52 protein-coding genes (2 of these 52 running past the window's edge) are annotated in these 56994 nt (G+C 63.9%); 25 read left to right on the forward strand and 27 right to left on the reverse strand.

Annotation, left to right across the window (positions count from 1 at the left end; all coding sequences use genetic code 11):
• From DT070_RS00285 to DT070_RS00310, 6 genes are all read right to left on the reverse strand, one after another.
• A protein-coding gene (locus tag DT070_RS00285; protein WP_122953605.1) for a TonB-dependent receptor crosses the window boundary here: on the reverse strand, positions 1 to 634 show its beginning. 1712 nt of this gene lie to the left of the window's left edge; only the first 634 of its 2346 coding nucleotides appear in the window; its start codon is at positions 632 to 634; its stop codon lies beyond the left edge, outside the window.
• Positions 635 to 729: 95 nt separating this feature from the next.
• A complete protein-coding gene (locus tag DT070_RS00290) occupies positions 730 to 1080 on the reverse strand; it encodes a DUF2946 family protein (protein WP_122953606.1) in 351 nt (116 codons plus the stop codon).
• 696 nt (positions 1081 to 1776) lie between these two features.
• The gene (locus DT070_RS00295; protein WP_122953607.1) at positions 1777 to 2550 is read right to left on the reverse strand and encodes a molybdate ABC transporter substrate-binding protein; all 774 of its coding nucleotides are present in this window, start codon (positions 2548 to 2550) and stop codon (positions 1777 to 1779) included.
• A 203-nt stretch (positions 2551 to 2753) separates the two neighbouring features.
• On the reverse strand, positions 2754 to 3491 hold the full coding sequence (locus DT070_RS00300) for an extracellular solute-binding protein (RefSeq protein WP_228778621.1): 738 nt from the start codon (positions 3489 to 3491) through the stop codon (positions 2754 to 2756).
• A gap of 107 nt (positions 3492 to 3598) precedes the next feature.
• Complete coding sequence (locus DT070_RS00305; protein WP_122953609.1) at positions 3599 to 4288, reverse strand: phosphate ABC transporter ATP-binding protein; 690 nt, start codon at positions 4286 to 4288, stop codon at positions 3599 to 3601.
• Positions 4285 to 5037 carry an ABC transporter permease gene (locus tag DT070_RS00310; protein ID WP_122953610.1) on the reverse strand — a complete coding sequence of 251 codons (753 nt, stop codon included), beginning with the start codon at positions 5035 to 5037 and terminating at the stop codon, positions 4285 to 4287. Before DT070_RS00310 ends, DT070_RS00305 begins: the two co-directional genes overlap by 4 nt.
• 172 nt (positions 5038 to 5209) lie before the next feature.
• Between DT070_RS00310 and DT070_RS00315 the strand changes: the two genes are divergently transcribed.
• A complete protein-coding gene (locus tag DT070_RS00315) occupies positions 5210 to 6325 on the forward strand; it encodes a substrate-binding domain-containing protein (protein WP_122953611.1) in 1116 nt (371 codons plus the stop codon).
• A 33-nt stretch (positions 6326 to 6358) separates the two neighbouring features.
• Here the strand turns inward: DT070_RS00315 and senA are convergent, their stop codons facing one another.
• On the reverse strand, positions 6359 to 7666 hold the full coding sequence (gene senA, locus DT070_RS00320; RefSeq protein WP_369973904.1) for a selenoneine synthase SenA: 1308 nt from the start codon (positions 7664 to 7666) through the stop codon (positions 6359 to 6361).
• 259 nt (positions 7667 to 7925) lie between these two features.
• On the opposite strand from senA, the gene DT070_RS00325 reads away from it, so the two are divergent.
• From DT070_RS00325 to DT070_RS00345, 5 genes are all read left to right on the forward strand, one after another.
• A complete protein-coding gene (locus tag DT070_RS00325; protein ID WP_122953612.1) occupies positions 7926 to 9707 on the forward strand; it encodes a hypothetical protein in 1782 nt (593 codons plus the stop codon).
• A 92-nt stretch (positions 9708 to 9799) separates the two neighbouring features.
• Positions 9800 to 10870, forward strand: coding sequence for a selenide, water dikinase SelD (gene selD / locus DT070_RS00330; protein WP_122953613.1), 1071 nt, complete (start codon positions 9800 to 9802; stop codon positions 10868 to 10870).
• 164 nt (positions 10871 to 11034) lie between these two features.
• Entirely contained in the window at positions 11035 to 11574 is a 540-nt protein-coding gene (locus DT070_RS00335) for a TRAP transporter small permease subunit (protein WP_122953614.1), read from the forward strand.
• Between the two features lie 47 nt (positions 11575 to 11621).
• Entirely contained in the window at positions 11622 to 13163 is a 1542-nt protein-coding gene (locus DT070_RS00340) for a TRAP transporter large permease subunit (RefSeq protein ID WP_122953615.1), read from the forward strand.
• A gap of 115 nt (positions 13164 to 13278) precedes the next feature.
• Positions 13279 to 13776, forward strand: a complete 498-nt coding sequence (locus DT070_RS00345; RefSeq protein ID WP_122953616.1) for a hypothetical protein — start codon at positions 13279 to 13281, stop codon at positions 13774 to 13776.
• Positions 13777 to 14140: 364 nt separating this feature from the next.
• Here DT070_RS00345 and DT070_RS00350 read toward each other — a convergent pair whose 3' ends face one another.
• The 6 genes from DT070_RS00350 to DT070_RS00375 all read right to left on the reverse strand — a co-directional run bounded on the left by DT070_RS00350 (position 14141) and on the right by DT070_RS00375 (position 21532).
• Positions 14141 to 15220, reverse strand: coding sequence for a TRAP transporter substrate-binding protein (locus DT070_RS00350; RefSeq protein WP_122953617.1), 1080 nt, complete (start codon positions 15218 to 15220; stop codon positions 14141 to 14143).
• A 235-nt stretch (positions 15221 to 15455) separates the two neighbouring features.
• Positions 15456 to 16535 (reverse strand): TRAP transporter substrate-binding protein, encoded by a 1080-nt coding sequence (locus DT070_RS00355; protein ID WP_122953618.1) that lies wholly within the window; start codon positions 16533 to 16535, stop codon positions 15456 to 15458.
• Positions 16536 to 16753: 218 nt separating this feature from the next.
• Complete coding sequence (locus DT070_RS00360) at positions 16754 to 17833, reverse strand: TRAP transporter substrate-binding protein (RefSeq protein WP_122953619.1); 1080 nt, start codon at positions 17831 to 17833, stop codon at positions 16754 to 16756.
• A 482-nt stretch (positions 17834 to 18315) separates the two neighbouring features.
• A complete protein-coding gene (gene dxs, locus DT070_RS00365; protein WP_122953620.1) occupies positions 18316 to 20226 on the reverse strand; it encodes a 1-deoxy-D-xylulose-5-phosphate synthase in 1911 nt (636 codons plus the stop codon).
• A 72-nt stretch (positions 20227 to 20298) separates the two neighbouring features.
• Positions 20299 to 21219, reverse strand: a complete 921-nt coding sequence (locus DT070_RS00370; RefSeq protein ID WP_122953621.1) for a polyprenyl synthetase family protein — start codon at positions 21217 to 21219, stop codon at positions 20299 to 20301.
• A gap of 55 nt (positions 21220 to 21274) precedes the next feature.
• On the reverse strand, positions 21275 to 21532 hold the full coding sequence (locus DT070_RS00375; protein ID WP_122953622.1) for an exodeoxyribonuclease VII small subunit: 258 nt from the start codon (positions 21530 to 21532) through the stop codon (positions 21275 to 21277).
• Between the two features lie 279 nt (positions 21533 to 21811).
• On the opposite strand from DT070_RS00375, the gene DT070_RS00380 reads away from it, so the two are divergent.
• The 3 genes from DT070_RS00380 (at position 21812) to DT070_RS00390 (ending at position 24844) form a co-directional block, all read left to right on the forward strand.
• Entirely contained in the window at positions 21812 to 22930 is a 1119-nt protein-coding gene (locus DT070_RS00380; RefSeq protein WP_122957174.1) for an aromatic ring-hydroxylating dioxygenase subunit alpha, read from the forward strand.
• A 101-nt stretch (positions 22931 to 23031) separates the two neighbouring features.
• Entirely contained in the window at positions 23032 to 23934 is a 903-nt protein-coding gene (locus tag DT070_RS00385; protein WP_122953623.1) for a DMT family transporter, read from the forward strand.
• A gap of 10 nt (positions 23935 to 23944) precedes the next feature.
• Positions 23945 to 24844: a sulfurtransferase gene (locus tag DT070_RS00390; protein WP_122953624.1), complete on the forward strand. Its 900-nt coding sequence runs from the start codon at positions 23945 to 23947 to the stop codon at positions 24842 to 24844.
• 123 nt (positions 24845 to 24967) lie between these two features.
• Here DT070_RS00390 and DT070_RS00395 read toward each other — a convergent pair whose 3' ends face one another.
• The 8 genes from DT070_RS00395 to DT070_RS00430 form a co-directional block, all read right to left on the reverse strand.
• Positions 24968 to 25261, reverse strand: a complete 294-nt coding sequence (locus DT070_RS00395; RefSeq protein WP_153976310.1) for a hypothetical protein — start codon at positions 25259 to 25261, stop codon at positions 24968 to 24970.
• 206 nt (positions 25262 to 25467) lie between these two features.
• The gene (locus tag DT070_RS21160) at positions 25468 to 25644 is read right to left on the reverse strand and encodes a hypothetical protein (RefSeq protein WP_153976309.1); all 177 of its coding nucleotides are present in this window, start codon (positions 25642 to 25644) and stop codon (positions 25468 to 25470) included.
• A gap of 283 nt (positions 25645 to 25927) precedes the next feature.
• Positions 25928 to 27208, reverse strand: coding sequence for an FAD-dependent oxidoreductase (locus DT070_RS00400; protein WP_122953626.1), 1281 nt, complete (start codon positions 27206 to 27208; stop codon positions 25928 to 25930).
• Between the two features lie 442 nt (positions 27209 to 27650).
• A complete protein-coding gene (locus DT070_RS00410) occupies positions 27651 to 27875 on the reverse strand; it encodes a hypothetical protein (RefSeq protein ID WP_122953628.1) in 225 nt (74 codons plus the stop codon).
• Between the two features lie 165 nt (positions 27876 to 28040).
• Positions 28041 to 28889 (reverse strand): ZIP family metal transporter, encoded by an 849-nt coding sequence (locus DT070_RS00415; RefSeq protein ID WP_122953629.1) that lies wholly within the window; start codon positions 28887 to 28889, stop codon positions 28041 to 28043.
• A gap of 414 nt (positions 28890 to 29303) precedes the next feature.
• Positions 29304 to 30215 carry a dienelactone hydrolase family protein gene (locus DT070_RS00420; protein WP_122953630.1) on the reverse strand — a complete coding sequence of 304 codons (912 nt, stop codon included), beginning with the start codon at positions 30213 to 30215 and terminating at the stop codon, positions 29304 to 29306.
• 159 nt (positions 30216 to 30374) lie between these two features.
• On the reverse strand, positions 30375 to 31175 hold the full coding sequence (locus tag DT070_RS00425; RefSeq protein WP_122953631.1) for a fumarylacetoacetate hydrolase family protein: 801 nt from the start codon (positions 31173 to 31175) through the stop codon (positions 30375 to 30377).
• 158 nt (positions 31176 to 31333) lie between these two features.
• The gene (locus tag DT070_RS00430; protein WP_122953632.1) at positions 31334 to 32251 is read right to left on the reverse strand and encodes an AraC family transcriptional regulator; all 918 of its coding nucleotides are present in this window, start codon (positions 32249 to 32251) and stop codon (positions 31334 to 31336) included.
• 140 nt (positions 32252 to 32391) lie between these two features.
• Between DT070_RS00430 and DT070_RS00435 the strand changes: the two genes are divergently transcribed.
• The 4 genes from DT070_RS00435 to DT070_RS00450 all read left to right on the forward strand — a co-directional run bounded on the left by DT070_RS00435 (position 32392) and on the right by DT070_RS00450 (position 34955).
• Entirely contained in the window at positions 32392 to 32964 is a 573-nt protein-coding gene (locus DT070_RS00435; RefSeq protein WP_122953633.1) for a GbsR/MarR family transcriptional regulator, read from the forward strand.
• A 79-nt stretch (positions 32965 to 33043) separates the two neighbouring features.
• Positions 33044 to 33565 carry a thiol-disulfide oxidoreductase DCC family protein gene (locus tag DT070_RS00440; protein ID WP_122953634.1) on the forward strand — a complete coding sequence of 174 codons (522 nt, stop codon included), beginning with the start codon at positions 33044 to 33046 and terminating at the stop codon, positions 33563 to 33565.
• Between the two features lie 24 nt (positions 33566 to 33589).
• Positions 33590 to 34000, forward strand: a complete 411-nt coding sequence (locus DT070_RS00445; RefSeq protein WP_122953635.1) for a hypothetical protein — start codon at positions 33590 to 33592, stop codon at positions 33998 to 34000.
• 25 nt (positions 34001 to 34025) lie between these two features.
• Positions 34026 to 34955 (forward strand): methyltransferase domain-containing protein, encoded by a 930-nt coding sequence (locus DT070_RS00450; protein ID WP_164483692.1) that lies wholly within the window; start codon positions 34026 to 34028, stop codon positions 34953 to 34955.
• Here the strand turns inward: DT070_RS00450 and polA are convergent, their stop codons facing one another.
• The gene (gene polA, locus DT070_RS00455) at positions 34956 to 37790 is read right to left on the reverse strand and encodes a DNA polymerase I (protein WP_122953637.1); all 2835 of its coding nucleotides are present in this window, start codon (positions 37788 to 37790) and stop codon (positions 34956 to 34958) included.
• Positions 37791 to 37944: 154 nt separating this feature from the next.
• Between polA and DT070_RS00460 the strand changes: the two genes are divergently transcribed.
• The 4 genes from DT070_RS00460 (at position 37945) to DT070_RS00475 (ending at position 40969) form a co-directional block, all read left to right on the forward strand.
• On the forward strand, positions 37945 to 38298 hold the full coding sequence (locus tag DT070_RS00460) for a hypothetical protein (protein ID WP_228778620.1): 354 nt from the start codon (positions 37945 to 37947) through the stop codon (positions 38296 to 38298).
• A gap of 46 nt (positions 38299 to 38344) precedes the next feature.
• On the forward strand, positions 38345 to 39295 hold the full coding sequence (locus tag DT070_RS00465) for a homoserine kinase (RefSeq protein WP_122953638.1): 951 nt from the start codon (positions 38345 to 38347) through the stop codon (positions 39293 to 39295).
• Positions 39296 to 39409: 114 nt separating this feature from the next.
• Positions 39410 to 40219 (forward strand): BPSS1780 family membrane protein, encoded by an 810-nt coding sequence (locus DT070_RS00470; protein ID WP_122953639.1) that lies wholly within the window; start codon positions 39410 to 39412, stop codon positions 40217 to 40219.
• A gap of 30 nt (positions 40220 to 40249) precedes the next feature.
• Positions 40250 to 40969, forward strand: coding sequence for an iron dicitrate transport regulator FecR (locus tag DT070_RS00475; RefSeq protein WP_122953640.1), 720 nt, complete (start codon positions 40250 to 40252; stop codon positions 40967 to 40969).
• A 227-nt stretch (positions 40970 to 41196) separates the two neighbouring features.
• On the opposite strand, the gene DT070_RS00480 is transcribed toward DT070_RS00475, so the two are convergent.
• Positions 41197 to 41607, reverse strand: coding sequence for a hypothetical protein (locus DT070_RS00480; RefSeq protein ID WP_122953641.1), 411 nt, complete (start codon positions 41605 to 41607; stop codon positions 41197 to 41199).
• 49 nt (positions 41608 to 41656) lie between these two features.
• Complete coding sequence (locus DT070_RS00485; protein WP_122953642.1) at positions 41657 to 44092, reverse strand: UvrD-helicase domain-containing protein; 2436 nt, start codon at positions 44090 to 44092, stop codon at positions 41657 to 41659.
• A gap of 21 nt (positions 44093 to 44113) precedes the next feature.
• Between DT070_RS00485 and DT070_RS00490 the strand changes: the two genes are divergently transcribed.
• The 3 genes from DT070_RS00490 (at position 44114) to DT070_RS00500 (ending at position 49152) form a co-directional block, all read left to right on the forward strand.
• Entirely contained in the window at positions 44114 to 44842 is a 729-nt protein-coding gene (locus tag DT070_RS00490; RefSeq protein ID WP_228778619.1) for a hypothetical protein, read from the forward strand.
• A 72-nt stretch (positions 44843 to 44914) separates the two neighbouring features.
• Positions 44915 to 47956 (forward strand): VIT domain-containing protein, encoded by a 3042-nt coding sequence (locus DT070_RS00495; protein WP_122953644.1) that lies wholly within the window; start codon positions 44915 to 44917, stop codon positions 47954 to 47956.
• A 218-nt stretch (positions 47957 to 48174) separates the two neighbouring features.
• A complete protein-coding gene (locus tag DT070_RS00500; protein WP_122953645.1) occupies positions 48175 to 49152 on the forward strand; it encodes a GMP reductase in 978 nt (325 codons plus the stop codon).
• A gap of 15 nt (positions 49153 to 49167) precedes the next feature.
• Here the strand turns inward: DT070_RS00500 and DT070_RS00505 are convergent, their stop codons facing one another.
• Positions 49168 to 50061, reverse strand: coding sequence for an alpha/beta hydrolase (locus DT070_RS00505; RefSeq protein ID WP_122953646.1), 894 nt, complete (start codon positions 50059 to 50061; stop codon positions 49168 to 49170).
• A 180-nt stretch (positions 50062 to 50241) separates the two neighbouring features.
• Here DT070_RS00505 and DT070_RS00510 point away from each other — a divergent pair, with 180 nt between their 5' ends.
• The 4 genes from DT070_RS00510 (at position 50242) to DT070_RS00525 (ending at position 54301) form a co-directional block, all read left to right on the forward strand.
• Positions 50242 to 50925, forward strand: a complete 684-nt coding sequence (locus tag DT070_RS00510) for a GntR family transcriptional regulator (protein ID WP_122953647.1) — start codon at positions 50242 to 50244, stop codon at positions 50923 to 50925.
• A 45-nt stretch (positions 50926 to 50970) separates the two neighbouring features.
• Entirely contained in the window at positions 50971 to 51852 is an 882-nt protein-coding gene (locus DT070_RS00515; protein ID WP_122953648.1) for a phytanoyl-CoA dioxygenase family protein, read from the forward strand.
• Between the two features lie 100 nt (positions 51853 to 51952).
• Positions 51953 to 53311 carry an NAD(P)H-dependent oxidoreductase gene (locus DT070_RS00520; RefSeq protein WP_122953649.1) on the forward strand — a complete coding sequence of 453 codons (1359 nt, stop codon included), beginning with the start codon at positions 51953 to 51955 and terminating at the stop codon, positions 53309 to 53311.
• Positions 53312 to 53404: 93 nt separating this feature from the next.
• Positions 53405 to 54301 (forward strand): NAD(P)-dependent oxidoreductase, encoded by an 897-nt coding sequence (locus DT070_RS00525; protein ID WP_122953650.1) that lies wholly within the window; start codon positions 53405 to 53407, stop codon positions 54299 to 54301.
• Between the two features lie 5 nt (positions 54302 to 54306).
• On the opposite strand, the gene DT070_RS00530 is transcribed toward DT070_RS00525, so the two are convergent.
• Together DT070_RS00530 and DT070_RS00535 are read right to left on the reverse strand one after the other, a co-directional pair.
• The gene (locus tag DT070_RS00530) at positions 54307 to 55218 is read right to left on the reverse strand and encodes a proline dehydrogenase family protein (protein ID WP_122953651.1); all 912 of its coding nucleotides are present in this window, start codon (positions 55216 to 55218) and stop codon (positions 54307 to 54309) included.
• Between the two features lie 407 nt (positions 55219 to 55625).
• The gene (locus tag DT070_RS00535) at positions 55626 to 56297 is read right to left on the reverse strand and encodes a FadR/GntR family transcriptional regulator (protein ID WP_122953652.1); all 672 of its coding nucleotides are present in this window, start codon (positions 56295 to 56297) and stop codon (positions 55626 to 55628) included.
• Positions 56298 to 56530: 233 nt separating this feature from the next.
• Here DT070_RS00535 and DT070_RS00540 point away from each other — a divergent pair, with 233 nt between their 5' ends.
• Positions 56531 to 56994, forward strand: the 5' portion of a protein-coding gene (locus DT070_RS00540; RefSeq protein ID WP_122953653.1) for a fumarylacetoacetate hydrolase family protein. 403 nt of this gene lie beyond the right edge of the window; only the first 464 of its 867 coding nucleotides appear in the window; its start codon is at positions 56531 to 56533; its stop codon lies beyond the right edge, outside the window.

Here is a 56994-nt window from a genome sequence, read left to right on the forward strand (position 1 = left end):
TGGCCTGGCTGCCGCTGAAGCTGCTGTCGGTGCCGTAGAGCTTGAAGTTTTGCGTGAAGCCGCTGAGTTTGGCGTGCGCCTCAAATCTCGTCGGCATGCGCGTGACGTAATCGACCACCGCGCCGACCGAGTTGCCTGGATAGGCGGCAGAAAACGGGCCATACAGAACATCGACACGCTCGATTTCTTCCGGTGTGACCAGGCCCCAGCGCGGCGCGTAGTTGGTGCCGTTGGCAATGCCGTTGCCCAAATAGTTGGACAGCAAAATGCCGTCGGCATACACCGCCGAGCGCGCGCTGTTGCCAGTGCCCGAGGCGCGGCTGGAAAGAATGGCGTGGTTGTAGTCGCCGATATAGCGCTTGCGCACTAGCAGGCTCGGGAAGTACTTGAGCGCATCTTCGCTGTCGGTCGCGTTGATGGTTTGCTCGATCTGCTCGCGCGTGATGCCTTCGAGCGTGGTCGGGATCTGCGTGGGCAGGGAGGTCGGCTGGCCGCTGTTGACGGTCACCACGCCCAGGGATCTGGCGGGGGCATCAGAAGGAGAAGGCGCGGATTGGGCAAAGCTTGCTGCCGGCCACGCGAGCGCGACAGCGCCATGCAGGGCCAGCGCAGCAGGTGCGCGGAAATGTTTCATGAAAACTCACACGATGAATGGAACGGACAGGCGCGCCAGGCCGCAAGGGCCGCGCACGGCAATGCCTCACGCCCCGGGGCGAGAAGCGGTTCAGTTCAAAGTGCAGGGGGCCCGCGGCTGAAAGGCAGCCCGGGTATGGCGGCGCTGGTGGCCGCAGGGAAGTCGGCGGCAACCACTTCGTTGCCGGCAAAGCACGGTTCCGCCGCTTCGGGCAGCGCCGGCAACACCAGCGCGAGGGAGCCGCAGAGGTCGCAGCGCATGCCCGACTGCCCGGCATCGTTGCCGGCGGCGCCGCTGCCGTCGGCGGAAGCCGCCTCAAAGGTGTTGACGCTGCAAACACCACCCAGCTTGCCGGTGCGCACATCCTGCGCCAGCATGGACACCGGCGCCCACAAGGCCGCCGCCACGGCGAGGAAACTCAGCCAGGTGGCGAGGCGAGTCCACATCGTGAGTGATGGGCGGGTTGAGGGATGGTGCGGCACAGCGAGATTATATGTACACGGTTTTTTGGCCGATTCATGTTCTGTCGTTGTGTTTTTTGCTGAGGGCTGCTGGCCGGGGATTGCCCGGCGGCAACTCACTTTTCTTTTGCTTCGCCAAAAGTAAAGTAAGCAAAAGAAAAGGCGACCCTGGTTCCTGCGTCCCTTCGCTTCGCTACGGGCAACCTGCGGTGCTCAGCCCAGCCGGGGTCAAAAACAACTCGCCTTCGGCTCAAACAAGTTTTTGCCCTGATCCGTCTGGCCCTCCGCTCCTCGGCGCATCCACAAGGGGCAATCGGGAGCGGGGACAAATACCAAAGACAAATACAACAAGGACTCGCCGTGGCGAGTCCTTGTTTCTTCAGGTATTCGGCTGTTGGGTATTTTTTTTCCCCACCCCCTTCTGGATGTGCCGAGGAGCGGAGATTCAGGCGGATCAGGGATCGTGTTGTTTGAGCCGAAGGCGAGTTTAGCGAGACCCCGCCTGAATCGAGCACCGCAGGTTGCCCGTAGCGAAGCGTAGGGACACAGCCAGCAGGGTCGCCTTTTCTTTGGTGACTTTCTTTTGGCGAAGCAAAAGAAAGTTACTTGCCGCCGGGCAACCCCCGGCCAGCCAGCCTCAGCAAAAAGCAAACCGCCAGAACATAACCAGGCTCATGGATTTCAAGGCGCCCCAAACCCAAACCGCCGAAACACGTCTTGTGCTTCCGGCGTCAGAAGATAAGCAGCAAACTTCGCAGCCGCCTCATCACCACGGCGCGCCGTCAACCCATAAGCAGCACTCACCTGCAAGGCGACCGGCATCTGCACGATGTTCACACTGGGCACGTCTTTGCGAACCGCCACCGCATTGGTGCAGTAAGTCAGGAAAAGATCCGCCCGCCCTTCGCTGATCAGCCACTCATACACTCCCCGGCCGGCCGGAGGCTGGGGTGTCTCGGGCGAACCGGTGAGCTTGAGCGCCTTGGCGTCCAGCGCCGCGTAGGCGCCGGGCTTGAGCGCCTCGGCCTTGCGGAACACTTCCCAGGCGTAGTCGCCTGACGGATCGGCCTTGGGCGTGGAAGTACCGAGCTTGACGGCCGGGTCCAGCATCAGCGCAAGCAGCTTGCCCGAATCGGCCTTGAGCTGCGGCACGGCCAGCGCGCACAACTGGTTGCGCACAAACATCGTGGGTTGTGCCCACGCACTGCCCGCCGCGTCAAACAGGCGCTCGGGATGCTGCGTATCGGCCGAAGCAAACACCTGCGCCGGTTCGCCTTTTTCAATGCGTTCGCGCAGCAGGCCCGAGGCACCGAAGGTCAGCTGGGTTTTGATGCCCGTGCGGGTTTCGTAGGCGCGTGCTGTTTCGGTGAGCGCCTCGCGCAGGCTGCCCGCCGCGTACACGCGCAGCGGCGCGGGATCGGCGGAAGCTGGTGCGGACGACTGGGCGTGCGCCATATTCAAGCCTCCTGAAAAAACAACCACCGCCGAAGCAACCCATACCAGCAGGCGCCGCGGGACTGGCTTGGCCAGACCGCTAGCGCCGCCCCCTCGAGGGGGGAACAAGCTACACGCAGTGAGCTTGGACGGGGGTGTGCCAATATCACCGTCCCCCCGGGGGGAGGACAGGCTACACGCAGTGAGCCTGGGCAGGGGGGAGCTCATTTCGTGGCATTTGGAAAGAAGAGCTGCTCGCCGTTAATTTTGTAGCCCGCAATCACGTTCTGGCCGGCGGGCGAAATCACCCAGTCCACAAACTTCTGCGCTTCCACCACTTTGGTCTGCGGGTGCTTGGCGGGGTTCACCACCATCACGCCGTATTGGTTGAACAGCTTGGTGTCGCCTTCGACCAGCACGGCCAGGTCGCCGCGGTTCTTGAAGGAGAGCCAGGTGCCGCGATCGGCCAGCACATAGCCGCCGCTGCTGGCCGCGATGTTGAGGGCCGGACCCATGCCGCAGCCGCAGGCCTTGTAGTTGGCAAATGCGGGTTTGTCGCCGGGCGTTTCAACACCGGCTGCTTTCCAGTAACGCAGCTCGGCGGCGTGCGTACCGCTCTTGTCGCCGCGCGAGACGAAATTGGCATTCGCCGCGTTGAGCTTTTTCAGCGCCTCCACGATGTCCTTGCCTTTGGTTTTGGCGGGGTCGGCGGCGGGGCCGATCAGTACGAAGTCGTTGTACATGACCGGAAAGCGTTTGACGGCAAAACCTTCGGCCACGACTTTTTCTTCGGCCACCTGGTCGTGCACAAAGAGCACGTCGGCGTCGCCGCGGCGGCCCATGTCGATGGCCTGGCCGGTGCCGACCGCCACCACCTTGATGTCGATGCCGGCGGCCTTTTTGAACTCGGGCAACAAGTAGGTGAAGAGGCCGGACTGCTCGGTCGAGGTGGTCGAAGCCATCACGATCGGATTTGTTTGTGCTATCGAAAACGTAGCACAAAGTGCAAGCGGGACAAGGGCCATAGCCCTGATTTGTCTCAAAATTCTGGACATGGCATTCAGGCTGTTCATGCAAGCTCTCCTTTTAAAAATGCTTCCGCTTCCGCGGGAATGGGGCCGTTGAAAAAATCCGCTGTCGGCAAGTCGGCCAGCAGCCGGCCTTGCTCCAGGTAAATCACGCGGCTGGCCAGGCGCTTGACCTGGCCCAGGTTGTGGCTGCTGAAAATCAGCGTCATGCCGGCATCCGCAAACTCGGCCATCAGGCGCTCGACCTCGCGTTTGGCCGTCGGATCCAGGCTGGCGGTGGGCTCGTCGAGCAGCAGCACCTGCGGCTTCAGCGCCCAGGCCCGCGCCAGCGCCACACGCTGCTGCTGGCCGCCCGACAGGGCCTTGGCGTTGCGCGTGGCCAGGTGCTCCAGCCCCACACGCTCCAGCGCGGCCAACGCGCTCGCCTTCGCATCCGCCCAGCGCACACCGCCCAGCCACAGGCCCAGGGCGACGTTGTTGAGCACGCTGGTGCGCAGCATGTAGGGCCGCTGGAACAGCATGGCCTGCCGCGCCTGGACGTCATGCTGGAAGCTGCCGGCCGCGGGCCGCACCAGGCCGTTGAGGGTTCTGAGCAGCGTGCTTTTGCCGCTGCCGTTGGCGCCCACCAGCGCCAGCCGTTCCCCGGCCTTGATGCGCAGCGAACAATCGCTGAGCGCATGCACCTGGCCGAATCGCACGTCGATGCCGTGCAGGTTGAAGACCTGCGTCATGCCGGGCCTCCGCGCGTGGCAATGCCGGCGGCCATCTCGGGCACGCGGTCGTCGAATCGCTCGCGCCAGCGCCGCACCCCCGCGATCAGGATGTTCAGCACCAGCACCACGCCCAGCAAGACGATGCCCAGGGCCAGCGCCAGCGGCAAATCGCCCTTGCTGGTTTCCAGCGCGATGGAGGTGGTCATCACGCGCGTGAAGCCGTCGATATTGCCGCCCACCACCATCACCGCGCCGACTTCTGAAATGGCGCGGCCGAAGGCGGCGATCAGCACCGTGAGCAAGGCGTAACGCTCGTCCCACAAAAGAATCAGGCCGCGCACAAAACGGCCCGCGCCCAGCGACTGGAATTGCTCGCCATGGGATCGTTCGGCGTCTTCAATCGTCTGGCGCACCAGCGCGGTGACGACCGGCAGCACCAGGACGGCTTGCGCCAGCACCATGGCCTTGAAGGAAAACAGCCAGCCCAGAAAACCCAGCGGCCCGCTTCGCGACAGCAGCAGGTACACCACCAGCCCGACCACCACCGACGGCAGGGCCAGCGCGGTGTTGAGCAACGCCAGCACGGCGCCCCGGCCGCGAAAGCGCGACACGCCCAGCCATGCGCCCAGCAGCAGGCCGGCGCCGCAGGCGATCACGCAGGCGGAGGCGCTCACGGCCAGCGACCGGGCGACGATGCTGGCCAGCATGGGATCAAGCGAGGTGATGAGGGTGAGGGCCGTGGCGGCGCTGTCGGAGAAGGTGTTCATGGGGGGAGCGGTTGCGCAGGACTGTAGCCTAGGGCCTAAGTCCTTGATTTGCATTGGGAATCATCGCTATGAATCGGTTTGCATAGGTTGGCAAACCCATCCTTCGCGGCATATCGCCGGCCCTTCCCTGCTGACCGATGCACTCATAATCAGTGCACTTACTGTCTTTGCCATGCATAAAGTAGAACTCTCTTACCTGCTCACACCACAGCGCGGCAAAAACACCCTGATACGCAACCCGCTGATGGATTTGCTCCATGCCGTACGCGAACAGGGCTCGATCTCCAAAGCGGCCAAGGCGCTTGATCTCTCGTACCGGCATGTGTGGGGCGCGCTCAAGGGCTGGGAGCAGACGCTGGGACGCACGCTGATCGTCTGGGACAAGGGCCAGCGCGCGCGGCTCACCGAATTCGGCGAGAAGCTGCTGTGGGCCGAGCGGCAGGCGCAGGCCCGGCTGGCGCCGCAGATCGAGGCCTTGCGCGGCGACATCGAACGCGCGTTTTCCACCGCCTTCGACGACAACGCCCACGTGCTCACGATGTACGCCAGCCACGACGCGGCGCTCACGGCCCTGCGCGACCAGGCCAGCCCGCGCGGGCTGCACCTGGACATCCGCTTCATGGGCAGCGTCGACGCCATCGCGGCGCTGAACGCGGGGCGCTGCATGATGGCCGGCTTTCACACACTGGACCAGCCCGGCAGCCAATCCGTTACCGCACAGACTTACCGCAACCTGCTCAAGCCCGGGCTGCACAAGCTGATCGGCTTTGCCCATCGCACGCAGGGCCTCATCGTTGCCAAAAACAATCCGCTGGGCATTGCCGGCATCGCCGATCTGGCGCGGCCCGGCGTGCGCTACGTCAACCGGGCCGAGGGCACCGGCACGCGCGTGCTGCTGGACGAACTGCTGGGCAAGGCCGGTGTAGAAGCCTCCGGCATCCAGGGATACGAGAGCCAGGAGCCGTCGCACTCGGCCGTCGCGCAAGCGATTGCCGGCAATGCGGCGGATGCGGGCCTGGGCATTGAAACGGCGGCGCGCGAAAAAGGCTTGAGCTTCATCCCGCTGGCCCAGGAGCGTTACCACCTGGTGTGCCTGAAGTCCGAGCTGCCCACGCCGCAGGTGCAGGCGCTGCTCAAGGAGCTGCAAAGCCGCGACTGGCAAACCACGCTGGAAGGATTGCCCGGCTACAGCGGCGAGCTGGCGCAAGGCGGCAAGGTGCTGTCATTGCGCGCCACCCTGCCGTGGTGGACCTACCGCAAGGAAAAATCAGACAAAAACGTGCTCTAGCCCAGGTGCCGCCTGGAGGTATCGCTATGTTTTTTATAGCGCGCAGGAGCGGAAGCCGCAAAACGTGTCGTCACGCCCCGGCAGCATGAAGCTGCGGTGTTTCGGGTTTTTCATGCGCGCACGCGTGGCAAACGAGGCGCCGCGCAGCACCTTGTGCGTGCCGAACCAGGGCAAGGAATAACGCTGCCACGGGTCGGGCGAAAAGCCCGGGTAGGGACCGAAGGTGGTGCCCATCCACTCCCACACGTCACCCCAGTAAAAACCGCGGCGTGCGGCGGTGTGGGCCGCCAGCTCCCATTCGACTTCAGCCGGCAGGCGGCGCCCGGCCCAGCGGCACCAGGCATCGGCCTCCCACCAGCTGACGTGCAAGGCCGGCTGGCTGGCCTGCATGCGGCAAGGCACGCCGAAGCGGTTTTGTATCACCGCGCCGCTGGTGATGCCGATCTGGTCGACATACCGCGGCCCGCGCCGGCCCTCGGCGGCGGCCTGCTCCTGCAGCCAGCGCCAGCCGTCGGGGTGCCAGAGCTCCTCGCGGTCATAGCCGCCGTCCCCCACAAACTCCACGTACTGCGCCCAGGTCACGGGCTGGGCGTCGATCTCGAACTCGGGCACGCTCACGGCGTGCACCGCCCTTTCGTTGTCAAAGGCAAAGCCGGCATCCGCGCCGGGCGCACTGCCCATCTGCCAGACCGTGGCCGGAACCAGCAGGGGCTCTCGCAGTGCCATGGGCCGCGGCGTGAAAGCCGCCTGCAGCGGTTTGTCCAGCGCAAGGCCCAGCACCTGTGCGGCGCGGGCCATGGCTTCGGCGCGCATGTCCTCATGAAAAAGACACAGCCGGTAGAAGTACAAGGCATCGTGGCTTGCCGTGCCGGCCTTGCCGAGCAGGTCGAGCGTGCCCTCCAGCGTGTCGAGCAGGTAGGCGCGGCAGGCGGCCATGTCCGGCAAGTCCAGCGACCAGCGCCCGGCCCGCGGCGCGGCCTCCGGATTCCACCAGCGGTCGGCGTGGGGCTCGATGGAGGCAAGCCGGGTCGGCGTGGGTGAGCAGCGCGTGCCCAGGGCCCGCTGCACGTTGCGGCCTATCCACCACTCCTGGAACCAGGCCACATGGCCCAGCGCCCACAAGGGAGGATTGACATCGGGGCGTTGCAGCGACTGCGCGCCGCTGCTTTCAAGCACGCGCTGGAACTGCGCAAAAAGATGCAGGCTGTGGTTGCGCGCATCCATCAGGGCAAGCGACAGCACATCGGGGCCGGCGCTGCGCACCCGCGGTGAATCGATCAGGGCGGCCTCCCCGTCCGGCAGGGGGCGGGGCGTTGAATCGGGCTGAGCGTATGAAGCCAAAAGAAAAATCCGGTAAGACCATCGGTGATGCGGGATGGCCAGGCATCCCCGGCCATCGGCACTGCAGAACCAACCATAGCAGAGGGGCGCAGCGCCCCACGGATTCTTTCCGTTTCGATTGATTGCTTTGGAATCTCACGCGAGACAGATAGACTCACACAGCCTCATCGCGCCAGCCCCTGCAATCGCTCAAACTTTCGTTTTCTTTTTGCGCGCCAACGCAGTCGTCTGTTTTCTGATTCACGTACCGGCCCATCCCATGCATGCACACGACCTGGACTCTTCCCCCGCAGAACTGGACCTGACACTGCTGGACCTCGGGCCGCTGGCCTGGGTTCTGGACGAGTTGAAAACCTCGCTGGAAAGCGCATCGAAAGCGCTGCGGCGTTTTGTGCGTGAGGCCGAAACCGTCAGCAACTCCGATCTTGCGGCCCTGGACGCAAGCCAGTTGCGCACGGCCCGCCAGCAGTTGCACCAGTCGCTGGGCGCGCTGGAGATGGTCGGCATGAACGCGCCGGCGCTGATGCTGCGTGCCATGGAATCGGCGGTGCAGAAATTCATCCAGTCACCGGCCCTGTGCACGCAGGATGCCGCCAACAAGATGGAGCTGGCCGGTTTTTCCCTGACCCACTACCTGGAAGAAGTGCTGGCGGGCAAGCCGGTGTCGGCGGTGTCCCTCTTTCCGCAATACCGCGACATCCAGGACCTGGTCGGCGCCGACCGCATTCACCCGGCCGACCTGTGGGCTTTTGAATGGCGCTGGATAGAGCCGGACGTCACGTTGACGGTCGATGCCAGGCCTTACGGCGAGGACGCGAGGCAGTTGCTCGACCGGCTCATGCTCAACCTGATCCGCACGGCCGCCCCCGAAACGGCGCGCAGCCTGAGTGATGTGTGCCTCGGTTTTGCCGCGGCGCAAAAAGGTGTCGAGCCCCGCACGTTCTGGAAAATTGCCGCCGGCTTTTTTGAGGCGCTGGCGCTGGGCCTCCTGAAGGTCGACCTGTATGTCAAGCGGGCCACCTTGCGCATCCTGCTCCAGTATGTATGGCTGGACCGGGGCACGGACGCCTCGGCCCGGCTTGCGCAGGACCTGCTGTTCATGTGTTCGCAGGCCAGGGCGGTACGGTCTGCCGATGCGCCGGTGTTGTCGGCGGTGCGCGCCGCTTACGGCCTGTCGCGCGTCAAGCCCGTCGACTATGAGGCGATCCAGTTCGGCCGCTTTGCGCCGGCGCTGATTGCGCAGGCCCGCAAGCGCATCGCCTCGGCCAGGGAGAGCTGGTCGTCCGCCACCGCCGGGGACCTGACCAAATTCAAGTCGCTGAAGGACCAGTTCAGCCTGGTGTCGGATTCGCTGGTGAAGCTGCACCCGCCGAGCGAGCCGATGGCGCGCGCCCTGTCGCGGGTGATCGACGCGACGGTGGCCTCCGGCCAGGCGCCTGCACCCGAGCTGGCGCTGGAGGTGGCGGCGGCCGTGCTTTACCTGGAAGCCGTGTTCGACGATTTCGACCCCAACGACCCGGAACTCTGGACGCGCACCGCCAGGATTGCAGAGCGGCTGCAAAGCGCCCAGGCGGGCGCTCAACCGCAAGCGCTCGAATCCTGGATGGAGCAGCTCTACCAAAGCGTCAACGACAAGCAGACCATGGTCAGCGTGGTAGACGAGCTGCGCGTTTCGCTGGCCGACCTGGAAAGGTCGCTGGACGCGTTTTTCCGTACGCCCGACGACAAAAAAATCCTGGCGGTCGTGCCCGGCCAGCTGGCACGCATGCAGGGCGTGCTGTCCATCCTCGAACTGGAGCAGGCCGCGTTGGCCGTGATGCACATGCGCGAGCTGGTGGAAAAGATGATTGAGCAGGACATCGACGAGCAACAGGCGCGCGTCGCCGGCATGTTTGACCGGCTGGGCAACAACCTGGGCGCCTTGAGCTTTCTGATCGACATGCTCAACTACCAGCCGCGGCTGGCCAAACGGCTGTTTGTCTATGACGCGGTCAAGGGCGAGCTGAAAGCGGACAGGGATAGCGAAGCCGCCCGCAAATAGCGCTTTAGCCCGTTCCCCAGGGTGCCGTGGCCGGCCGGGAGATACTGCGGGGTGCCTCCTTTCGCTTCAGGCCAAATCCACCTGGCAAACCCATGAATACCTCCGCAAAATCCTCCATCACTCCTCCCCGGCTGACCAGCCTGTCGCACGGCGGCGGTTGCGGCTGCAAGATCGCGCCCGGCGTGCTCAGCGACATCCTGAAAAACTCCGGCAACCTGCCGGGCCTGAACATTCCGCCGCAGCTGCTGGTCGGCATTGAAACGGCCGACGACGCGGCCGTCTACCAGCTCAACGACGAGCAGGCGCTGATCGCCACCACCGACTTCTTCATGCCCATCGTGGACGACCCCTATGACTTCGGGCGCATCGCCGCGACCAACGCGATCAGCGACGTCTATGCCATGGGCGGCACGCCCATCATGGCGCTGGGCCTGGTGGGCATGCCCATTAACGTGCTGCCGCTGGAAACCATAGGCGCCATCCTGCGCGGCGGGCAGCATGTGTGCCGCGATGCCGGCATCCCGATTGCGGGCGGCCACACCATTGACTCCGTCGAGCCGATCTACGGCCTGGTGGTGATGGGCCTGGTGCATCCTTCGCGCGTCAAGAAAAACTCGGGCGCGCAGGCGGGCGACGTGCTGGTGCTGGGCAAGCCGCTGGGCATCGGCATCCTGTCGGCCGCGCTGAAGAAAGAAGTGCTGGACGCCGAGGGCTATGCCCGCATGATCGCCCTCACCACCCAACTCAACAAACCGGGGATTGAGCTGGCGCGCATGGAAGGAGTGCATGCGCTGACCGACATCACCGGATTCGGCCTGGCGGGCCACGGCCTTGAACTGGCGCGCGGGGCGGGCCTTCAGGTCCGGCTCGACTGGGCACGCGTGCCCGTCATCCAAGGTGTGCGCGAACTCGCAGCGAGCGGCTGCGTGACCGGCGCATCCGGGCGCAACTGGGCCAGCTATGGCGCGGAAGTGAGTTTGCCCACCGGTTTTGCCGATGTTGACAAGGCTTTGCTGAGCGATCCGCAAACCTCGGGCGGCCTGCTGGTTTCCTGCAGCGCGGACAGCGCTTCCGAAGTCCTGGCGATCTTTCACGCCCAAGGCTTTGCTGAAGCGGCGGTGATCGGAGAAGTAACCGCAGGCCAGGGCATGGCGGTGGGCTAAAAAAGGGCCGGAAAGCCTGACACAAGTCTTAATTCCCTAGGGTAAACCCGGAAATTTTTTGTCAGTCTTTCTTCAGTGCAGCGGGCGGCATCCGTCGTACCATTCATGCCTCGACGTCCCCGCGTGGGTACTTTCTCATTCAAAAAAACAGATCGGAGACTCCTGTGTCCGCACTCCTCAAACTCGCACTGGCCTACGACTGGCTGACCACGCGGCTGGGCAAGATCGCCGCCTGGACAGTGCTGCTTGCAGCGCTGATTTCTGCCGGCAATGCCTTTATCCGCTACGGCCTTGACATCAGCTCCAACGGCTGGCTTGAAATCCAGTGGTACCTGTTTGCAGGCACCGTCATGCTGGGCGCCCCCGTGGTGCTCAAGCTCAACGAACACGTTCGGGTCGACATCATCTACGGCAAGCTCAAGGGCAACGGACCGGTCTATGTCGACCTCTTCGGCCTCCTCTTCTTTTTGCTGCCGGTCATGGGCCTGATGGCCTACCTGAGCTGGCCCCTCTTCATGAGCATGTATGTTTCCGGCGAAGTCTCGGGCAATGCGGGCGGGCTGATCCGCTGGCCCGCGATGCTGTTGCTGCCTTTGGGCTTTGGCCTGATGTTTGTGCAGGGCCTGTCGGAAATCATCAAGCGCGTTTGCTATCTCCAGGGGAAGTACGAGATGGACACGCACTACGAAAAACCGGTTCAGTGATCCGTTTGCATCGCTTGCCTCCATAAAAACACCTTCAGGACTACCCCATGCAAATGGAAAATTTCGCCCCGATCATGTTCGCGGGCCTCGTGCTGATCATGCTGATCGGCTTTCCCGTCGCCTTCTCTCTGGCGGCGCTCGGTCTGGCTTCCGGTTTCCTCGCCATCGAGATGGGCTGGTTCCCGGCCAGCTTCATGTCCAACCTGCCGCTCAACATGTTCGGCATTTTGTCCAACGAGCTGCTGCTGGCCATCCCCTTCTTCACCTTCATGGGCGCCATCCTTGAGAAGTGCGGGCTGGCTGAAGACATGCTCGACTCCATGGGCCAGCTCTTCGGCCCCGCCAAAGGCGGCCTGGGCTACTCGGTCATCATCGTCGGCTTCATCCTTGGCGCCATCACCGGCACGGTGGCTGGCCAGGTGATCGCCATGGCAATGATTTCCCTGCCTGTGATGATTCGCTACGGCTACAACATGCGTTACGCCACCGGCGTGCTGGCTGCTTCGGGCACCATCACGCAGCTGGTGCCGCCGTCGCTCGTGCTGATCGTCATGGCCGACCAACTGGGCCGCTCTGTCGGTGACATGTACAAGGGCGCCTGGGGCCCTTCCATCCTGCAGGTGCTGATTTTTGCGGGCTACACCTTCATGCTCGGCGTGTTCAAGCCGCACCATGTGCCGGGCGTTCCCAAAGAAGCGCGTACGCTGCACGGCTGGGCGCTGTGGGCCAAATGCCTGCGCGGCATCATCCCGTCGGCCATCCTGATTTTTGCGGTTCTGGGCTCCATGGGCGGCCTGCCCGGCATCGACAAAGCCATCGCCACGCCAACCGAAGCCGGCGCCATGGGCGTTGTGGGCGCGCTGATCCTGGCGGCCATGCACAAGCGCCTGACGCGCGCGCTCATCTGGGAAGCCATGAGCGGCACCATGCGCCTGACCGCCATGGTGGTGTTCATCCTGATCGGTGCACGTGTGTTCTCGATGGTGTTCCAGGGTGTGGACGGCGCGAAATGGGTAGAGCACATGCTCAGCGGTCTGCCCGGCGGCCAGACGGGCTTCCTGATTGCCGTCAACGTCTTCATCTTCTTCCTGGCCTTCTTCCTCGACTTCTTCGAGATCGCCTTCATCATCCTGCCGATGCTGGGCCCCGTCGCCGACAAGCTGGGCATCGACCTGATCTGGTTCGGCGTGCTGCTGTGCGTGAACATGCAAACCAGCTTCATGCACCCGCCCTTCGGCTTTGCGCTCTTTTACTTACGGGGGATCGCCGACACCCTGTTCAAGGAGGGGCGTATTCCCAAACCGGTCAAGTCCAACGACATCTACCTGGGCGCCATTCCCTGGGTGGCGATGCAGCTGATCCTGGTGACCATCGTGATCTTCGTGCCGCAAACGGTGACGATGTTCCTCGACAAGGCCGAAGTTATCGACCTGGACAAGGTCAAGATTGAAATACCCGTCGATGAAAGCGCAACGCCGCCAACACTTGGTGCCAGCGGCGCTGCAGGCACCGACCCCCTGGCGCCCCCGGCCGAGCTGAGCTCCGACGACGAGCAGAAAAAGGTCGACGAGCTGTTCAAGACCAAATAAGCCGCCCGTATTTCAGGCAAGTGCAAACGCCCCTTTTGCGAGGGGCGTTTTTTTTGCTACCCTGAACATCACCGGCCGTGACCATCCCTTCCCCGCATCACCCCACGAGCACGCCATGGACCCCACACCCGCGCCCAACACCCACTTCGGCCCGCCCCCTTTCAAGTTCACGCCGAAGGGCGGCAGCATCTCGGGCAAGGCCTTTTCCACCACCTTCAAGATCCTCGCCACCGTCATCGTGCTGGCCCTGTCCGCCGCCTTTATACAAGCCTGGCTGGCCGGCAAGGCCTCGGGCGCATCGGTGGCCGGCGGCTGGTTCATCGCAGGCCTGCTGCTGGTGGGCTACACCTGGTGGTGCATCCTGCGCAGCGTGACACGTCTGGATGAGCAAGGCTTGCACCAAACCTGGATGTGGGACAAACACATGGAATTGCGCGAACTGGCCTACGGCAAGTTGATTCGCGTGCGCGGCCTCGAGTGGCTGATCGCGCCGCGCCTCTATGTACGCACCCTGATGGGCAAGTTCTCGGTGTTCTACGCCTCGTCGCCGGAGATGGTGGCGGAGTTTGAGCGCCTGGTGAGCGAGTTGAAAACCTTCCGTAGTATTAGGTAGCACACCCCCGTTGAGGCTCACTTCGTGTAGCCTCCTCCCCCCTTGCAGGGGGCGGTGCCTGCGGTCTGGCAAAGCCAGTCCCGCGGCGGATATTGGCTCACCCCTGTTGAGGCTCACTTCGTGTAGCCTACTCCCCCCTTGCAGGGGGCGGTGCCTGCGGTCTGGCAAAGCCAGTCCCGCGGCGGATATTGGCTCACCCCCGTTGAGGCTCACTTCGTGTAGCCTACTCCCCCCTTGCAGGGGGCGGTGCCTGCGGTCTGGCAAAGCCAGTCCCGCGGCACCCTGCCTGTACTGAGTTCCGACGTCTGATTCAGGCGAAAAAAAAACCGCGACACGTCGCGGTTTTTTCTTGTGCGGGCAACTCTTACAGGGTGACGCCTTGCATGTAGGTGTCGAAGCGCGACTCGGCGAAGCGGAACCAGAGGATCTGGTCTTTCTGGAAGGCACGGTAGTCACCGTAGATTTTCTTCCAGTCGGGGTTCTTCTCGGCCAGCTCTGCGTAGATTTCCATCGAAGCCTTGAACGACGCGTCGAGCACGGGCTTGGGGAAAGGCAGGATCTTGGTCTTGGCGCCTACCAGCTGCTTCAGGGCGGTCGGGTTGCGGGCGTCGTACTTGGCCTGCATGTCGATGTGGGCGTGCGAGGCAGCCGCTTCGACAATCGCCTTGTACTCTGCGGGCAGTGCGTCCAGGGCCTTGTTGTTGATGAAGAAGTCAACTTCAGGGCCGCCCTCCCACCAGCCGGGGTAGTAGTAGAACGGTGCGACCTTGTTGAAGCCCAGCTTCTGGTCGTCATAAGGTCCCACCCACTCAGCGGCATCCAGCGTGCCTTTTTCAAGCGCCTGGTAAATTTCGCCGCCGGGCAAGTTTTGGGGGACGACGCCAAGGCGCTCGACCACTTTGCCGGCAAAGCCGCCGATGCGGAACTTCAGGCCCTTCAGGTCGGCCACGGTCTTGATTTCCTTGCGGAACCAGCCGCCCATCTGGGTGCCGGTGTTGCCGCCGGGAAAGCTGACGATGTTGTATTTGGCGTAGAACTCATTCATGAGCTTGCGGCCGTTGCCTTCGTACATCCAGGCAGACATCTGGCGCGAGTTCATGCCGAACGGGATCGCGGCGCCGATAGCGAACGCTTCGTTCTTGCCGAAATAGTAATAAGGCACGGTGTGGGCCATTTCCACGGAGCCTTGCTGCACGCCGTCGACCACGCCGAAAGCGGGCATCAATTCGCCGGCTGCGTGCACGCTGATCTGGAACTTGCCGCCCGTCATGTCGCTGACCTTCTTGGCAAACACTTCGGCGCCGCCGTAAATGGTGTCAAGCGGCTTTGGGAAGCTGGAAGCCAGGCGCCAGCGGATGGTGGCCTGCGCGTGAACTGCAGGAGCGATACCGGCAGCGAGAACGCCGGCGATGCCAGCGTTTTTGATGAGTGAGCGACGATCCAAAATGCTATCTCCTGAAAGGTTTTCGAATGTGCAGGCCCCTGATATGGGACCGGCCGGACCGCTCAAGCCAGCACGCCCCGTAAAGGCCGCGCCCCCAAGCGAAGGTCAGCCAAAGATTTTGTCAGTTTTCGTTTCACATTCCCCCCGTTTTTACCCGTAGTGCCCTGAAAATAAAAAAGCCGCCTCTTGAAGGCGGCTTGCAGAAAGCTGACAGGCCACCAAAGGCCCGCGGCACTTACAGCTTCTGTGCCTGCATAAAGCGGTCGAAGGTGGCCTCGGTAAAGCGGAACCACAGGTTCTGCTCGGCGCGGAACTTGGAATAGTCGGCGTAAACCTTCCTCCAGTTTTCGTTCTTGGCGTTGAGCTCCTCATACAGCGCCATCGACTCCTTGAAGGCGGCGTTCATCACGTCGGTCGGGAAGGGGCGCAGCTTGGTGCCGGCGCCGACGAGTTGCTTGAGCGCGCCAGGGTTCTTGGCGTCATATTTGGCCTGCATGTCGCCATGGGCCTGGGCCGCGGCGGCCTCCACAATGGCCTTGTTTTCAGGTGTGAGCGCTTCGAAGGCCTTGTTGTTGATGAAAAAATCCAGCTCCGGACCGCCCTCCCACCAGCCGGGGTAATAGTAGTAGGGCGCGACCTTGTTGAAACCCAGTTTCAGGTCGTCATACGGGCCCACCCATTCAGCGGCATCGATGGTGCCCTTTTCCAGCGCCTGGTAGATTTCGCCGCCGGGAATGTTTTGCGGCACGCCGCCAATGCGCTCCAGCACCTTGCCGCCGAAGCCGCCTATGCGCATCTTCAGGCCCTTGATGTCTTTGAGCGACTTGATTTCCTTGCGGTACCAGCCGCCCATTTGCGAACCAGTGTTGCCGCCGGGGAAATTGACGATGTTGTATTTGGCATAGAACTCGCGCATCAGCTTCAGGCCGTTGCCTTCAATCATCCAGGCGCTCATCTGCCGGCTGTTCAGGCCGAAGGGAATGGCGCAGCCCAGCGCAAAAGTCTCGTCCTTTCCGAAGAAGTAATAAGGCGCGGTATGAGCCGCCTCGATGGAGCCCTGCTGCACGCCGTCCACCACACCAAAGGCGGGCATCAGCTCGCCGGCCGCATGGACCGACACTTCGAACTTGCCGCCGGACATGGCCTTGACGGCCTTGGCGAACACGTCGGCCGCGCCGAAGATGGTGTCGAGCGATTTGGGAAAGCTCGAGGCCAGCCGCCATCGGACGGCAGCCTGGGCATGAACGGCGGGCGCCACACCGGCAGCCAGCACGCCGGCGATACCGGCATTTTTGATGAGTGAGCGACGATCCATGGCTTATCTCTCCTGATAGTTATAGAGTTTTGGATTGATCCGCCAACGTCCCCCGCACGCGTGGCAACTGCCGCATGACCCCCGGGACACTGGCGAAGCATGCATACTTTGTCATTCTTTTACACAAAGATACCCCGTTCTTACCCGTAGATCGCCCATAAAAAAACCGCCCCTGGAGGCGGTTTTTTGGTTGCGGCCAGGCGCGTTTCTGAGTGGTATCAGAGCTTCTGGCTTTGCATGAAGCGGTCGAAGGTGGCTTCCGTGAAACGGAACCACAGGTTCTGGTCGCCGCGGAACTTGGAGTAGTCCGCGTAGACCTTGCGCCAGCTCTCGTTTTTGGCCGACAGCTCTTCGTACAGCTTCATGGACTCCTTGAAAGCCGCGTTCATGACATCGGCCGGGAAGGGGCGCAGCTTGGCGCCCGCACCCACCAGTTGCTTCAAGGCCGTCGGGTTCTTGGCGTCGTACTTGGCCTGCATGTCCACGTGTGCGGCGGCGCTGGCGGCTTCCACGATGGCTTTGTACTCTGGTGACAACGCGTCATAGGCCTTCTGGTTGATGTACAGGTCCAGCTGCAGGCCGCCCTCCCACCAGCCGGGGTAGTAGTAGTTGGGCGCCACTTTGTTAAAGCCCAGCTTCTGGTCGTCGTAGGGGCCGATCCATTCGGCGGCGTCGATGGTGCCTTTTTCAAGCGCCTGGTAGATCTCGCCGCCGGGGATGTTTTGCGGCACGCCACCCAGGCGCTCAATGACCTTGCCGGCGAAGCCGCCGACACGGAACTTCAGGCCTTTCATGTCGGCAATCGACTTGATTTCCTTGCGGAACCAGCCGCCCATTTGCGCGCCGGTATTGCCGCAAGGGAAGCTGATGATGTTGTACTTGGCGTAGAACTCGCGCATGAGCTTCAGGCCGTTGCCTTCGAAGGTCCAGGCGCTCATCTGGCGGCTGTTCAGGCCGAAGGGAATGGCGCCGCCGATGGCGAAGGTTTCGTCCTTGCCGAAGAAGTAATAAGGCGCCGTGTGGGCTGCTTCGATGGAGCCTTGCTGCACACCGTCGACCACGCCGAATGCGGGCATCAACTCGCCGGCGGCATGGACGGAGATTTCAAACTTGCCGCCCGAAATGGCCTTGACGTGTTTGGCAAAGGTTTCGGCGCCGCCGTAAATCGTGTCCAGCGATTTGGGAAAGCTGGAAGCCAGGCGCCAGCGAACGGCGGTCTGCGCGTGAACGGCTGGCGCAACGCCTGCGGCCAGAACGCCGGCAACGCCCGCGTGTTTGATGAGTGAACGACGATCCATCAGGTTGACTCCGAAGTGTGAAAAATGAAATCTGCAACCAGGTTTTGCACCTGGAGACCGCTTTTGCAGGTCTTGGGGAATTCTAGAAATGAGGGGGGTGGGACCCGGGCGGGTAAACCCTTGAAGAGCTGACAGGAACCTGAAGATGTGGTCCCCACGCTCCCCCACTTCGTGTGGGTCGCTGCCCCCCGAGGGGGCCGCAGAACTAGAGCCCCACTATCGTTCGCTTCGCGTAACTCCCTGCCCCCGAGGGGCCGCCCGCCCTACGGCCCGGCAAAGCCGAAAATGGCACACCCCTATCGGGCTCACTGCGTGTAGCCCTTTTCCCCTTGCAGGGGACTGAGCCTGCGGTCTGGCAAAGCCAGTCCCGCGGCCCATGCTGAAAGGGGAACCTTCGCGCTCGCTTCTTTCCGTTCGCCCTGAGGTATCGAAAGGCCCGTGCTAAGTGGACGCCAGGGTCGGCTACGAAGAGCGCTGAGAGTTCAAGCGACGGATTTGAGTGTCGGCTTGCCGGGTTTTCCGGATCCCAGCAATGCCGCAAACCGCGCCGTAACAGCCGCTTCGATGCCAGCGGCATCGAGGCCTTGAAGGGACAGCAGTTTGGCGGGGTCGCCGTGTTCGATGAATTCGTCTTTAAGGCCGAGGTGCAGCACCGGTGTGGCGACGCCTGCGGCTTGCAGGGCCTCGCTGACGGCGCTGCCGGCGCCGCCCATGATCGCGCCCTCTTCCACGGTGACCAAGGCCTGGTGGCTGGCGGCGACCTTGAGCAGCAGTTCGGTGTCCAGGGGTTTGGCCCAGCGCATGTTGACCACGGTGGCGCCGAGCTTTTCGGCGGCCTGCAAGGCCGGGTACAGCAGCGTACCGAAGGCCAGGATGGCGACGCCCGCGCCTTCGCGGCGGACTTCACCTTTGCCGAAGGGCAATGGCTCCAGCCCGGCTTCGGGCTCGACACCGGCGCCTGCGCCGCGCGGGTAGCGCACCGCAACCGGGTGGTTTTGCGCAAAGGCCGAGCTCAGCAACTTGCGGCACTCGCGTTCGTCGGCGGGGCAGGCCACGCCCATATTCGGAATGCAGCGCAGGAAGGGAATGTCATAAGCGCCCGCATGCGTAGCACCGTCGGCGCCGACGAGGCCGGCACGGTCCAGCGCAAACACCACAGGCAGGTTTTGCAGCGCCACATCGTGGATCAGCTGGTCATAGCCGCGCTGCAGGAAGGTCGAATAAATCGCGACCACGGGCTTGAGGCCTTCGCAGGCCATGCCGGCGGCAAAGGTCACGGCGTGTTGCTCGGCGATGCCGACGTCGTGATAGCGCTCCGGGAAACGCCTGTGAAACTCAACCATGCCCGAGCCCTCGCGCATGGCGGGCGTGATGCCGACCAGGCGGCTGTCCTGCGCGGCCATGTCGCACAGCCACTGGCCGAAGACCTGGGTGAAGGTCTGCTTGGCAGGCGCGGTGGATTTTTGCAGGCCCATGGCCGGGTCGAACTTGCCGGGGCCGTGGTAGGCGATGGGGTCGGCTTCGGCCAGCTTGTAGCCCTGCCCTTTTTTGGTGACCACATGCAGGAATTGCGGGCCGCCCTTGGTGTCCATCAGGTGCTTGATGTTTTCCAGCGTTGGCACCAGCGACTCGAGGTCGTGGCCGTCGATGGGGCCGATGTAGTTAAAGCCGAAGTTCTCAAACAGCGTGGCCGGCACCACCATGCCCTTGGCATGCGACTCCAGGCGCTTGGCCAGCTCCAGCAGCGGCGGGGCCACGCGCAGCACCTGCTTGCCCACGTTCCTGGCGGATGCGTAAAAGCGCCCGCTCATCAGCTGGGCGAGGTAGCGGTTGAGTGCGCCCACGGGCGGGCTGATGCTCATGTCGTTGTCGTTGAGCACCACCAGCAGCTTGCAGTGGTCGTGCACGCCGGCGTTGTTCAGGGCCTCGAAGGCCATGCCCGCGCTCATGGCGCCGTCGCCGATGATGGCGACCGCGTGGCGGTCTTCACCCTTTTGCTGGGCGGCCAGCGCCATGCCCAGCGCGGCGGAGATCGACGTGGAAGAGTGCGCGGTGCCGAAGGTGTCGTACTCGCTTTCGTCGCGGCGCGGAAACCCCGACAGGCCGCCAAACTGGCGCAGGCTGCCCATGCGCTCGCGCCGGCCGGTGAGGATCTTGTGCGGGTAGGTCTGGTGGCCCACGTCCCACACCAGGCGGTCGTCGGGCGTGTTGAAGACGTAATGCAAGGCCACCGTGAGCTCGACCGTGCCGAGGTTGGAGCTCAGGTGCCCGCCGGTTTTCGAGACGCTGTCGAGCACGTAGGCGCGCAGTTCGTCGGCCAGCGGTTTCAATTCGGCACGGGGCAGCCGGCGCAGGTCGGCGGGGCTGTGGATGGTTTCAAGCAATGAGTACATCGTATGTGTCGTTGTTATGGCGAGGCCGGATCCTCTGTCCCTGATTTGCTGTGCGTTCTGTGCGGGCCGGTATCAATGGTGGCGGTTGACGAGCATGTCGGCCAGCGCGCGCAAGGCTTCGGTGCGGCCCAGCCCGCTGGCGTCCAGGCTGGCCAGGGCCTTGGCCAGCAATTGCTGCGCATAGGCTTTCGAGGCCTCCAGCCCCATCAGCGAGACGAAGGTGGGCTTGTCCTGCGCGGCGTCCTTGCCGGCGGTTTTGCCCAGCGTGGCGGAGTCGGCGGTCACGTCGAGGATGTCGTCGACCACCTGGAAGGCCAGGCCGACCGCGGTGCCGTAATCGCGCAAGGCGTTTTGCACGGTGGGTGTGACGGCGCCACAAGCGGCCCCCATCATCACGCTGGCCTCCAGCAGCGCGCCGGTTTTCAGGCGGTGCATTTCGTGCAGCTGCTGCGAATTCAGGGGCATACCCACGCTGGCCAGGTCAATTGCCTGGCCGCCGGCCATGCCCTGAAAGCCCGCAGCCTGGGCCAGCATGCGGCACAGGCGCGCCTGCGTGGCAGCGTCGACAGATTCATCGTCAGGCGTGAGGAATTCAAAGGCCAGCGCCTGCAAGGCGTCACCGGCCAGCAGGGCCTGCGCCTGGCCGAACTTCACGTGCACCGTGGGTTTGCCGCGGCGAAGCACGTCGTTGTCCATGCAGGGCATGTCGTCGTGCACCAATGAGTACGCGTGAATCAGCTCGACTGCGCAGGCCGCCCGCAAGGCCGCCGCAGCGTTGCCGCCAACAGCTTCGCAGGCCGCCATGACCAGCAGCGGGCGCAGCCGCTTGCCGCCGTCGAGCACGGCGTAGCGCATGGCGTCGCCCAGGCCGGCGGGCGCGGGGGCATCGGTGGGGCAAGCCACCCAGCGGGACAAAGCCTGCTCGACAGTGGCCAGTTGTTTTGCGCTCCAGTCGTTCAGCGTGAACAGGGGCAGTTTTTCAGGGGCGTTCAATCGGGGTCTCTTGTTGGTGAGGGACAGAAAAGACAACAGCGGCAGGTGGGTGCGCTTATTCTTGCGCCCAGGGCTTGAGTTCCGTGCCTTCGAGCACCTTGATCTGGGTTTCCACGGCTTCGAGTTTGTCCTTGCAAAACTTCAGCAGCTGCGCGCCGCGCTGGTAACCGGTCAGCAGCTGGTCCAGCGGCAACTGGCCGGACTCCAGGCTGTCCACCAGGCCTTCGAGTTCCTGCAATGCGGCCTCGTACGTTGCGGGCAAAGCTGGCGCAGCAGCGGGAGCGGAGGCGGAAGAGGTTGAGCTTTTGGCCATGTTTTTTCGGGTGAAGGCCTGATTTTAGGCCGTTGGGGGCTTTTTGCCGGCCCGGCGCTCCCGGGTTGCAAATGCAATCGTCACATTATCCGGTGACAGGGCCTGAAGCCCCCCGATTTACCCCCGCGCGGGTACAATTGATAACAGTTCTCGATAGCAGCGAAGCTCGCTGCGGGATACCGGCCTTGTTTTCATCCGTGGGCTGTCGCTCAGCCTGCTTCCCTCGCTTGTCAACCTGCTTCCAAAGCCCCGCGCGGCGGCATGTTCACCGAAATTCGCATGTCTGATCTCAGCCTTCGCCTCCTGCAGGCCACCAGCCAGCTCCCCATTTCCAGCTACTTCGATGCGGGCCTGTACCAGCGGGAGCAGCAAAAGCTGTTTGCGCGCGGGCCGCGCTACCTCGGCCACGAGCTGGCGGTGCCCAACCTGGGCGACTACTACGCCCTGCCGCACGAAGGCGAAGGCCGCGCGCTGGTGCGCAACGCCTCGGGCATCGAGCTGATCTCCAACGTCTGCCGGCATCGCCAGTCGACCATGCTGCAGGGCCGCGGCAACACCGGCAGCAACATCGTCTGCCCGCTGCATCGCTGGACGTACAACACCGCAGGCGAACTCATAGGCGCGCCGCACTTCGAGATCGACCCCTGCCTGAACCTGAACCGCTACAAGACCACCACCTGGAACGGGCTGGTGTTTGAAGACACCGGCCGCGATGTCGCCGCCGAAATGTCGCAGCTGGCCACCTACGCCGACCTCGACTTTTCAGGCTACCAGCTCGACAAGGTGCACCTGCACGAGTGCAACTACAACTGGAAAACCTTTATCGAGGTCTACCTGGAGGACTACCACGTCGGCCCCTTCCACCCCGGCCTGGGCGGCTTTGTCACCACGGACGACCTGCGCTGGCAGCTTGAACCCCATTACTCGGTGCAGACCGTGGGCGTGTCGGACAAGCTGGGCAAGCCCGGCACCGACACCTACAAAAAATGGCACGACGTGGTGCTGCAGTATCGCAAGGGCGTGCCGCCCAAGTACGGCGCGATCTGGCTCACGTATTACCCGCACGTGATGGTCGAGTGGTACCCGCATGTACTGGTGGTCAGCACGCTGCACCCGCAGGGGCCCGACAAAACGCTCAACGTGGTCGAGTTTTTCTACCCTGAGGAAATCTGCGCCTTCGAGCGCGAGTTCATCGAGGCGCAGCAGGCCGCCTACATGGAAACCTGCGTGGAAGACGACGAGATCGCCCTGCGCATGGACGCCGGCCGCAAGGCCCTGATGGTGCGCGGCGACAACGAGTTCGGCCCCTACCAGAGCCCCATGGAAGACGGCATGCAGCACTTTCACGAGTGGTACCGCCGCGAGATGGGCGCCAGCAAAACCACGCAGATGATCTGATTTGACTGAACGCTGCACGCCGCATGCTATGTATTTGATAGCTGCAAGCCAAGGTCCATTCTGGGCTAGAGGCACTTTTTACTTATAAAACCCGCCGCGCCATGCAAGCTGTCTGGATGATTCTCTCCTCGTTTCTTTTTGCAACGATGGGGGTCTGCGTCAAGTACGCGTCGGAGCATTTCAACAGCGCCGAGCTGGTCTTCTACCGCGGCGTGCTCGGCATCCTGTTCATGGCGATTTACGCCCGCGCCCAGGGCATCACCCTGCGCACCCGCTACCCCGCCATGCACGCCTGGCGCAGCGTGATCGGCGTGATGTCGCTGTCGGCCTGGTTTTACGCGATTGCCCATTTGCCGCTGGCCACCGCCATGACGCTCAACTACATGAGCAGCGTGTGGATCGCCGCCTTCCTGGTCGGCGGCGCGCTCATGCTGGGCAAGGCCGGGCAAAAAGGCCCGAGCCAGGGGCCTTTGGTGCTGGCCATCCTCGCGAGCTTTATCGGTGTGGTGATGCTGCTGCGACCGGCCATCGACCAGAACCAGACCTTTGCCGGGCTGGTGGGCCTGATGTCCGGCCTGGGCGCCGCCTTTGCCTACATGCAGGTGATGGCGATTGCGCGCATGGGCGAGCCCGAAACGCGCACCGTGTTTTACTTTGCCGTGGGCACCGCCGTAGCCGGCGCGCTGGGCATGATCGTCATGGGCATCACGCCCTGGAACTGGCAGCAAGCGCTGTGGCTGCCTCCCCTGGGCATCCTGGCCTCGCTGGGCCAGCTGACCATGACCAAGGCGTACTCCATGTCCGAGAACCACGGCGGCACGCTGATGGTGGCCAACCTGCAGTACTCGGGTATTGTGTTTGCCGCCATCTACAGCCTGATCCTCTTTGGCGACAATATCCCCCTGATCGGCTGGGCCGGCATGGCGCTCATCATCGTGAGCGCGATTGCCGCCACCGTTTTACGTGCCCGTGCCGCACCCAACGCCCCCGCTGAAGAGCACTAAGGAGCCCCTCATGAGCTACACCACCCTGATCTCCGCCGAGCAGTTGCAGGCGCTGGTCGCCTCGGCCCAACCGCTGCGCATCTTCGACTGCACCTTCGACCTGATGAAGCCCAGCGCCGGGCAGGAGCAGTACCTGGCCTCGCACATCCCGGGCGCGGTGTATGCCAACCTCGACACAGCCCTGAGCGCCAAACACGGCGTGGCGGGCGCCCACGGCGTGATCACCGCCAGCGGCGCCGACGCCCCCGCCTCGGGCGGGCGCCACCCGCTGCCCAATCGCGAAAAATTCGCCACCTGGCTTTCCAGCGTGGGCTTTGGCAACGACATGCAGGCGGTGGTGTATGACCGCAACGGCGCCAACTACTGCGGGCGCCTGTGGTGGATGCTCAAGTGGGCCGGCCATGAAAACGTCGCCGTGCTCGACGGCGGCTTGCAAGCCTGGCAGGCGGCGGGCGGCAAGGTCAACAGCGGCGAAGAGCCGGCGCACTTCCAGGCCAACTTCCTTCTGGCGCCTGAAAAGGCAAGCCTGGTGTCGGTCGAAACCGTGGCCCAACAACTCGGCCGTCCGGCGCAGACGCTGATCGACGCACGCGCCACACCGCGCTTCAAGGGCGAAGTCGAGCCGCTGGATCCGGTCGCCGGCCACATCCCCGGCGCGCTGAACCGGCCTTTCAGCCAGAACATCGCGGCTGACGGCAAGTTCAAGCCGGCAGACCAACTCAAGGCCGAATTTGAAACCCTGCTGGCGGGACGCGACCCCGCCAGCGTGGTGCACCACTGCGGCAGCGGCGTGAGCGCCATTCCCAACCTGATCGCGATGGAAATCGCCGGCCTGGGACGCAGCGGGCTGTATGCGGGCAGCTGGAGCGACTGGTGCAGCGACCCGGCGCGCCCGGTGGCGCGGGGCTGAGCGTCGGCCGCACGGGCTCACCGCACATAAAAAAACCTGCAGGGCGCAAGGCCTTGCAGGTTTTTTTTTAGCTTTTCAGCAAGGGCGCACCGGCCAGTTCAGGCCGGTACGCGCTTCACCTATTTACTTGACGCCGGGTGCGCTGGCAGGAGCGCCAGGTGCAGGGGGCGTGGAGTTGGCATCCGAAGCGGCGCCCATGGACGGCGTTGCGGTGCTGCTGCTGCCGGACATGGTGCTCGAGCTGCTCGAGCTGGTATCCGGCGTGGTGGTGGTGGACGGAGTCGAAGGCGTCGTCACGGCGGGCGACGAAGGCGTTGCGCCCGTGTCTTCAACCTTCTTGCCGCAGGCGCCCAGCGCCAGCAAAGAGGCCAGGGCAACGGCCGTCAGGGCAGCAGGTTTGAATTTGGATGCGAACATGTCTGTTTCCTTATGTGAAAGATGGTGAAAGTCTTGAAAAATAAACTGGCCGAATGGATTGACTGCCAGCCAGAACTCCATTTAGCCGGGGCTGCGGCTTTGCCAGCATGAGACGCCTTCTCTCAGGCCTGTAGGGGTTTTTCGCTATCGCTGGCGCTTTTGGCCCAGCGGTGCAAGCCGAGGGCAGCGCGAACCCAAACACGCGCCTAGCGTGCGTGGCCGCTCAGCCGGATGCGCCTGTGCGGGTTGTCGCGCCGTGAGCCCGAGCTGGGCCCGGCGCCGCGGCTGCTTCGCGATCCGTTGTCGGGGCGGTCACTCACCTGCCCTTTGGAGGGGCTGGGTTCGGGCCTGTGGTGGTGCAGGCTGTCTTCGGTGTGTTTCATGGGGTCTCCTAGGCTTGCCGGGTTGCGCGCGGCCGGGAAACCACCCGCCCGTCAACCGGCTGTGCAGCACCACCTCCACAGATCAGAGGCAGGGCATGCTGTACTTCAATTCACTTTAGGAGCCGCACCCTGCGCCGCTTGTAGGCATTGCCTGCCGATGACGTAGGAAAGGGCCTACAAGCGGGCCGCGCCGAAATTCCCTCAAGCTGCTTTCTTAAGGAAAATCGGGCCCCAGCCCTTGTGGCACTTAGGCAAGTAGCTATCAAATCGATAGCACTGCCGGTTATTCAGCCACGGCGGCTGCAGGGGCCACAGCCGCCGCGGCCCGCGCCGGAGAGAGCACATGCTCGGGCCGCACGCCCACACCCACCAGATAGGCGGGCAGCGCCTGCAGCAACGGAAAACGCTGCATCAGCTTCAGGGGCCAGGGCAGCGCCATGGGCGGCGCGTCGGTGCCCCGGCCTGCCAGCACCGGGCTGAGCACCCGGTTCTGGATCGCGACCTGCGCGGCCTGCGTGAGGCGGGTCGGGAACAGCCGGCGCTTTTCGACCTGCGCCAGCAGGGGCGTGAAGTCTGCCCTGCCCATCCGCGCATCCGCCAGCGCCGCGGCCAGGATGTTCGCCGCCGCCACCGCGTCCTGCACCGCCAGGTTGATGCCGACACCACCCACCGGTGACATGGCGTGCGCCGCATCGCCGATACACAAAAGGCCGGGCTTGTACCAGCGCTCCAACCGGTCGACCGTCACGCTGAGCAGCTTGATGTCGTCCCAGCTGGCCAGGATGCCGATGCGCCCCGCAAAGAGCGGCGCCACCTTCACCATGTCGGCCCTGAAAGCCTGCAGCCCGCGCGCGCGTACCTCCTCGATACCGCCTTTGGGAATCACATAGGCGCATTGCCAGTAAGTGCCGCGGTCAATCATCGCCAGGAAGATGCCGGTGGTGATGCGCCCGCCCGTGGTGGACGGGTCGCCGGGCTCCTTGGGCAGCCGCACCCACAGCACGTCGATCGGGGCGCCGAGGTCTCGTACAACGAGGCCTGCCGCGCTGCGCACTGTCGAGCGGCGGCCGTCTGCGCCGATGACCAGATCGGCCATGACCTGCAGGGGACCGCCGGGGGTCGTGACTTGCACCCCTGTCACGGTATCGCCCTCCTGCATCACGCCGGTGACTTCAGCGTTCTGGATCAGGCGAAAACCCGGGTAGCGCCCGGCCTCGTCGCGCACGAAATCCAGGAACTCCCACTGGGGCATCATCGCGATGAATTTGCAGCGGATGCCCAGGCGTTTGAAGTTGGCCAGAAGCACCTCGGTGTTGCCCACCACGGCTCGCAGCTCGCTCACCTCGTCGTGCGGGCGCGCCAGGAATTTGTCGAGCAGGCCGAGTTCATGGATCACCTGCAGCGTCGACGGGTGCACCGTGTCGCCGCGAAAGTCGCGCAGGAAGTCGGCGTGTTTTTCCAGTACCAGCACTTCGACGCCGGCGCGCGCCAGCAGCAGGCCCAGCATCATGCCGGCCGGGCCGCCGCCTGCGATGCAGCAGCGAACGTTGATTACTTCGGCCATGGCGCCTTCCTCGGGGTGTTGGGGCCCCTGACCATATCCAGCCTTGCAGGCCGATGCAAGCCTTCGGGCACCAAGGCGATGCGGACCCCAAGGCCGGTTTCGGGCGTTACACGGGTTGCGGCTGCGTGGAGGTGCCGCTTTTTCGCCTATTTCAGCGTCATTGGCATGGGCGTTGTCTGCACTTCACCCGGGTCCGGGGGGGTGTCCAGGGGCGGGAGAGGTTCGGGTGGCGGTACGTTGGGGTTGGTGGCCATGGCTAGGTCCGGTTTTTTTGAGTCATCGGCGCGACCGCCGGGAGACCTGGGCGCCTGCGGGGTGCCGACGTTGTCAGGCAGGTCGCGGATCATGGCCTCACCTTTTTCATCCCGGCCGTCAGACGGCAGGTCATCTTCCAGCGTGGGTTCGGGCTCGTCATTGCCCGGCCGCTTGGGCTTGCCCGGCGTCACAGGCCCACCACCATGAGCGGCAGGTCATGCGTCGCCAGTGCGGCAGCAGCGGCCATGCTGGCAAAGACGGTGACGAAAAAAGCGATGTACGCCGCAGCGCGGGGGCGGCGAAAGCTGAACGGCTTGCGCTGGGGCGCCTCACGCGCCATATCGGCGCTGACGTCATAGGCGGAGGGACGGAAAGCGCTGGAAACCGTGCTGGAGTCTGAGTGGAAGTTCATGGCGGGCCTGCCTTTTTTGCCTTTTGCACACTGTTTGCACAATGGAACGTGGCATCGGTGGATGCTTGGCCCTATCTTCTTGCGCCGCCGGAAACCCGCCTATAGGTGGCCAGCGCCTGTCGTTGTCAGGCACCGTCTGACAGCAGCCGCTTTACGGCTTGCCGCTCAATGGTGGTGCGCCATGCCGCTGATCAGCGTGACCAGGCCGATGCCGATGGCCAGCCAGGCGATTTGCGCAATGGTTTCGCGGGCGGTGACGCGTTTTTGCAGCTGGGGGATCAAATCGGCCAGTGCCACATAAATAAAACTGCTGGACGCCATGATCAGGAAAAACGGCAGGTAGTCATACAGCTGGTCGACCAGCGCATAACCCACCACCCCGCCCAGCGCGGTGACGGCGCCGGCCAGCGACACCTTGACGAGGGCGGCGCGCCGGTTGTTGGAGGTCTGGCGCAGCACGACCAGGTCGCCCATGTGGTGGGGCACCTCGTGCACCAGCACCGCCAGCGCGGCCACCACGCCCAGCCGCAAATCAGCCATAAAGGCCGACGCGATCAGGATGCCGTCGCCAAACGCGTGCACGCTGTCGCCGGCCAGCACGGCCCAGCCGCCGGTGCGCGGCTCGCCATGGTCGTGCGCATGGTCATGCCCGTGGTGGCTGTGCGCGGCATGGACGTGGCCGGTGTGGTCATGCTGGGCATGGGCCGCCGCTTCAGGGCCGTGGTGCCCGCCGCCGTGGTGCTCATGCCCGTGGTGCCAGAGCTCGGCCTTGTCGAGCAGGAAGAAAAACACCAGCCCCACCAGCAAGGTGGCAAACAGCTCTTTCGCGCCGGCCTGGCTCTCAAAGGCCTCGGGCAGCAAATGCATAAAAGCCGTGGCCAGCAATGCGCCGGCAGCCAGGCTGAGCATGTGCTGGGTGTAGCGGGCCAGCACACCAAAGCTGAGCAGCGCCGCCAGCCACACGCTGCCGATGCCGGCGGCCAGGGTTCCCACCAGGATTGCTATCAAAGTCATAGCTGCTAACACTCGTATTTATTGGGCTGGAGCCCGAAATCATTCACAACCACCCATGGAGGTTACACCACAGACGACAAAACCCCGGGCGTGGCATCCAATGCCTGCGGCCGGGGTTCTATTTATCTTATCAAGCGTGTCAAGTGGTTAGCCCCACGGTCGTTCGCTTCGCGTAACTCCCTGCCCCCCGAGGGGGCCGCCCTACGGCCCGGCAAAGCCGAAAAACTGGCACACCCCTATCGGACTCACTGCGTGTAGCCCTTTTCCCCTTGCAGGGGACTGCGCCTGCGGCCTGGCAAAGCCAGTTCTGCGGCGCATGCTGGTTTAAGAGTTCTTTGGGCGGGACCAGCGCGGCCATCATGAAAAAAGCCGCCAGCCCTTTCGGGCCTGGCGGCTTGCAGCCTGCTGGGGGGGTCAGGCTACGCCATGACTCTTGAACCATTCCAAAGCGCGCTTGAAGCCGTCTTCTGCCGCATCCTTGCGGTAGCTCGGGCGGTAGTCGGCGTGGAAGGCGTGGGGGGCTTGCGGGTAGACGACGAACTCGGAGGCGGCTGCCGCCTTGTTGCCTTTGGCGGCGGCTTCGGCCAGGGCGTCTTTCATCTGGTTGACGGTGGTCAGCGGGATGCCGCCGTCCTGCCCGCCGTAAAGGCCGAGCACGGGCGCCTGCAAATTGGCGGCCAGGTCGAGCGGGTGTTTGGGCGTGAGGGCCGACGACTGGCCGACCAGTCGGCCGTACCAAGCCACGCCGGCCTTGACGTTCTTGCTTTGCTCGGCATACAGCCAGGTGATGCGGCCGCCCCAGCAGAAACCGGTGATGCCCACCTTTTTGGCATCTCCGCCGTTAGCGGCTGCCCACTTCACGGCGCCGTCCAGGTCGGCCATGACTTGCGCGTCGGGCACTTTGGAGACGACTTCGGCCTGGAGTTTGGCCATTTCGTTGTATTTGCTGGGGTCGCCCTGGCGCGCATAGAGCTCGGGGGCAATCGCCAGGTAGCCGGCTTTGGCGAAGCGCCGCGCCGTGTCGGCGATGTATTCGTGCACGCCAAAAATTTCCTGGATCACCAGCACCACGGGCAGATTGGTCTTGCCGGCGGGCGCCGCAAAGAAGGCGGGCACCTTGAAGCCGTTGACTTCGTACGTGGTTTCGCCGGTCTTCAGGCCGTCCGACGAGGTCTTGATCGCCGTTTGCGCCATGATGGGCATGGCGGTGGCGGCATAGCCGACGCCGAGGGCCGTTTTGAGCGCGGTGCGGCGGGTGGCGCCGGCTTCGGTGGATTGCCCGGGCAACAGGGCATCAAAGTCTTTTTTCTGGTCGTGGTCAAGCATGGCGGTTCCTCAGTTGATTGTTGGAAGGTCAAAAGGCAAAGAAAGCAAGCTGTCGGAGTCTATGCGGCCCCGGAAGTTCTTGCCACCGCGGGGCGATGACACGGGTGTTTTCCCTTGCCCCGCCCCTGCCCGCCCTTGCCCGCCCTTCCCCACCCCGTCTTAAACGATCTTGACGCTGAGCTCCGGCAGGCCGTCGATATGGCATTCGATGACATCGCCCTTGACCACCGGGCCGACGTTTTCGGGCGTGCCCGAATAAATGATGTCGCCGGGGAAGAGCTCAAACGCTTCGGACAGCTTGGAGATCTGCTCGGCAACCGACCAGATCATGTGGTTGAGCGTGGCGTTCTGTTTGACCTGGCCGTTGACCTTGAGCCAGATGGCGCCCTTGGTGTAGTGGCCGGTCTGCGCCACTTTGTGGATGGGGCCGATGGGCGCGGAGCGGTCAAAGCTTTTGCCGATCTCCCAGGGCTTTTTCTGGTCGCCCATGCCGCGCTGCAGGTCGCGTCGCGTCATGTCCAGGCCCAGCGCGTAGCCGTAGACGAGGTCCAGCGCCTTGTCCATCGGGATGTTGCGCCCGCCTTTGGAGAGCGCCGCCACGAGCTCGACCTCGTAGTGGTAGTTCTTCGTCAACGTGGGATAAGGATGGTCGGCCACCTTGCCGGGCGGGACGACCTGGATGGCGTCCGTCGGCTTCTGGAAGAAGAAAGGCGGCTCGCGCGTCGGGTCCGAGCCCATCTCGATCGCATGGGCGGCGTAGTTGCGGCCTATGCAATAAATGCGGCGCACCGGAAACATCTCGGCGCTGCCGGCAATCGGCACATAGGTTTCGGCCACGGTGAAAGGCGTGGCCGGCGCATTGGCCGCCGTGCCGGGTGTGGCGCAGCCCGCGACGGCGCCTGCCGCCATCAAGGCACCGGTTTGCAGAATTCCGCGTTTGCTCATGTCGGGTTTTGTCATGTGTGTCTCCTGAAGTTGTGAATGAAGCTGGAGCTTGTTGTCAGCGTTTTTTTCTCCAACCATCGAGCTTAGGTCGCACACACCCGGCTCAGGCAGACGCAATTACGCATTTACCGGACGATTCAATGCAACGCGGCTGCGTTGCAGCAGCGGCGTGTTCAGGCTGTGCCGGAAATCTTCGCGCGCACGCTGTCGCGAAAAGCTTTCGGCGTCTGGCCAAAACGCTGGCGGAAGCGCCGCGCAAAGTAGGCCTCGTCGGCAAAGCCCGAGGCATGCGCAATGCTGGCAATGCGCTGGCTGCTATGGGCCAGTTGCTCTTGCGCAAACTCCAGGCGCCGCTCGGTCACCAGGTCGGTGAAGGTTTTGCCGGTTTCCTTCTTTAAAAGGTGCGCCAGGTAATTGGGCGAGAGGAAAGCGGCGGCCGCCGCATCGGCCAGCGTGACTTCACCGGCCAGGTGCTCGCGGATGTAGCGCACCGCGCGCTGCAGGCTGGCGCGGCGGCTGCCCTGCTGCGCCTGGCTGGCGGAAAAGCGCAGCAGGTCGGCTTCGTATTTGCGGCACACCCGGCCGATGAGCTGCAGCATCAGGCCGCGGATGATTTCGATGGAGCCGAAACGCCGGTTGGCATTTTCAGACGCAAGCTTTTCGAGCAGCACCTCGACATCTGGCAGCTCGGCTTCCGAAAAATAAAAGTCGGTGTGTTCCTGGAAAAGAAAGGGCGCCAGCTCGGGCGCACGGGTCAGCGGCACATCTTCCAGGTCCAGCGGGTCCACATCCAGGCCGGGCCGCAAAAACTGCTGCGACATATTGATGATGACGTAGCGCGAGCCCTCGGGGTGCGGGATCACGTGGACGCGGTAGGGCAGGATGAAACTGAGGTAGCCGCGGCGGAAGGGGCGCACCGTGCCGGCGACGTTCTGCTCGGTGTCGCCCTGCAGGCTGATCTGGATCTGGAAGTATTCATGCCGGTGCGGGCGCACCAGCGGCGGCCGCACCAGCTGGGAGCGGATGTCGAAGTCGAGGTGGTCGGCCCGCTCGGACATGCCGTAGGTCTTGATGCTGCTGGTGTCTGTCATGCGGCGTATTTTCGGCGCTGGCGGTGGGGGGCGCATCGGTACAAAGCCTTCCGGAGCCTTCAAAAACCCGTCGAGTCCGGTTCGAAGTTATTTTTAATTTCTGTCTTGACAGAAATTAACGAAAGCGTATATTCGGATGCATGGAACTCAGCACCGTCGCCCGCAAATTTGTCGTCCACTGGGGAGAAATGGGCACCGCCTGGGGCGTCAACCGCACCGTCTCGCAAATCCACGCCCTGCTCTTCTTTCACGGCCGGCCCCTGCACGCCGAAGAAATCGCCGACACCCTGACGGTGGCCCGCTCCAATGTGAGCACCAGCCTCAAGGAGTTGCTCAACTGGAACCTCATCCGCACCACCCAGGTGCTGGGCGACCGCCGCGACTATTACGAAACCTCGCTCGACGTGTGGGAGCTGTTTCGCACCGTGGTGCGCGAGCGCAAGGAGCGCGAGTTCGACCCCACTGTGCGCATGTTGCAAGGCCTGGTGAAGGAAGAAGGCTTTGAGGCCGAATCCGCCGACGCGCAAGACCGCGTGCGTGAAACCTTGCGCCTGATGGAGTCGCTGGGCCTGTGGGCCGACGAAATGCTGCGGCTGTCGCCCACCACGCTCGAGAAAGTCCTGCGCATGGGCGCCAGCGTGCAGAAGTTTGTGCGCGGCGACAGCGACGCCAAGCCCATGGACCCTTCCGAACTTTTGCCGCCCACTTTTTGATGGTAAGAACCCGGCCAGCTTTGGCCCTTTTTTTGACTATTAATTTCTGTTTGTACTGAAATTTCTAAAGGAGAGAAATATGAGCAGCCTTTACACCCCAATCCGCAGCGTGCCGGACCTCGGCAACACCCGCTACGACAGCTTCAAGGCGGGGCTGGATCCCACGGTCTACCCGCTGACCCTGTTTTATGAATCCGCCTGCCCGCTCTGCAATGCCGAGATGAGCAACCTCATGCTGCGCGACACCGAAGGCCACCTGCGCTTTGCCGATGTCTCGGCGCCGGATTTCACCGATGTGCCTGCCGGCGCCACGATGCAGGACCTGCTGGCGCTGATCCATGCACGCACCGCCGATGGCCGCGTGCTCAAGGGCGTGGAAGTGTTCCGGCTGGCCTATGAGGCCGTCGGCCTGGGCTGGGTCAGCGCCGCCATGCGCATGCCGCTGCTGCGTCCGCTCGCCGAATGGGGCTACCCGGTGCTGGCGCGCAACCGCCACCGCATCCCGCGCGGCCTGGTACGCCTGCTGTTCGAAGGCGCTGTTCGGCGCGCGGCCGAGCGCTCTGCCCTGGCGCGCTGCGATGCCGGAAGCTGCTCACGTTAACCCCGTAAAACGAAAGGAACCATCATGAGTGCCAAGCTGTTTTTTGTCTCCCTGCTGATTGCACTGGTCGGCCCGGTCATCGCGATCTCCTATCTCAAGCCCATCCTCTACAAAGTGCTGCGCATGCTCTGCGACGCCGACGGTGGCGCCGAGTTCTGGATACGCTGCGCCTACCTGCTGGCGGTGTCGGGCACCTTGCTGCTGATGCTGAGCTTCGGCGAATTCAACGAACACAGCAGCGTCGTCGATACGGTGCGCCGCTCGCTGTGGCTGGTGCTGGCGGGCGTGTTTGTCACCGTGGCGATCATCTCGCGCAATGTGTGGACGCAGGTGCGGCAGTGGCTGGCCGCGAAAGAGCTGGCCGCCCATGTGCAGGACGCCCGCATCGCCAAACCCGTAGCCGATGAATCCTCCACCGCCGGCTGGCCCGCCTGAAGAGGCGCATGAACGGAGAACCACCATGATCACCGCAACACCTGCCGCTTCTCGCGCCACCACCCAGCCCGCCCCAGGCAACGAGGCACGGCTGGCGGACATCAGGTCTTATTACAACGCCGTGGCCGACGACTACCGCGCCTGGAGCCCCGGCATGAACATGCACTTCGGCTATTGGTCCTGGAAGGTCAACCCGCTGGGCCGCGAAGCCATGCTGGAGCGCATGAACCTCGAAGTGCTGCACCGGCTCAACCTGCCGGCCAGCGGAGCGGCCCGGCTGGCCGACCTCGGCTGCGGCGCCGGTGCCACAGCGCGAGCCATCGTGAAAGCCCGCAAGCACAGCACGGTGGACGCCGTCACGCTGGTGGCGCGGCAAATCGTCCAGGGCGCCCAGCTCAACCAGGCCGCAGCCTTGCCCAACCAGGTCCGCTTTCACCTCGCCGACTATGTGGACACCGGCCTGCGCACGGGTGCCTACGACGGCGTCTACGCGCTGGAAAGCGCCTGCCATGCGCCTGGAGCTGACAAACGCGCCTTGGTGCGCGAGGCAGCCCGCCTGCTGCGCCCGGGCGGCACGCTGGTGATCGCCGACGCCTTGCGGCGCAACAACAAGCCTTTGCCGGCGTTCATGGCGCGCATCTACCGGCTTTGGTGCCATCACTGGGCGGTGAACGAGTTGGCCGAAAAAGAAGCGCTGCACGCCGCCCTGGCCAGCCAGGGATTCACAGACATCCGGTTTCAGGACATCAGCCTGCGGCTGGCGCCCAGCGCCTTGCAGATTCCGCTGTTTGCCACGCGTTTTGCCCTGCGTGAACTCTGGCGCGCCCGCTTTCGCCTGTCGCCGCTGCGCCGCGGCCACATCGTGGCGTCGTATGCGGCCTTTCTTCTCGGCATGTGGTTGCCGGGTTTCGGCTACTACATGGTCACCGCACGCAAGCCCGCTGCCACCACGTGATCAGTGCGCCTTGTCCCAGTTCGGCCCCACGCCGATCTCGGCGAGCAGAGGCACTTTGAGATCGGCAACCCCCGCCATCAGGCGCGGAATCTCGGTGCGAACCCATTCGACTTCGGATTCGGGCACTTCGAACACCAGTTCATCGTGCACCTGCATGATCATTTTGGTGGCGCGCTTTTCTGCATCCAGCACTTCCTGCACCTTGTTCATGCTGAGCTTGATCAGGTCGGCCGCCGTGCCCTGCATGGGCGCGTTGATGGCCTGGCGCTCGGCCGCTTTTTTGCGTGGACCGTTGCCGCCGTTGATCTCTGACAGGTAGAGGCGCCGCCCGAAGACGGTCTCCACAAAATGGTTTTCCTGGGCGAAGACCACGGTCTGGTCCATGTAGTTCTTCACGCCCGGATAACGCTGGAAATATTTGTCGATATAGGCCGCCGCCGCCTTGGTTTCAATGCCGAGGTTGCGCGCCAGGCCAAAGCTGCTCATGCCGTAGATCAGGCCGAAGTTGATGACCTTGGCGTAGCGGCGCTGCTCGCTGCTGACCTGGTCAACCGGCACGCCGAACACTTCGGCGGCGGTGGCGCGGTGCACGTCCAGCCCGTTGGTGAAGGCGCTGAGCAGCGCTTCGTCGCCGCTGATGTGCGCCATGATACGCAGCTCGATCTGTGAATAGTCGGCGCTGGCGATGACGCTGCCCGCGGGCGCCACGAAGGCCTCGCGCACGCGCCGGCCTTCCACCGTGCGGATCGGGATGTTTTGCAGGTTGGGGTCGTTGCTCGACAGCCGCCCGGTGACCGCGACGGCCTGCGCATAGTGCGTGTGCACCCGGCCTGTCCGCGGGTCGGCCAGCTGCGCCAGCTTGTCGGTGTAGGTGCCCTTGAGCTTGCTGAGCGAGCGGTGCTCCAGCAGCTTGGCGGGTAGCGGGTAATCTTCGGCGAGTTTTTCAAGCACTTCTTCGTCGGTGCTGCGCGCGCCGCTCGGGGTTTTCTTGATGACGGGCATACCCAGCTTGTCAAAGAAAATCTCGCCGAGCTGTTTGGGGCTGCCCAGGTTGAAGGGCTGGCCTGCGATCTCATACGCCTCGGTTTCGAGCTGGATGATGCGCTGGCCCAGCTCGTGGCTTTGCGCGGCCAGCGTGGGCGCATCGATCAGCACGCCGTTGCGCTCGATCCGGTAGAGGGTTTCGCTGCTCTCCATCTCCAGTTGGTAGATGAAGCGCAGCTTCTCGTTGGCCTGCAGCTGCGGCCAGAGCACGCGGTGCACGTCCAGCGTCTGGTCGGAGTCTTCACACGAATACTCCGCGGCCTTGGCGATGTCGACCTGGCTGAACTTGATCTGGTGCGCGCCCTTGCCGCACAGGTCTTCGTAGTTGATGCCGCTGCGTCCCACGTGCCGTTCGGCCAGGCTGGCCAGGCCGTGCGGCTTGGTCACTTCCAGCACGTAGCTTTGCAGCATCGTGTCGTGGGCATAACCCTGCACTTCGATGCCGTGATTGGCGAACACATGGCGGTCGTACTTGACGTGCTGGCCCAGCTTTGCTTTGGCGGGGTTTTCCAGCCAGGGTTTGAGGCGCGCCAGCACCTCGTCGCGCGGCAATTGCGCGGGCGCGTCGGGGTAGTCGTGCGTGAGCGGAATGTAGGCGGCTTCGCCGGGCGTGACGCTGAAACTCAGGCCGACGATTTCAGCCCGCATTTCGTCGAGCGAGGTGGTTTCGGTGTCCAGCGCTACCAGCTCGGCTGCTTCAATCTTTGCCAGCCAGGCATCGAAAGCTTCCCAGGTGAAGATGGTGTCGTACCTCAAATTGGTGGTGCGCTCGGCCAGCGGGGCCTGCGGTGCAGCGGCCGGCTCGTCAAACAGCCCCGGTGCATCCGGGTTGGCGACAGCAGCTTTGGCCGCAGGCTTGGCGTGGCGCCCTTGGGGGCCGCCAATCAACTCGGGCGGGGTTGTTTCGATCTCGATTTGTTTGACCAGACCCTTGAAGCCGTATTTTTCGTAGAAGGCCTTCAAGGCGTCCGTCTGCTGGGCGCCCATGGAAATCGCGTCCAGGGCAGGCAGGCCGGCAATGTATTCCACGAGGTCGCAGTCTTTTTTGATGGTCAGCAACTCGCGGCCCTTGGGCAGCCAGTCGAGCGACTGGCGCAGGTTGTCGCCGACCACGCCCTTGATGTCGCCAGCCCTGGCCACCAGCGCGTCCAGCGAGCCGTATTCAAGCAGCCATTTCACGGCCGTCTTCGGGCCGACCTTGGGCACGCCGGGCACATTGTCGACCGCGTCGCCGACCAGAGTCTGGTAATCCACCATCAGCCGCGGCGGCACGCCGAACTCCGCTTCGACCCCGGCCATATCGCGCCGGCGGTCGTTCATGGTGTCGATGACGGTGATGTTTTCATCGACCAGCTGGCTCAAGTCCTTGTCGCCGCTGGAGATGATGACTTCAATGCCCTGCTGCGAGGCCATGCAGGCCAGCGTGCCGATCACGTCGTCGGCCTCGACGCCCGGCACGTCCAGCACCGTCCAGCCCAGCAGGCGCACCACCTCATGGATGGGCTCGACCTGGCTGCGCAGGTCGTCGGGCATGGGGGAGCGCTGGGCCTTGTATTCAGGGTAAAGCGCATCGCGGAACGTCGGGCCCTTGGCGTCGAACACGCAGGCCGCGTAGTCGGCACGCACATCCTTGCGCAGCTTTTGCATCATGTTGACCATGCCGCGGATGGCGCCCGTGGCGGGGCTGGCCGGGTCGCCCGGGTTGGCGCGCAGGTCGGGCATGGCGTGGAAGGCGCGGTACAGGTAGCTGGAGCCGTCCACCAGGAGAAGCGTTTTTTTGTCGGTACTCATGGGCCTGATTGTCAGGGATATCGGGCGGGGCCGGCCTGCCGCGCGGGCAAGGCCCGCAAGCCGCCGGAAACAGCAGGGAAAGAGCGAAGAAGAGGGGTTTTGGCCTACAGGCACAGGCTTTGTCGGGCCCGCCCTGCAAGCCTACAATGCAGGCATGAACCACGCTATCCGCCCCCTTATTGCCGCTGCTTTTGCAGCGTTGCCGCTGGCTGCGGCCCTGGCCCAGGCGCCTGCGCAAAACGCCGCGCCTCCTGCGCCGGCAGAGGCCCAGGCGCCAGCGCCGGCAAGCCGCCCCGACAAGGCAATCCAGCGCATCCGCACCGAAGATGCCGGCACGCGCATCGACGAGCTGCGTGTGGGCGGCGAAACCCAGCAAATCACGGTGCAACCGAAAACCGGCGGCGCGGCCTATGAAGTCAAGCCCGCGGAAGGCGCCAGGGGCGCCGCACCGGCAGCCGCCAACAGCGACACCAACGGCTCGCGCGTCTGGAACGTGCTGAAGTTCTGATTTTCCGTCTCCATCCTCCACAGCATTCCAGGGTTCAGTTTCAGGCATGGCCGTATACACCGAAGTCTCGTTTGACGAGGCTGCAGCGTTCTTGAACGCCCTGAATCTGGGGCAGCTGCAAAACATCAAGGGTGCCGCCGGCGGCATCGAAAACACCAACTACTTTGTCGACACCGACCGGGGTGAGTACGTGCTGACGCTGTTCGAGCGCCTGACGTTCGAGCAGTTGCCGTTTTACCTGCACCTGATGCAGCACCTGGCGGCGCACGGCATCCCGGTGCCCGACCCGGCGGGCGACAAAAAAGGAAGCATCCTGCACCAGCTCAAGGGCAAGCCCGCCTCGGTCGTCAGCAAGCTGCGCGGCCACAGTGAGCTGGCCCCTGCCGCCGATCACTGCGCCAGTGTGGGCGAAGCGCTGGCGCGCATGCACCTGGCCGGCCTCGACTACCCGCGCCGCCAGCCCAACCTGCGCGGCCTGGAGTGGTGGAACGAGACCGTGCCTGTCGTGTTGCCGCACATCACGGCAGAGCAAGGCAGCCTGATCCTCGGCGAGCTGGCCTACCAGAACCACATCGCGGCCTCTTCGGCCTGCCAGAGCCTGCCGCGCGGCGTGGTGCACGCCGACCTCTTTCGCGACAATGTCATGTTCGAGGACGGCAAGCTCACAGGTTTTTTTGATTTTTACTTCGCCGGTTGCGACACCTTTTTGTTCGACATCGGCGTGTGCCTGAACGACTGGTGCATAGACCTGGCCACCGGCGCCGCGGATGAAGCCCGCTCCGTGGCCTTCATGCAGGCCTACCAAGGTGTGCGCCCACTGACCGCGCAGGAGCGCCAGCTGCTGCCCGCCATGCAGCGCGCCGGCGCCCTGCGGTTCTGGCTGTCGCGCCTGTGGGACTTCCATTTGCCGCGCGAAGCCGCCGTGCTCAAGGCGCACGACCCCAGTCATTTCGAGCGTGTCCTGCGCCAGCGGCTGGCGCGGCCTTACGTTTTGTAGCCCTGCCCGGCAGGGCTGTTCACCGGCCGGGCACGACGCCTGGCCGCTTTAAGGCACACTGCCCCCTGCAAGCCCCGCCCGGCTCCGCCCGGCAACCCCTTCCCCGCGAACACCATGAAACTCAATATCGTTCCCGCCAGCACCGGCATGACCTGGGTCAGGCTGGGCATCAAGACCTTTATGCAGCAGCCCCTGGCCATGTCGGGGCTGTTCTTCCTGTACATGGCGGCAGGAACGCTGCTGTCGTTTCTGCCGGTCATCGGCCTGATCCTTGCGCTGATGATCGTGCCGGCCGCCACCCTGGGCCTGATGGCCGCCACACAGGAGGCCGAGAAGGGCAAGTTCCCCATGCCCACGGTGCTGCTGAGCGCCTTTCGTGCGGGCCGCCAGCGGGTGCGCGCCATGCTGGTGCTGGGCGGGCTCTATGCCGCCGCCTGCCTGCTGATCACGCTGGCCGTGCCCTTACTGGTGGGCAGTGCGCCGCAACCGGCCGCCGAAGCGGGCCGTGAGGCCATGCTGACGCCCCAGTTCCAGCTGACCATGCTGGTCACCATGCTGTTTTACCTGCCCATCTCGCTGCTCTTCTGGCATGCGCCGGCGCTGGTCCACTGGCACGGCATCTCGCCGGTCAAGAGCCTGTTCTTCAGCCTGGTCGCCTGCTTTCGCAATGTCGGCGCCTTCCTGGTGTTCGGGCTGGGCTGGTTCACCGTGTTCCTCTGCATCGGCATCGTGATCAGCGTGGTGTCGGGGCTGCTGGGCAGCGCCGAATTCATGGCGGCCGCCATGATGCCGCTCGTTTTGCTCATGGCGGCCATGTTTTCCACCTCGATTTACTTCACGTTTCGTGATAGCTTCGTGGCCACGCCCCCCGGCGATTCACCGGGAAGCGATGAGGACGCCAATCCCACCAACGACAATCCCTGACGACCCCACCGTTAGCCCAGGAGATCCTTCATGACCCAGCACCAGTTGCAAGGCCGTAGCGAAAAAGAGATTTTGTGGTTTCAAAGGCGTGACACGCTCAAGGCCGCAGCGGCCTGGGTCGCCATGGGCGGGCTGCCCGCCGCCATGGCCCAGCAGCGCAGCAACGTTGTCGAGCTCATCGGCGATGCCCTGCTCAATGGCACAAGACTTTTGCCCGGACAAACGATCCAGACCGGCGATCAGATCCAGACCGGGCCGGGCGCCAGGCTGGTGTTTGCCATGGGCAATTCATCTTTCCTGGTGCGGCAAAACACGATTACCACCGTAGAGCGCGGCACCACGCTGAGCGCCGTCAGCCTGCTGCGCATCGTCACGGGCGCCGTGGCCAGCGTGTGGAACAAAGGCAGCAGCCGCTCCATCATCACGCCAACGCTCACCGCCGGCATACGCGGCACCGGGGTCTATACCGAAGTGCTGCCCCAGCAGGACGGCAGAACCTATTTCTGCAATTGTTATGGCACTGTCGATGTCGAAGCCGGCGGCAACAAGATAGCCTCGCAATCCAATTACCACCAATCGTTCTGGGCTGAAGCGACGGCACAAGGCGGCGCGCTCTTGCGGCCCGCAGGCTTCCTCAACCACACCGACGAAGAGCTTGAGTTTCTTGCCAACCTGATCAACCAGCGCACCTACTGGCAAATCGCCGGCCGCAAGGGCACGCCTGACGGTAAAGGCACGATGGGGTATTAACCCTCCCACCCCCGCCCAGGCTCACTTCGTGTAGCCTGTACCCCCCTCAGGGGGCGGTGCCTGCAGCCCGGCAAAGCCGGTTCCGCGGCTGCCCGCTGGTGAATACCCCGCTAGTTGCCCTGAACTCTTCAAGCCAGCATGAGCCGCGGGACTGGCTTTGCCAGACCGCAGGCGGGCGGCCCCCTCGGGAAGCAGGGAGCTACACGAAGTGAGCGACCGTGGGGGCCTTAATTTCTGCGAACTTCGAGGATTTCGTACTCCATCGCTTCCTCGTAGGTCTTGGCATCACTGAGTGCCAGGTGCAGCAGTATCTTCGGTGCATGGGCCTTGATGACACGGTGCATCAAGACGCCGACGACCACCATCGGCAGCCCCACCCACAGATAGCCGTACATGGAAAGCACCACGCCGACGCCCAGCAGCGGCAGTGAAATGCCCACCACAAAGAGGCGGTGCTTGACGTATTTCTGCGCACGCTCCGGGTTGACGATCACGCGGAAGCGGCCGTGCGGCAGGCCGGTTTTGAATTCCTGGTGTGGCACGTAAATCGCTGAATTGCCGTCGGCGTTTTCAGCGCCTTCGGTGCTCTCATTGGTTCTTCCGTTTTCGATTCCGGTTCCGGAATTTGTCTCTGTCATTTTTTTCTCGCCAGGTTGGATTCAACAAAACGCCTCAGGCGGCGCGGCCCTACACCACTGTCAGCTTCGCCACACTCAGGGCCAGCCACTTCACCCCGTGGCGCGTGAAGTTGATCTGCGCACGGGCATCGTCGCCGCTGCCTTCGAGCATCATCACCTTGCCTTCACCAAACTTGGCATGGAACACTTCCATGCCGCTTTTCAGGCCATGCGAAGGCGCATTCTTTTGCGGCGGCACCGGCGGGCTGGCAAAGCGCTCGGTTGCGCCGGATTTTGAAGAAAAAACGCTGCTGGCCCAATCCCTGCGCCCACCTTCTGCTCCTGAATTGCTAGCACCACCCCAGTTGCCCGAGCCCATGCCCGACGCAAAACCCTGGTTCTTCGGCGTGATCCATTTGAGGGCGGCTTCCGGCAGCTCGTCAAAAAAGCGGCTCTTGAGGTTGTAGCGCGTCTGGCCGTGCAGCATGCGCGTTTGCGAATAGCTGAGGTACAGGCGCTTGCGCGCGCGTGTGATCGCCACATACATCAGGCGGCGTTCTTCCTCCAGGCCGTCGCGGTCGCTCATCGAATTTTCGTGCGGGAAGATGCCATCTTCCAGGCCGGTGATGAAGACGCAGTCAAACTCCAGGCCCTTGGACGAATGCACCGTCATGAGCTGCACCGCGTCTTGCCCGGCCTGCGCCTGGTTGTCACCGGACTCCAGCGCGGCATGCGTGAGGAAAGCCGCCAGCGGCGACAGCGTCTCGCCGGTTTCGGTGTCGGGTGCCAGCGCCTCCGGCAACGGCTCGTTCACGAGCGGCGCAGATGCATCCAGCCCCTGGCTGGCCGGCGACTGCGTGAGGCGCGCGCCCAGCTCATCGACCGGCAGCGCCACCGCGTCGCGGCCAAAACCTTCCTGGCTGACGAAGGACTCGGCCGCGTTGACCAGTTCGGCCAGGTTCTCCAGACGGTCCTGGCCTTCTTTTTCAGTTTTGTAGTGCTCTTCCAGCCCGCTGTGCTGCAGCACCAGCTCGATGATCTCGCGCAGACTCAGTTTCAGCGTCTGCTCGCGCAGCACGTCAATCTTGGCCACGAAGGCGCCCAGGTTGGCGCCGGCCTTGCCGCTCACGGCGCTCACGCCGTCGTGCAGCGAGCAGCCCGCGGCGCGCGCGGTGTCCTGCAGCAGCTCAAGGCTGCGCGCGCCGATGCCGCGCGGCGGAAAGTTGACGACGCGCATGAAGCTGGTGTCGTCGTGCGGGTTCTCCAGCAGGCGCAGGTAGGCCAGCGCGTGCTTGATTTCAGCGCGCTCGAAAAAGCGCAGGCCGCCGTACACGCGGTATGGCACACCCGCATTAAAGAGCGCCGTTTCCATCACCCGGCTTTGCGCATTGCTGCGGTACAGCAGCGCGATCTCCTTGCGCTCCGTGCCGTCACGCACCAGTTGCTTGACCTCATCGACAAACCACTGCGCTTCGGCAAAGTCTGTGGGCGACTCATGCACGCGCACCGGCTCGCCGGGGCCGGCCTCGGTGCGCAGGTTTTTGCCCAGGCGCTTGCTGTTGTGGCTGATGAGTTCGTTGGCTGAGTCGAGGATATTGCCGAAGCTGCGGTAGTTGCGCTCCAGCTTGATCTGGTGCGTGACTTCGAACTCGCGCACAAAGTCGGCCATGTTGCCCACGCGCGCGCCGCGAAAGGCATAAATACTCTGGTCGTCGTCGCCCACCGCCACCACCGAGCCGCCGGGCATCGCACCGGCGCCCTGGGTCGCATCGGGCCCCTGCCCGGCCAGCATCTTGATCCAGGCGTACTGCAGCTTGTTGGTGTCCTGGAACTCGTCGATCAGGATATGGCGAAAGCGCCGCTGGTAATGCTCGCGCACCGGCGCGTTGTCGCGCAGCAGTTCATAACTGCGCAGCATGAGCTCGCCGAAATCGACCACGCCTTCGCGCTGGCACTGCTCTTCATAAAGGGCGTAAATCTCGACCTTCTTGCGGCCTTCTTCGTCGCGCACCTGCACATCCTTGGCGCGCAGGCCGTCTTCCTTGTTGCCGGCGATAAACCACATCAGCTGCTTGGGCGGAAAGCGCTCGTCGTCGACGTTGTGCTGCTTGCACAGGCGCTTGATGGCCGAGAGCTGGTCTTGCGTGTCCAGGATCTGGAAGCTCTGCGGCAGGTTGGCCAGCTTGTAGTGCGCGCGCAAAAAGCGGTTGCACAGGCCGTGGAAAGTGCCTATCCACATGCCGCGCACATTCACCGGCAGCATGGCCGACAGGCGCGCCATCATTTCCTTGGCCGCCTTGTTGGTGAAGGTGACGGCCAGGATGCCGCCCGGCGAGACCTGGCCGGTCTGCAGCAGCCAGGCGATGCGCGTCGTCAGCACCCGCGTCTTGCCGGAGCCGGCCCCCGCCAGGATCAGCGCGTGCGTGGCAGGCAAAGTGACAGCGGCGAGTTGCTCCGGGTTAAGATTTTGTAAGAGTGGGGATGTTGGCGCGACTTCTGAGAACATCCCTCATTGTAGAAAGCCCCGATGAAACCATTTGTGCACCGATCTTCAGCCCTGGCGCTTGCGTCGTTAATGCTCGCCCTGGCGCCTGCCGGCTCGGCCTTGGCCCAGTCGTTTTGTTCCAGTGACGGCCAGCCCGCACCTGTTCAGTTGCTGGAGCGATTCATCAACGCCGACTGCGACACCTGCTGGGCCGACCCTGCCACGCCCAAGGCGGCATTCAACCAACTGGCCATTGACTGGGTGCTGCCTGGCAGCAAGGGCGAGGACGCACCGCTGTCGGCCGTGGCCGCCCGCGAAGCACTGGCCCGCCTGGCGGTGCTGGGCAAAAACCCTCCGGCGCAAGCTCTGGCCAATACTTTGCCAGTCACCGGGTTCAAGAGCGTCACGCTTCGCGTCGCGCATGGCCTGCCACTCAGCGGCTACCTGGGCACCTCCATCGAACTCAAACCCATCCCGGCGGCCGCCAAAGGCCGGCAGTGGACGGCCTGGCTGGCTTTGGTCGAAACTCTTCCGGTGGGCACCGAAAACTCGCCGGTAGAGCGAAATTTGATAAGAAACGTGCTCCAAACCACGTGGGACGGGAGCAAGCCGCTATCAAAAGGTGAGCAAAACCGCTTCTTCGACCAGCGCTCCATGAGCATCGCCGAAGGCGCCAACCCCGAGCGGATGCGGGTGGTTGGCTGGGTGGAGAACGGAAAAGGCCGGGTGCAGGCAGCTGCCCAGTCTCGCTGCAGCCCCCCACAAAAATAATTCACGGCATTTAACCCCGTTGCGCGCCATGCCCCGTTCAAGGGTGCATCGCCAACCACCAAGGGGGTTTTTATGCCAAACGTCTTTCAAGGGCTTCAAGGGTTTTCGGGCTTCTCCGGGCGCACCGTCTTCTGGCTCGTCCAGGCGCTCTCCGCCATCAGCTTCAGCGTCCAGGCCCTGGCGCTCAGCCCCCCGCCGCCCATCGCGATCGACAAGTTCGCGCCGCCGCCCGACTGGCGGCCGCCGGTCATTTCTCTCAACAACGCATCTAGCCAACCCATCCAGTTGCGGACGGCTTCGGTAGAAGTCGATCTTTTTGGCGACCAGGCGCAAACCCGTGTGGAGCTGCGCCTGTTCAACCCCAACCCCCGCGTGCTTGAAGGCGAGCTGCAGTTTCCCCTGCAGGAAGGCCAGGTCGTGACAGGCTTCGCGCTGGACGTGAACGGCCGCCTGCGCGACGCCGCTGCAGTACCCAAGGCCAAAGGGCAGGAAATCTTTGAAGACATACGCCGCCGCCGCGTCGACCCCGGGCTGCTGGAGGCCACAGCCGGCAACCAGTACAAGCTGCGCGTCTACCCCATCCCCGCGCAAGGCGAGCGCCGTGTCGTCATCACCCTCAACGAAACCCTGCGGCGCCAGCAGGGCGCCGGCGTGCTGCGGGTGCCGCTGGCGTTTGCATCGGTGGTGGGGCAATTGCAGGTGCGCGTGCGCGCACACGGCGCCAGCCGCCAGGACGTGCAATTGGTTCAAGCCCCCGCAGATGCGCAGCTTGCCGCCAGCGCGGCAGGCACCGAGCTGCATCTGCAGAAAAGCCAGTGGCTGGCGCCCCAAGGCCCGGCGGGCTGGCTGCAGATGGCTGTGCGCCATACCGGCAAACCGCAGGTCATGGTGGGTGAATCCGGCGGCAAACCATTTTTTGCTGCGCAGATGGACTTCCGCGATGAGCTGGTCAAACGACCCACCCCGTCGCACATCGCGCTGGTGTGGGACGCATCGGCTTCGGCGGCTGCGCAAGCACGCGTGCTGCCGGTGCTGGAAGCCTACTTTCGCAAGCTGGACAAGGCCGTCAAGGTGAGCCTGCTGGTTGTGCGCAACACACCCGAGCCGGTGCGCAACTTCACGGTGGCGCCGGGCCGCTTCGGTGAACTGGCCGATGCCTTGCGCGCAGAACCGTTTGACGGCTCCAGCAACTTCGACAAGCTGCCCATTCCCGCCGACGCCGACATGACGGTGATGGTGACGGACGGCTTGACGACGGACGGCAAAAAAACCCTCAACTACCTGCACACGGCGCCCGTCATCGTGATCAACGGCACCGCAGCCGCCGACACCCCGCGCCTGGCGCGGCTGGCCGACCGCACAGGCGGCGCACTGGTGGACGCCACGCTGGTGACGGCCGAAGCCGGCGCGCAAGCCATGCGCATGCACGGCTGGCGCATTGAACGGCTGATCAGCTTGTCGGCGCAAAAACTCGTGACGCCCACGACCAGCGTGCGCCAGGGCCGCATCGCGCTGGCGGGCGAACTGCTGGACACGCAGGCCCGCGTCGACATCGCGCTGGTGCACCCGGACGGACGCAAGCGCACGCTGATGCTGGAGGTCGACGCCAGGGCCGCCGCCGGCCGCTGGCCTGGCCAGCAATGGGCCCAATGGCGCAGCGCCGAGCTTGCGGACAACACGGCACTGCACAGCGCTGAGTTGCAGCGCATCGCGGCAACGCACAGCATCGTCGGTCCCAACAGTTCCCTGATCGTGCTGGAGCTGGCCAGCGACTACGCGCGCTACAACCTTCCGGCGCCGCCCGAGCTGGCCGATGAAGTGGCGCGGCTGGGCCAGCAGCAGATGGCGCAGGCCACGCAGACGCGGCAGGCGCATATCGAGGCGATGGTGAAACAGTTCGACAACAGGCAGCGCTGGTGGGACAAAGACTTCCCCAAAGACGCACCCAAGCGGGCCGAGCCCAAGGCGGAGGTGCACGGCGCCATCGGTGCAATGGGCGCAGCTGCGCCGGCGATGGCGGAGGCCATGGCGTCACCGGCGGTGCGCAAGTCGCAAGCGCCTATGGGTGCACCGGTTCCCGCACCGGCGGCCCCTGTCGCCCCGGCTGCGCTTTCTGCCCGCATGGCCGATGTCGAAAACCGCCAGGCCAAGAACGCACCTGCGGCAGCGCCCTCCCCCACGATCTCCACCATCGCATTGCAAGCCTGGGTGCCCGACGCGCCCTACATGAAGCGCCTGCAAGACGCCAACAAAGCCGAGCTCTACCGCATTTACCTGGACGAACGCACCGCGTATTTGAGCAGCAGCTCTTTCTACATGGACGCCGCCGGCGTGTTCTTTGACCGCGGCCTGCCTGAGCTGGGCCTGCGCGTGCTCTCCAACCTGGCCGAGATGAACCTGGAGAATCGCCAGTTGCTGCGCCTGTACGCCTACCGCCTGGTGCAGGCCAAACGCAACGACCTGGCGATTCCCGTGTTTGAACGCATCAGCGAACTGGCGCCCAATGAACCCCAATCCTGGCGCGACCTGGGCCTGGCGCTGGCGGACAACGGCGAGCCGCAGCGTGCCGTGAATGCCCTGTGGGAAGTGGTGTCGCGCCCCTGGAACGGCCGCTTCGCCGGCATCAACATGATTGCGCTGGCCGAGCTCAACGCGATTGCCGCGCAGGCCACAGCAGCCGCCACAACCGCCGACATGGCGCCGCTGGACATGAGCCGCATCGACAGCCGCCTGCGCCGCAACCTGCCGCTGGCCCTGCGCGTGGTGATGGCCTGGGACAGCGATGACACCGACATCGACATGTGGGTGACAGACCCTAACGGTGAAAAGGCCAGCTATGCCAACCGCCTGACCCGCCAGGGCGGCGCGATGAGCCCGGATGCGACCGGTGGTTACGGGCCTGAAGAGTTCTCACTGAAAACCGCCAAAGCCGGCAAGTACGCCGTGGAGGCGCAGTTCTACGGCCACCGCCAGCAGGTGCTGTCGGCCGGCACCACGGTGATGGTGCGCGTCACCACCGGCTTCGGCACACCGCAGGCGCGCGACGCGTGGACGACCTTGCGGCTTGCACGCGGCCAGGAGACGGTGCGCGTGGCCGAGGTCGACGTTCGTTGATACACGCTGTTCAGCAAGATGCCCGGATGCATATAAAGGCTATACCGCTTTGCAGAAGAAGGCCTGCATGACAAGCGCCTAGAATCAATCACCGGGCCCAAGCAATTGCGCCCGGTTTCTTGTTTCTGCCTTGCTTTTTTGCAAGCGCCCGCAAACAAAGCCGGTCCAGTCCAAGTGCCTTCTGTTTCTTCAACAGTTTTTTCTAAGGCTTGGGAATCATGGAAATCTTCGACTACGACAACATCCTGCTGCTGCCGCGCAAATGCCGCGTGGAAAGCCGCTCGGAATGCGACGCCAGCGCCACGCTGGGCGGGCGCAGCTTTCGCATCCCGGTGGTGCCGGCCAACATGAAGACGGTGATCAACGAGGAGATCTGCGCCTGGATGGCGAAAAACGGCTACTTCTATGTGATGCACCGCTTTGACCTGGACAACGTGCAGTTCGTCAAGGACATGAAGGCACGCGGCGCCTACGCCTCGATCTCGCTGGGCGTGAAAAAGCCCGACTACGAGACGGTGGACCGCCTGGCCGCCGAAGGCCTGGTGCCTGAATACATCACCATCGACATCGCGCACGGCCATGCTGACACGGTGCAAAAGATGATTGCTTACCTCAAGCAGAAGCTGCCTGCGTCTTTCATCATCGCCGGCAACGTGGGCACACCCGAAGCGGTGATCGACCTGGAAAACTGGGGCGCCGACGCGACCAAGGTCGGCATCGGCCCGGGCAAGGTCTGCATCACCAAAATGAAAACCGGCTTCGGCACCGGCGGCTGGCAGCTGTCGGCGCTCAAGTGGTGCGCACGCGTGGCGACCAAACCCATCATTGCCGACGGCGGCATCCGCGAACACGGCGACATCGCCAAGTCGGTGCGCTTTGGCGCGACCATGGTGATGATCGGCTCCATGCTGGCAGGCCTGGAAGAAAGCCCCGGCCAGACCGTCGAGGTCGACGGCAAACTCTTCAAGGAGTACTACGGCAGCGCCTCGGACTTCAACAAGGGCGAGTACAAGCACGTCGAAGGCAAGCGCATCCTGGAGCCCGTCAAGGGAACGCTGGCCGATACGCTGCGCGAGATGGAAGAAGACATCCAGAGCTCCATCAGCTATGCCGGCGGCACCAGGCTGCTGGACATCCGCAAGGTCAACTACGTCACGCTGGGCGGCGACAACGCGGGTGAACACCTGCTGATGTGATGGCGGCGCTCTGCGCTATTCGTGCACCGTTGAAAGCCCCAGCAAACCCAGCGCCAGCAAATGCAGGCGATGGGTGTGCTCGGTCAATGCCTCCAGCACGCTGAAATGGTTGCGGCGCAGGTGCGACTCACACACCGGCACCACCCGTGAACCCCAAGCCTGCTGGATCAGCAGGTTCTGGCGCAAAAATTCGGCGCTTTCATCGGCACCCGCCACGCTGTAAAGCGTGCCGCGGGCCGGGGCCGGCAGCAGCGCCGGGCTGGCTTTGGCGGCATGTTCGGGCGTGAGCTTGAGCGAGTCCTTCACAAACGGCGCGTGGCGCAGCGGCTCCAGTTCGTACAAGCCTGAAATCGACAGCGCGTTTTTCACCAGGTCCGCCGGCAGGTCGCTGCCGTAGGCCTGCCAGTTGCAGGCCAGCAGCATGGCCGCCAGGTGGCCGCCGGCCGAGTGCCCGACGACGGTGATGCGGTCCGGGTCGCCGCCGTAGCGGGCGATGTGGCGCCAGGTCCAGGCCAGCGCCTTGACCATCTGCATCGTGATGTCGGGAATCGTCACAGCGGGGCAGAGCGCGTAGTTGGGCATCACGACGCAGGCGCCTGCCTGGGTGAACTCGGGCGCGACAAAGGAGTGCTCGGACTTGTCGAGCGCGCGCCAGTAGCCGCCATGGATAAACACCAGCACCGGCGCACCCTGGCCTGTCTTGCCGCCCTGCACACCAAACCCGTCTGCCGGAAACACGTCCAGCATTTCGCCGGCGCCGTTGCCATAAGGGACGTCGATCTGGCAGGGCAGGCGCTTGCGCACGCTTTGCGATTCTTCAGTCCAGCGCGCGAAGTACGCCGGGTGGTCGGGCACCAGCGCGCGGTTGTTGTACATGCGGTCCAGCCAGGCGGGATCGGGCGAGGTCATTCGGGTCTCCTGATAAATAAGAAATCAGCCTCCGGCAGCAGTTGCCATCTTGGCACAGGCCGGCAGGCGGCCCCGACGCCGCCGCACCACACCGTCCGGGGGTAAACCCGGGATACAGGCTCCGGAGATCGGCGTATTCTGTATACAGAGTACATATTCAGCCATCCAGTCCCGCCATCCATGAACCCCCAGCTGATCAAAATCGAATCCACCCCCGACCTGGTCGACCAGGTTTACCGCAGCCTGCTGGACGCCATCAGCGACGGCTCGCTCGCGCCGGGCGCGCGCATCATGCAGGAAGACCTGGCCGCGCAGCTGGCGGTGTCGCGCCAGCCGGTGCTGCAGGCGCTGCGCCTCTTGAAAAAAGACGGCTTTGTGCTGGACGCCCCGGGGCGCGGCGTGCTGGTCGCGCCGCTGGACGTGGCCTGGCTGGTGCAGATTTACCAGGTGCGCAGCGCGCTGGATGCGCTGGCCGCGCGGCTGGCGGCGCAGGGCCGCGCCCAACTCGACCCGCAACTCATCCGCCAGGGCCGCAAAGCCGCACGCGGCCATGACGTCAAAGCCATGATGGCGGCCGACGCGCAGTTCCACGCGGCCATTTACGCCGCATCCGGCAACCCGCTGATCGCCCAAAGCGCGCAGCTGCACTGGCACCACATCCGCCGCGCCATGGGCGCCGTGCTGCAGGTCTCGACCATGCGCGAATCGATCTGGGACGAGCATGAAGCGATTGCGGACGCGATTGCCGCCGGCGATGGAGCCCGCGCCGAAGCGCTGATCCGCGAACACGGCGAGGAAGCCGGCCACAACCTGGCCGCGCTGCTCTCCAGCGCGCTCGGCCAGGGCGCGGCGACGGCCCCCTGAACCTTTTCGAACAAGCCCCCGAACAACCCCACCAGGAGACACGCGATGAGACTGACCCCCGAACAACTTGCGCAATTCGACCGCGACGGCTACCTCTTTTTCCCGGGCCTCTTCACCCCCGAAGAAACCCGCGCGCTCAACGAGGCCGTGCCCGAGCTCTACAGCCGGCGCGAGGACTACAACATCCGTGAAAAAGGCAAGGACGCGGTGCGCACCAACTTCGCCGCGCACATGTACAGCGAGCCTTTTGCCCGCCTGGCGCGGCACCCGCGCATGATCGAGCCGGTCGAAGACCTGCTGGGCGAAAAACTCTACATGCACCAGTTCAAGATCAACGGCAAGATGGCGTTTGAAGGCGACGTGTGGCAGTGGCACCAGGACTACGGCACCTGGCTGAACGACGACATGATGCCAACCGAGCGCGCGATGAACGTGGCCATCTTCATGGACGACGTGACCGAGCACAACGGCCCGCTGATGTTCATCCCGGGCAGCCACAAGAAAGGCGTGGTCGATGCGAAACACGACCTCACCACCACCAGCTACCCGCTCTGGACGGTGGACAACGACCTGATCCGCCAGCTGGTGCAGCGCGCCGGCGGCAAGGAGGGCGGTATCGTCAGCCCCAAGGGCCCGGCCGGCTCGATGATCCTCTTCCATTCCTGCCTGGTGCACGCCTCGGGCAGCAACCTCTCGCCCTTCAACCGTGTGAGCGTCTACCTGAGCCTCTGCGCGGTGAGCAACCACATCCGCCGCCACAAACGCCCGGAGTACATCGCCCACCGCGACTTCACGCCGATCACCTGCCTGCCTGACGACTGCCTGCTGAAAGACTACCCGGTGGACTTGCCTTGGAAAGACGGCGTGCCGGCTACCGCGCTGCAAACGTCGATGGAAGAAATCGCGCCTGAGCGTAAAGCAGCCTGAATACACATCCAATTTCCGTTCGGGCTGAGGTATCGAAGCCCCGCGCGCGGGGAAAGCACTTCGACAGGCTCAGTGCGAACGGGGTCACATACAAAGCACCATGAATCTTTTCACCAAACTCCAGCAACGCGCAGCCGAAGGCAAACCGGTCCGCATCGGCCTGATCGGCGCCGGCAAATTCGGCTCCATGTACCTGGCGCAAGTGCCGCGCACACCGGGCGTTCACCTGGTGGCGATTGCCGACCTGTCGCCCGACGCGGCCCGCACCAACCTCGCACGTGTAGGATGGAATCCGGCCCTGGCCCAGGCGGAGTCTGCACAGACAGCTATCAAAACAGGAGCAACCTGGATCACCGACGACTGGCAGGCGGTCGTGACGCACCCGCAGATCGACATCATTGTGGAATGCACCGGTAACCCGATTGCGGCGGTGGACCATTGCCTGAAAGCCTTTGAACACGGCAAACATGTGGTCAACGTGACGGTGGAAGCCGACGCTTTTTGCGGCCCGCTGCTGGCGCGCAAGGCCGCCGATGCGGGCGTGGTGTATTCGCTGGCCTTCGGTGACCAGCCGGCGCTGATCTGCGACCTGGTGGACTGGGCGCGCACCTGCGGCTTTCCGGTGGTGGCAGCGGGGCGCGGTCACAAGTGGCTGCCGCATTTCAGCGAGTCCACACCCGAGACGGTCTGGGGCAACTACGGCCTCACGCCTGAGCAGGCCGAGCGCGGCGGGCTCAACCCGAAGATGTTCAACAGCTTTCTCGACGGCTCCAAGCCCTCCATTGAATCCACCGCCGTGGCCAACGCCACCGGCCTCACGGTGCCGAGCAACGGCCTGCTGTACCCGCCGGCCAGCGTCGAAGACATTCCGTATGTGACACGCCCGATCAGCGAAGGCGGCGTGCTTGAGCGAAAAGGCATGGTCGAAGTGATCTCCTCACTCGAAGCCAACGGCCGCAAGATTCCCTACGACATCCGCATGGGCGTCTGGGTCACCGTCGAGGCCGAGACCGACTACATCAAAAACTGCTTTGAGGAATACAACGCCCACACCGACCCGAGCGGGCGCTACTTCACCCTCTACAAACGCTGGCACCTGATCGGGCTGGAAGTCGGCGTGTCGGTCGCGAGCGTGGCGCTGCGCGGCGAGCCCACCGGCGTGGCCACCTGCTGGAACGCCGACGTGGTGGCCACCGCCAAGCGCGACCTGAAACCCGGCGACATGCTGGACGGCGAAGGCGGCTACACCGTGTGGGGCAAGCTGCTGCCGGCCGATACATCCATGAAGATGGGCGGGCTGCCGCTGGGCCTGGCGCACAACGTCAAGGTCGTGCGTGCCGTGAAAAAAGGCCAGAGCCTGAGCTGGGCCGACGTGGCGATGGACACCTCAACCCACGCGTACAAAGTGCGGCAGGAAATGGAAAGCATGTTTGCCCCAGCGCTGAAGAAGGCCGCGTAAAAAACTGTGCTGAGCGCTTCCTAGAAAGCTCGCTGACAGCCTTCTCTCGCGGGCTGCTTCATGATGGCCCATAGCCATCTTGAGGACACCCCAATGACCATCGCCAGCAACACGCCCCTGCCCTGCATCGCATTTTTGGGCACGGGCATCATGGGCCTGCCCATGGCCACGCGCCTGTGCAAGGCCGGCTACACGCTGCAGGTCTGGAACCGCACACAGGGCAAGACCGGCCCGCTCACGGCGCTGGGCGCCACGGCGCACACGCAAGCCGGCGCTGCGGTGGCCGGAGCCGACATCATCATCAGCATGCTCGAAAGCGGCCCCGTCGTGGACGGCGTGCTGTTCGCACAGGGCGTGGCCGCGGCGATGAAGCCCGGCGCGCTTTTCCTGGACATGGCCTCCATCCAGCCGCGTGAAGCGCGCGACCACGCCGCGCGCCTGGGCGCGTTGGGCATCGCCCATGTTGATGCACCGGTCTCAGGCGGTCCCGGTGGCGCAGAGAGCGGCACGCTGGCCATCATGGCCGGCGGCAAGGCGGAAGATTTCGCCCGCGCCCTGCCCGTGCTGGCGCACCTGGGCCACGCCGTCCATGTGGGCCCGCACGGCAGCGGCCAGCTCACCAAGCTGGCCAACCAGATGATTGTGGGCATCACGATTGGCGCGGTGGCCGAGGCGCTGCTGTTCACCGCACGCGGCGGCGCTGACATGGCCAAGGTCAAGGAAGCCATCACCGGCGGCTTTGCCGACAGCCGCGTGCTGCAGCTGCACGGCCAGCGCATGCTCGAGCGCGACTTCGCGCCGCGCGCACGCATGGACATCCAGCTCAAGGACATGCGCAACGCGCTGGCGACCGCGCAGGAGATCGGCTTTGAAGCGCCGATCACCGCGCTGTTTGAGCGGCTTTATGCCGAAGGCGTGGACAACGGCCTGACCGACCTGGACCAGTCGGCGCTGTTTGTGGAGCTGGCCAGCCGCAACGGCATGAGCTGAGCCGCTTAGCGCGTCAACAAGGCGCGCAGCAGGTGGCCTGCAATGCTCGGGTTCTCCTTGATGCGCCGCATGCTGTAGCCGTACCAGTCCTTGCCGTAGGGCACGTAGATGCGGACCGCATAACCTTCAGCCAGCAGGCGGTCACGCAGGCTTTCGCGCACGCCGAGCAGCATCTGGAACTCAAAGGCCGTACCGGCTATGCGCCGGCTGCGCGCAAGCTCTATCACCTGATCGACCAGTTCCTCGTCATGCGTTGCAACGCCCACAAAAGTGCCGCTGTCGAAGCAACGCGCGACCTGGCGCAGGAAGTGCGGGTTGATTGCACTGCGGTCGTTCCAGGCACCCTCAACGAGGTGCTCGCGCTCTTCGACATAAATGCCTTTGCAGATGCGCAGGTTCTCACGCATTCCCAGCAGCGGGGTGATGTCGCTATCGGTGCGCTTGAGATAGGCCTGCAGCACGAGGCCGACATTGCCGTACCCGCGGCTCTTCAAGCGCAGCAGAAGATCAATTTCACGCTGTGTGCAACTCGCATCCTCCATATCAATGCGCACGAAAGTGGCGTGCGCCTTGGCGGCATCGAGCAGGCACTCCAGGTTGCGCTCGCAATGGGCTTGATCGAGCAACAAGCCAAGCGCGGTTGGCTTGACCGAGATATTCGCCCGCAGCCCGTCACGCGCGATCGCCTCGAGCACCTGGAGGTATTCGCTGGTCGTGTTGTCGGCTTGAGAGAGCGATTCGACGGTTTCTCCAAGGACGTCGACCGTCGCCGAAAAACCTGCGGCATTGAGCGCTGCGACGCGCCTGATCGCATCGGCGACGGTGTCGCCGGCAATGTAGCGGCCAGAGACCTTGCGGATCAGCGCGCGCGGCGCCAGAGGGATGGCCGAAGCCACCAAAGTATTGAACAGGGACATGACAGTTTTCCAAAGAAATGAAAAGAAAGACGGGACCGCGTACACGACATAAGGCGTCGCGAATCGAAAAAGCGGTCGGGATCAGTCACCCGGCCGGGGTGAACCCGGCGGGTGTGGGGCGGTGCTTCTGCTGCGCGTCAGGACAGAGGTCCCGGCGCGAGGCGGAAGCAAGGCTTCAGTTCTTTGAAAGAGGAGGCCAGGCGGCTGCGTGCATATCGGTGTTTTTGCGGCGGCACCGTATTGCCGGCGCCAGCATCGCATTTTAGCGTCGGCATTGGCGAAGCACCGGTGGCCGCGATGGCATGGACTGAGCGAGGTTGATTTCTTAAGTAAAAAAGGCCTCCAGCCCAATATCCACCTTGGCTAGCAGCTATTAAATCAATAGCAAAGCAATAGCGGGCGAAGGCTCAGGACCCCAGCATGTTGACGCGCACGTGCACCAGGTGATCGATGCAAAGCTCACGCGCGCGCTGCGCATCCCTTTGCTGCAGGGCATCCACGAGGCTGCGGTGTTCGTGCTGGTATTCCAGCCGGCGCTCCGGCGTGGCGCTGCGGCGTTTGAGCATGCCCCACTCGGCATCCGAGCGGGCATGGTTCATCAGGCGAAAGACGCTGGAGATAAAGCTGTTGTGCGCCGAGTCGGCAATGACTTCGTGCAGCAGGCTGTCCCAGCGCTCGAAGTCTTCCAGCGTGGTGGCGGCTTCGGCCTTGTCGCAGCACTCGTGCATGCGCTCGAAGTCGGCTGAGTTGGCGTTGCCTATCACCATGTCGATGATGGCCGGCTCCAGCGCCAGCCGTGCGCTCATGAGCTCTGCCGGGCTGGCCGCGCGCGCCGGCCCGCCTTCGTCGGTGGCGGCCAGGACCTGCGCAATGTGCGTGCTGACATAGGTGCCGCTGCCCACCGTCTGCGTGATCAGGCCGCGCTCCTTCAGGCCGGCCAGCACGCGCCGCACCGTGGCGCGACTCAGCCCGCTTTGTTCGCTGAAGCTGCGCTCCGTCGGGATGCGATGGCCGGCGCGCCATTTGCGCGATTTCAGGTTGTCCAGGATGGTTTCCTGCAGGGCGGTTGCGCTGTCCATAGATTGATTCAGGTGTTGGGGGTGATGCGGTGAAATGTCATCAAATGCATCTAATTGGTTGAAATTGGTTTATTCGCATTCTCCTTTATTTCTCCAATGATTCATAGGTGTTTTCCCCGAACACTTGAACAATCTTGAGCGAAGCGGTTGCTTATTGGTGAGTCTTGGTCCTACGATGGTTTAGAGGCAAAAAAAGCCTTTCAAGACCTTCCACCCATTACAGGAGACAGGATTTGCGCATCGCGATTTTTCAACTCAAGGGCCGGCGGCTGGCCGGCCTGGTTTCTGCCGACGGCCGGAGCGTGACGCCGTTTGACCTCCCGCCGGAGCAAATGCAAAAAGGCGCGCTGGCGCTGATCGAGGCGGGCCTGGATCCCCGCAAGATCCCTTTGCAGGGAGTCGCCGTCGACATCGCCGCCGTCAGGCTGGAGGCGCCGCTGCCGGCGCCGCGCCGCAATATCTTTTGTGTGGGACGCAACTACCACGCGCACGCCAAAGAGTTGCAGTCATCCGTATTCAAGAACAACACGGCCAACCCCGAATCCTGGCCCATCGTGTTTACCAAGGTGCCTGAATGCGTGGTCGGGCCGCACGACGACGTGGTGCTGCCGGTGGGCGTGTCGGAGCAGATCGACTATGAGTCCGAACTCACCATCGTCATCGGCAAGGGCGGGCGCAACATCACGCGCGCCAATGC

The organism is Polaromonas sp. SP1 (assembly GCF_003711205.1).
Classification (GTDB): Bacteria; Pseudomonadota; Gammaproteobacteria; order Burkholderiales; family Burkholderiaceae_C; genus Polaromonas.

Coding starts and splice junctions, on each gene's coding strand:
- DT070_RS00290 (WP_122953606.1), bottom strand. CDS start 1,080: ATGTGGACTCGCCTCGCCACCTGGCTGAGTTTCCTCGCCGTGGCGGCG.
- DT070_RS00390 (WP_122953624.1), top strand. CDS start 23,945: ATGAGCTACACCACCCTGATCTCCGCCGAGCAGTTGCAGGCGCTGGTC.
- DT070_RS00415 (WP_122953629.1), bottom strand. CDS start 28,889: ATGACTTTGATAGCAATCCTGGTGGGAACCCTGGCCGCCGGCATCGGC.
- DT070_RS00300 (WP_228778621.1), bottom strand. CDS start 3,491: ATGGCTTCGACCACCTCGACCGAGCAGTCCGGCCTCTTCACCTACTTG.
- DT070_RS00485 (WP_122953642.1), bottom strand. CDS start 44,092: ATGTTCTCAGAAGTCGCGCCAACATCCCCACTCTTACAAAATCTTAAC.
- DT070_RS00490 (WP_228778619.1), top strand. CDS start 44,114: ATGAAACCATTTGTGCACCGATCTTCAGCCCTGGCGCTTGCGTCGTTA.
- DT070_RS00385 (WP_122953623.1), top strand. CDS start 23,032: ATGCAAGCTGTCTGGATGATTCTCTCCTCGTTTCTTTTTGCAACGATG.
- DT070_RS00360 (WP_122953619.1), bottom strand. CDS start 17,833: ATGGATCGTCGTTCACTCATCAAACACGCGGGCGTTGCCGGCGTTCTG.
- DT070_RS00510 (WP_122953647.1), top strand. CDS start 50,242: ATGAACCCCCAGCTGATCAAAATCGAATCCACCCCCGACCTGGTCGAC.
- DT070_RS00345 (WP_122953616.1), top strand. CDS start 13,279: ATGGACCCCACACCCGCGCCCAACACCCACTTCGGCCCGCCCCCTTTC.
- DT070_RS00400 (WP_122953626.1), bottom strand. CDS start 27,208: ATGGCCGAAGTAATCAACGTTCGCTGCTGCATCGCAGGCGGCGGCCCG.
- DT070_RS00520 (WP_122953649.1), top strand. CDS start 51,953: ATGAATCTTTTCACCAAACTCCAGCAACGCGCAGCCGAAGGCAAACCG.
- DT070_RS00530 (WP_122953651.1), bottom strand. CDS start 55,218: ATGTCCCTGTTCAATACTTTGGTGGCTTCGGCCATCCCTCTGGCGCCG.
- DT070_RS00295 (WP_122953607.1), bottom strand. CDS start 2,550: ATGGCGCACGCCCAGTCGTCCGCACCAGCTTCCGCCGATCCCGCGCCG.
- DT070_RS00535 (WP_122953652.1), bottom strand. CDS start 56,297: ATGGACAGCGCAACCGCCCTGCAGGAAACCATCCTGGACAACCTGAAA.
- DT070_RS00525 (WP_122953650.1), top strand. CDS start 53,405: ATGACCATCGCCAGCAACACGCCCCTGCCCTGCATCGCATTTTTGGGC.
- DT070_RS00435 (WP_122953633.1), top strand. CDS start 32,392: ATGGAACTCAGCACCGTCGCCCGCAAATTTGTCGTCCACTGGGGAGAA.
- DT070_RS00305 (WP_122953609.1), bottom strand. CDS start 4,288: ATGACGCAGGTCTTCAACCTGCACGGCATCGACGTGCGATTCGGCCAG.
- DT070_RS00395 (WP_153976310.1), bottom strand. CDS start 25,261: ATGTTCGCATCCAAATTCAAACCTGCTGCCCTGACGGCCGTTGCCCTG.
- DT070_RS00355 (WP_122953618.1), bottom strand. CDS start 16,535: ATGGATCGTCGCTCACTCATCAAAAATGCCGGTATCGCCGGCGTGCTG.
- DT070_RS00380 (WP_122957174.1), top strand. CDS start 21,812: ATGTCTGATCTCAGCCTTCGCCTCCTGCAGGCCACCAGCCAGCTCCCC.
- DT070_RS00440 (WP_122953634.1), top strand. CDS start 33,044: ATGAGCAGCCTTTACACCCCAATCCGCAGCGTGCCGGACCTCGGCAAC.
- DT070_RS00430 (WP_122953632.1), bottom strand. CDS start 32,251: ATGACAGACACCAGCAGCATCAAGACCTACGGCATGTCCGAGCGGGCC.
- DT070_RS00470 (WP_122953639.1), top strand. CDS start 39,410: ATGAAACTCAATATCGTTCCCGCCAGCACCGGCATGACCTGGGTCAGG.
- DT070_RS00495 (WP_122953644.1), top strand. CDS start 44,915: ATGCCAAACGTCTTTCAAGGGCTTCAAGGGTTTTCGGGCTTCTCCGGG.
- DT070_RS00480 (WP_122953641.1), bottom strand. CDS start 41,607: ATGACAGAGACAAATTCCGGAACCGGAATCGAAAACGGAAGAACCAAT.
- DT070_RS00445 (WP_122953635.1), top strand. CDS start 33,590: ATGAGTGCCAAGCTGTTTTTTGTCTCCCTGCTGATTGCACTGGTCGGC.
- polA (WP_122953637.1), bottom strand. CDS start 37,790: ATGAGTACCGACAAAAAAACGCTTCTCCTGGTGGACGGCTCCAGCTAC.
- DT070_RS00410 (WP_122953628.1), bottom strand. CDS start 27,875: ATGAACTTCCACTCAGACTCCAGCACGGTTTCCAGCGCTTTCCGTCCC.
- DT070_RS00375 (WP_122953622.1), bottom strand. CDS start 21,532: ATGGCCAAAAGCTCAACCTCTTCCGCCTCCGCTCCCGCTGCTGCGCCA.
- dxs (WP_122953620.1), bottom strand. CDS start 20,226: ATGTACTCATTGCTTGAAACCATCCACAGCCCCGCCGACCTGCGCCGG.
- DT070_RS00500 (WP_122953645.1), top strand. CDS start 48,175: ATGGAAATCTTCGACTACGACAACATCCTGCTGCTGCCGCGCAAATGC.
- DT070_RS00325 (WP_122953612.1), top strand. CDS start 7,926: ATGCATGCACACGACCTGGACTCTTCCCCCGCAGAACTGGACCTGACA.
- DT070_RS00310 (WP_122953610.1), bottom strand. CDS start 5,037: ATGAACACCTTCTCCGACAGCGCCGCCACGGCCCTCACCCTCATCACC.
- DT070_RS00315 (WP_122953611.1), top strand. CDS start 5,210: ATGCATAAAGTAGAACTCTCTTACCTGCTCACACCACAGCGCGGCAAA.
- DT070_RS21160 (WP_153976309.1), bottom strand. CDS start 25,644: ATGAAACACACCGAAGACAGCCTGCACCACCACAGGCCCGAACCCAGC.
- DT070_RS00425 (WP_122953631.1), bottom strand. CDS start 31,175: ATGACAAAACCCGACATGAGCAAACGCGGAATTCTGCAAACCGGTGCC.
- DT070_RS00475 (WP_122953640.1), top strand. CDS start 40,250: ATGACCCAGCACCAGTTGCAAGGCCGTAGCGAAAAAGAGATTTTGTGG.
- DT070_RS00465 (WP_122953638.1), top strand. CDS start 38,345: ATGGCCGTATACACCGAAGTCTCGTTTGACGAGGCTGCAGCGTTCTTG.
- DT070_RS00505 (WP_122953646.1), bottom strand. CDS start 50,061: ATGACCTCGCCCGATCCCGCCTGGCTGGACCGCATGTACAACAACCGC.
- DT070_RS00515 (WP_122953648.1), top strand. CDS start 50,971: ATGAGACTGACCCCCGAACAACTTGCGCAATTCGACCGCGACGGCTAC.
- DT070_RS00450 (WP_164483692.1), top strand. CDS start 34,026: ATGATCACCGCAACACCTGCCGCTTCTCGCGCCACCACCCAGCCCGCC.
- DT070_RS00460 (WP_228778620.1), top strand. CDS start 37,945: ATGAACCACGCTATCCGCCCCCTTATTGCCGCTGCTTTTGCAGCGTTG.
- DT070_RS00340 (WP_122953615.1), top strand. CDS start 11,622: ATGCAAATGGAAAATTTCGCCCCGATCATGTTCGCGGGCCTCGTGCTG.
- selD (WP_122953613.1), top strand. CDS start 9,800: ATGAATACCTCCGCAAAATCCTCCATCACTCCTCCCCGGCTGACCAGC.
- DT070_RS00420 (WP_122953630.1), bottom strand. CDS start 30,215: ATGCTTGACCACGACCAGAAAAAAGACTTTGATGCCCTGTTGCCCGGG.